General features: G+C 45.5%; 55 protein-coding genes, 5 tRNA genes, 1 pseudogene and 1 riboswitch (2 of these 62 cut by a window edge). Of the genes and pseudogenes, 4 read left to right on the forward strand and 57 right to left on the reverse strand.

Going from position 1 to position 57,671, the window contains the following annotated elements:
- The 3 genes from larC to OKX56_RS05070 all read right to left on the reverse strand — a co-directional run.
- On the reverse strand, nt 1-953 hold the 5' portion of the coding sequence (gene larC / locus OKX56_RS05060; RefSeq protein ID WP_019225028.1) for a nickel pincer cofactor biosynthesis protein LarC. Its footprint begins 283 nt before the window's first position; 953 of the gene's 1,236 nt are visible here — the first part of the coding sequence; the start codon lies at nt 951-953; its stop codon lies beyond the left edge, outside the window.
- Between the two features lie 386 nt (nt 954-1,339).
- The gene (locus OKX56_RS05065) at nt 1,340-2,491 is read right to left on the reverse strand and encodes a methyl-accepting chemotaxis protein (RefSeq protein WP_019225030.1); all 1,152 of its coding nucleotides are present in this window, start codon (nt 2,489-2,491) and stop codon (nt 1,340-1,342) included.
- A 16-nt stretch (nt 2,492-2,507) separates the two neighbouring features.
- Complete coding sequence (locus tag OKX56_RS05070) at nt 2,508-2,954, reverse strand: chemotaxis protein CheW (protein ID WP_019225031.1); 447 nt, start codon at nt 2,952-2,954, stop codon at nt 2,508-2,510.
- Nucleotides 2,955-3,211: 257 nt separating this feature from the next.
- Between OKX56_RS05070 and OKX56_RS05075 the strand changes: the two genes are divergently transcribed.
- Complete coding sequence (locus tag OKX56_RS05075; protein WP_019225032.1) at nt 3,212-4,471, forward strand: helix-turn-helix transcriptional regulator; 1,260 nt, start codon at nt 3,212-3,214, stop codon at nt 4,469-4,471.
- A 218-nt stretch (nt 4,472-4,689) separates the two neighbouring features.
- Here OKX56_RS05075 and OKX56_RS05080 read toward each other — a convergent pair whose 3' ends face one another.
- From OKX56_RS05080 to rlmH, 19 genes are all read right to left on the reverse strand, one after another.
- Nucleotides 4,690-5,316, reverse strand: a complete 627-nt coding sequence (locus OKX56_RS05080; RefSeq protein WP_015044961.1) for a precorrin-8X methylmutase — start codon at nt 5,314-5,316, stop codon at nt 4,690-4,692.
- A 65-nt stretch (nt 5,317-5,381) separates the two neighbouring features.
- Nucleotides 5,382-6,650 (reverse strand): bifunctional cobalt-precorrin-7 (C(5))-methyltransferase/cobalt-precorrin-6B (C(15))-methyltransferase, encoded by a 1,269-nt coding sequence (locus tag OKX56_RS05085; protein ID WP_019225033.1) that lies wholly within the window; start codon nt 6,648-6,650, stop codon nt 5,382-5,384.
- Entirely contained in the window at nt 6,638-7,033 is a 396-nt protein-coding gene (locus OKX56_RS05090) for a sirohydrochlorin chelatase (RefSeq protein WP_019225034.1), read from the reverse strand. The genes OKX56_RS05085 and OKX56_RS05090 overlap by 13 nt, the downstream gene beginning before the upstream one ends.
- Nucleotides 7,034-7,118: 85 nt before the next feature.
- Nucleotides 7,119-8,396 carry a glutamate-1-semialdehyde 2,1-aminomutase gene (gene hemL / locus OKX56_RS05095; RefSeq protein WP_019225035.1) on the reverse strand — a complete coding sequence of 426 codons (1,278 nt, stop codon included), beginning with the start codon at nt 8,394-8,396 and terminating at the stop codon, nt 7,119-7,121.
- Nucleotides 8,397-8,426: 30 nt separating this feature from the next.
- A complete protein-coding gene (gene hemB, locus OKX56_RS05100) occupies nt 8,427-9,413 on the reverse strand; it encodes a porphobilinogen synthase (protein ID WP_025206226.1) in 987 nt (328 codons plus the stop codon).
- Nucleotides 9,414-9,423: 10 nt separating this feature from the next.
- Nucleotides 9,424-10,926, reverse strand: coding sequence for a uroporphyrinogen-III C-methyltransferase (cobA, locus tag OKX56_RS05105; protein WP_287895787.1), 1,503 nt, complete (start codon nt 10,924-10,926; stop codon nt 9,424-9,426).
- Entirely contained in the window at nt 10,927-11,823 is an 897-nt protein-coding gene (gene hemC / locus OKX56_RS05110; RefSeq protein ID WP_019225038.1) for a hydroxymethylbilane synthase, read from the reverse strand.
- 62 nt (nt 11,824-11,885) lie between these two features.
- Nucleotides 11,886-13,217: a precorrin-6A reductase gene (gene cobK, locus OKX56_RS05115; protein WP_019225039.1), complete on the reverse strand. Its 1,332-nt coding sequence runs from the start codon at nt 13,215-13,217 to the stop codon at nt 11,886-11,888.
- A complete protein-coding gene (gene cobJ / locus OKX56_RS05120; RefSeq protein WP_019225040.1) occupies nt 13,214-13,942 on the reverse strand; it encodes a precorrin-3B C(17)-methyltransferase in 729 nt (242 codons plus the stop codon). Before cobJ ends, cobK begins: the two co-directional genes overlap by 4 nt.
- Nucleotides 13,943-13,950: 8 nt before the next feature.
- Nucleotides 13,951-15,192 carry a glutamyl-tRNA reductase gene (gene hemA / locus OKX56_RS05125; protein WP_019225041.1) on the reverse strand — a complete coding sequence of 414 codons (1,242 nt, stop codon included), beginning with the start codon at nt 15,190-15,192 and terminating at the stop codon, nt 13,951-13,953.
- Nucleotides 15,182-16,240 carry a cobalt-precorrin 5A hydrolase gene (locus OKX56_RS05130; RefSeq protein WP_019225042.1) on the reverse strand — a complete coding sequence of 353 codons (1,059 nt, stop codon included), beginning with the start codon at nt 16,238-16,240 and terminating at the stop codon, nt 15,182-15,184. The genes hemA and OKX56_RS05130 overlap by 11 nt, the downstream gene beginning before the upstream one ends.
- The gene (gene cobM / locus OKX56_RS05135) at nt 16,237-17,022 is read right to left on the reverse strand and encodes a precorrin-4 C(11)-methyltransferase (RefSeq protein WP_020491943.1); all 786 of its coding nucleotides are present in this window, start codon (nt 17,020-17,022) and stop codon (nt 16,237-16,239) included. Before cobM ends, OKX56_RS05130 begins: the two co-directional genes overlap by 4 nt.
- Nucleotides 17,019-17,720, reverse strand: a complete 702-nt coding sequence (cobI, locus tag OKX56_RS05140; RefSeq protein ID WP_025206227.1) for a precorrin-2 C(20)-methyltransferase — start codon at nt 17,718-17,720, stop codon at nt 17,019-17,021. Before cobI ends, cobM begins: the two co-directional genes overlap by 4 nt.
- A complete protein-coding gene (gene cbiD, locus OKX56_RS05145) occupies nt 17,717-18,925 on the reverse strand; it encodes a cobalt-precorrin-5B (C(1))-methyltransferase CbiD (RefSeq protein WP_025206228.1) in 1,209 nt (402 codons plus the stop codon). The genes cobI and cbiD overlap by 4 nt, the downstream gene beginning before the upstream one ends.
- Before the next feature lie 19 nt (nt 18,926-18,944).
- A complete protein-coding gene (locus OKX56_RS05150; protein ID WP_038603431.1) occupies nt 18,945-19,823 on the reverse strand; it encodes an ATP-binding cassette domain-containing protein in 879 nt (292 codons plus the stop codon).
- The gene (cbiQ, locus tag OKX56_RS05155) at nt 19,823-20,614 is read right to left on the reverse strand and encodes a cobalt ECF transporter T component CbiQ (protein WP_025206230.1); all 792 of its coding nucleotides are present in this window, start codon (nt 20,612-20,614) and stop codon (nt 19,823-19,825) included. Before cbiQ ends, OKX56_RS05150 begins: the two co-directional genes overlap by 1 nt.
- Nucleotides 20,598-20,939, reverse strand: a complete 342-nt coding sequence (locus tag OKX56_RS05160) for an energy-coupling factor ABC transporter substrate-binding protein (RefSeq protein ID WP_025206231.1) — start codon at nt 20,937-20,939, stop codon at nt 20,598-20,600. The genes cbiQ and OKX56_RS05160 overlap by 17 nt, the downstream gene beginning before the upstream one ends.
- 2 nt (nt 20,940-20,941) lie before the next feature.
- Nucleotides 20,942-21,682, reverse strand: coding sequence for an energy-coupling factor ABC transporter permease (locus tag OKX56_RS05165; protein WP_025206232.1), 741 nt, complete (start codon nt 21,680-21,682; stop codon nt 20,942-20,944).
- A 133-nt stretch (nt 21,683-21,815) separates the two neighbouring features.
- A riboswitch (cobalamin riboswitch) is annotated at nt 21,816-22,009 on the reverse strand.
- Nucleotides 22,010-22,109: 100 nt separating this feature from the next.
- Nucleotides 22,110-22,589, reverse strand: a complete 480-nt coding sequence (rlmH, locus tag OKX56_RS05170; protein WP_199269268.1) for a 23S rRNA (pseudouridine(1915)-N(3))-methyltransferase RlmH — start codon at nt 22,587-22,589, stop codon at nt 22,110-22,112.
- A gap of 143 nt (nt 22,590-22,732) precedes the next feature.
- On the opposite strand from rlmH, the gene OKX56_RS05175 reads away from it, so the two are divergent.
- Nucleotides 22,733-22,942: an alpha/beta-type small acid-soluble spore protein gene (locus OKX56_RS05175; protein ID WP_020491935.1), complete on the forward strand. Its 210-nt coding sequence runs from the start codon at nt 22,733-22,735 to the stop codon at nt 22,940-22,942.
- 84 nt (nt 22,943-23,026) lie between these two features.
- On the opposite strand, the gene OKX56_RS05180 is transcribed toward OKX56_RS05175, so the two are convergent.
- The 26 genes and pseudogenes from OKX56_RS05180 to OKX56_RS05305 all read right to left on the reverse strand — a co-directional run bounded on the left by OKX56_RS05180 (nt 23,027) and on the right by OKX56_RS05305 (nt 46,084).
- Nucleotides 23,027-27,400 carry a 2-hydroxyacyl-CoA dehydratase gene (locus OKX56_RS05180; RefSeq protein ID WP_019225045.1) on the reverse strand — a complete coding sequence of 1,458 codons (4,374 nt, stop codon included), beginning with the start codon at nt 27,398-27,400 and terminating at the stop codon, nt 23,027-23,029.
- Between the two features lie 304 nt (nt 27,401-27,704).
- Nucleotides 27,705-28,874: a S1C family serine protease gene (locus tag OKX56_RS05185; RefSeq protein ID WP_019224925.1), complete on the reverse strand. Its 1,170-nt coding sequence runs from the start codon at nt 28,872-28,874 to the stop codon at nt 27,705-27,707.
- Nucleotides 28,875-28,947: 73 nt separating this feature from the next.
- A complete protein-coding gene (locus tag OKX56_RS05190) occupies nt 28,948-29,736 on the reverse strand; it encodes an MBL fold metallo-hydrolase (protein ID WP_019224924.1) in 789 nt (262 codons plus the stop codon).
- An 85-nt stretch (nt 29,737-29,821) separates the two neighbouring features.
- Complete coding sequence (locus tag OKX56_RS05195; RefSeq protein ID WP_019224923.1) at nt 29,822-30,433, reverse strand: tetratricopeptide repeat protein; 612 nt, start codon at nt 30,431-30,433, stop codon at nt 29,822-29,824.
- Between the two features lie 112 nt (nt 30,434-30,545).
- Nucleotides 30,546-31,985: a thioether cross-link-forming SCIFF peptide maturase gene (gene scfB / locus OKX56_RS05200; protein ID WP_019224922.1), complete on the reverse strand. Its 1,440-nt coding sequence runs from the start codon at nt 31,983-31,985 to the stop codon at nt 30,546-30,548.
- Between the two features lie 149 nt (nt 31,986-32,134).
- Nucleotides 32,135-32,275 (reverse strand): six-cysteine ranthipeptide SCIFF, encoded by a 141-nt coding sequence (gene scfA, locus OKX56_RS05205; RefSeq protein WP_019224921.1) that lies wholly within the window; start codon nt 32,273-32,275, stop codon nt 32,135-32,137.
- Nucleotides 32,276-32,289: 14 nt separating this feature from the next.
- A complete protein-coding gene (locus tag OKX56_RS05210; RefSeq protein ID WP_019224920.1) occupies nt 32,290-32,865 on the reverse strand; it encodes a hypothetical protein in 576 nt (191 codons plus the stop codon).
- Between the two features lie 142 nt (nt 32,866-33,007).
- Nucleotides 33,008-33,082 (reverse strand) — tRNA-Gly (locus OKX56_RS05215).
- Between the two features lie 133 nt (nt 33,083-33,215).
- Nucleotides 33,216-34,496, reverse strand: coding sequence for a M14 family metallopeptidase (locus OKX56_RS05220; protein WP_019224919.1), 1,281 nt, complete (start codon nt 34,494-34,496; stop codon nt 33,216-33,218).
- 129 nt (nt 34,497-34,625) lie between these two features.
- Nucleotides 34,626-34,701 (reverse strand) — tRNA-Phe (locus OKX56_RS05225).
- A 45-nt stretch (nt 34,702-34,746) separates the two neighbouring features.
- Nucleotides 34,747-34,822 (reverse strand) — tRNA-Glu (locus OKX56_RS05230).
- Nucleotides 34,823-34,987: 165 nt separating this feature from the next.
- A pseudogene (locus OKX56_RS05235) lies at nt 34,988-35,432 on the reverse strand (DUF3102 domain-containing protein); the annotation flags it as partial.
- 588 nt (nt 35,433-36,020) lie between these two features.
- Nucleotides 36,021-36,096: transfer RNA gene (locus OKX56_RS05240), tRNA-Lys, on the reverse strand.
- 129 nt (nt 36,097-36,225) lie between these two features.
- Entirely contained in the window at nt 36,226-37,509 is a 1,284-nt protein-coding gene (locus OKX56_RS05245) for an adenylosuccinate synthase (protein WP_019224918.1), read from the reverse strand.
- Nucleotides 37,510-37,663: 154 nt separating this feature from the next.
- Entirely contained in the window at nt 37,664-38,992 is a 1,329-nt protein-coding gene (dnaB, locus tag OKX56_RS05250) for a replicative DNA helicase (RefSeq protein ID WP_015044991.1), read from the reverse strand.
- A 19-nt stretch (nt 38,993-39,011) separates the two neighbouring features.
- Nucleotides 39,012-40,928, reverse strand: a complete 1,917-nt coding sequence (gene lonC, locus OKX56_RS05255; protein WP_019224916.1) for a Lon family ATP-dependent protease — start codon at nt 40,926-40,928, stop codon at nt 39,012-39,014.
- Nucleotides 40,929-40,961: 33 nt separating this feature from the next.
- A complete protein-coding gene (rplI, locus tag OKX56_RS05260) occupies nt 40,962-41,408 on the reverse strand; it encodes a 50S ribosomal protein L9 (RefSeq protein ID WP_019224915.1) in 447 nt (148 codons plus the stop codon).
- On the reverse strand, nt 41,405-42,352 hold the full coding sequence (locus OKX56_RS05265; RefSeq protein ID WP_019224914.1) for a DUF2232 domain-containing protein: 948 nt from the start codon (nt 42,350-42,352) through the stop codon (nt 41,405-41,407). Before OKX56_RS05265 ends, rplI begins: the two co-directional genes overlap by 4 nt.
- 15 nt (nt 42,353-42,367) lie before the next feature.
- On the reverse strand, nt 42,368-42,691 hold the full coding sequence (locus OKX56_RS05270) for a MazG-like family protein (RefSeq protein WP_015044995.1): 324 nt from the start codon (nt 42,689-42,691) through the stop codon (nt 42,368-42,370).
- 148 nt (nt 42,692-42,839) lie between these two features.
- Nucleotides 42,840-43,085: a 30S ribosomal protein S18 gene (gene rpsR / locus OKX56_RS05275; protein ID WP_015044996.1), complete on the reverse strand. Its 246-nt coding sequence runs from the start codon at nt 43,083-43,085 to the stop codon at nt 42,840-42,842.
- Nucleotides 43,086-43,105: 20 nt separating this feature from the next.
- Nucleotides 43,106-43,510, reverse strand: a complete 405-nt coding sequence (locus tag OKX56_RS05280; RefSeq protein ID WP_019224913.1) for a single-stranded DNA-binding protein — start codon at nt 43,508-43,510, stop codon at nt 43,106-43,108.
- A gap of 18 nt (nt 43,511-43,528) precedes the next feature.
- Nucleotides 43,529-43,813 (reverse strand): 30S ribosomal protein S6, encoded by a 285-nt coding sequence (gene rpsF / locus OKX56_RS05285; RefSeq protein ID WP_015044998.1) that lies wholly within the window; start codon nt 43,811-43,813, stop codon nt 43,529-43,531.
- 136 nt (nt 43,814-43,949) lie between these two features.
- On the reverse strand, nt 43,950-45,050 hold the full coding sequence (gene ychF, locus OKX56_RS05290) for a redox-regulated ATPase YchF (protein ID WP_019224912.1): 1,101 nt from the start codon (nt 45,048-45,050) through the stop codon (nt 43,950-43,952).
- A gap of 27 nt (nt 45,051-45,077) precedes the next feature.
- Nucleotides 45,078-45,281: a DUF951 domain-containing protein gene (locus tag OKX56_RS05295; protein WP_015045000.1), complete on the reverse strand. Its 204-nt coding sequence runs from the start codon at nt 45,279-45,281 to the stop codon at nt 45,078-45,080.
- Between the two features lie 18 nt (nt 45,282-45,299).
- A complete protein-coding gene (locus OKX56_RS05300) occupies nt 45,300-45,965 on the reverse strand; it encodes a CvpA family protein (RefSeq protein ID WP_019224911.1) in 666 nt (221 codons plus the stop codon).
- 21 nt (nt 45,966-45,986) lie between these two features.
- Nucleotides 45,987-46,084, reverse strand: a tRNA-Sec gene (locus OKX56_RS05305).
- 573 nt (nt 46,085-46,657) lie between these two features.
- On the opposite strand from OKX56_RS05305, the gene OKX56_RS05310 reads away from it, so the two are divergent.
- Nucleotides 46,658-46,873, forward strand: a complete 216-nt coding sequence (locus OKX56_RS05310) for a sulfurtransferase TusA family protein (RefSeq protein WP_015045002.1) — start codon at nt 46,658-46,660, stop codon at nt 46,871-46,873.
- Here OKX56_RS05310 and selB read toward each other — a convergent pair.
- Nucleotides 46,870-48,783: a selenocysteine-specific translation elongation factor gene (gene selB / locus OKX56_RS05315; RefSeq protein ID WP_019224910.1), complete on the reverse strand. Its 1,914-nt coding sequence runs from the start codon at nt 48,781-48,783 to the stop codon at nt 46,870-46,872. The genes OKX56_RS05310 and selB overlap by 4 nt on opposite strands.
- 294 nt (nt 48,784-49,077) lie before the next feature.
- Here selB and yyaC point away from each other — a divergent pair, with 294 nt between their 5' ends.
- On the forward strand, nt 49,078-49,647 hold the full coding sequence (yyaC, locus tag OKX56_RS05320) for a spore protease YyaC (RefSeq protein ID WP_019224909.1): 570 nt from the start codon (nt 49,078-49,080) through the stop codon (nt 49,645-49,647).
- A gap of 2 nt (nt 49,648-49,649) precedes the next feature.
- Here yyaC and OKX56_RS05325 read toward each other — a convergent pair whose 3' ends face one another.
- From OKX56_RS05325 to OKX56_RS05360, 8 genes are all read right to left on the reverse strand, one after another.
- Complete coding sequence (locus OKX56_RS05325; protein WP_019224908.1) at nt 49,650-50,159, reverse strand: DUF4446 family protein; 510 nt, start codon at nt 50,157-50,159, stop codon at nt 49,650-49,652.
- A gap of 48 nt (nt 50,160-50,207) precedes the next feature.
- The gene (locus OKX56_RS05330) at nt 50,208-51,065 is read right to left on the reverse strand and encodes a ParB/RepB/Spo0J family partition protein (protein ID WP_019224907.1); all 858 of its coding nucleotides are present in this window, start codon (nt 51,063-51,065) and stop codon (nt 50,208-50,210) included.
- On the reverse strand, nt 51,058-51,819 hold the full coding sequence (locus OKX56_RS05335; RefSeq protein WP_015045007.1) for a ParA family protein: 762 nt from the start codon (nt 51,817-51,819) through the stop codon (nt 51,058-51,060). The genes OKX56_RS05330 and OKX56_RS05335 overlap by 8 nt, the downstream gene beginning before the upstream one ends.
- A 347-nt stretch (nt 51,820-52,166) precedes the next feature.
- Nucleotides 52,167-52,922, reverse strand: coding sequence for a 16S rRNA (guanine(527)-N(7))-methyltransferase RsmG (gene rsmG / locus OKX56_RS05340; RefSeq protein WP_019224906.1), 756 nt, complete (start codon nt 52,920-52,922; stop codon nt 52,167-52,169).
- Nucleotides 52,915-54,822, reverse strand: a complete 1,908-nt coding sequence (gene mnmG, locus OKX56_RS05345; RefSeq protein ID WP_025206235.1) for a tRNA uridine-5-carboxymethylaminomethyl(34) synthesis enzyme MnmG — start codon at nt 54,820-54,822, stop codon at nt 52,915-52,917. The genes rsmG and mnmG overlap by 8 nt, the downstream gene beginning before the upstream one ends.
- Before the next feature lie 7 nt (nt 54,823-54,829).
- A complete protein-coding gene (gene mnmE / locus OKX56_RS05350; protein ID WP_019224904.1) occupies nt 54,830-56,209 on the reverse strand; it encodes a tRNA uridine-5-carboxymethylaminomethyl(34) synthesis GTPase MnmE in 1,380 nt (459 codons plus the stop codon).
- Between the two features lie 97 nt (nt 56,210-56,306).
- On the reverse strand, nt 56,307-56,948 hold the full coding sequence (jag, locus tag OKX56_RS05355) for an RNA-binding cell elongation regulator Jag/EloR (protein WP_019224903.1): 642 nt from the start codon (nt 56,946-56,948) through the stop codon (nt 56,307-56,309).
- Nucleotides 56,949-56,960: 12 nt separating this feature from the next.
- Nucleotides 56,961-57,671, reverse strand: partial view of a YidC/Oxa1 family membrane protein insertase gene (locus tag OKX56_RS05360; protein WP_019224902.1) — the 3' portion only. The gene runs 9 nt beyond the window's last position; the window shows 711 of its 720 coding nt (coding positions 10-720); its start codon lies off the right edge, out of view; its stop codon occupies nt 56,961-56,963.

The raw sequence follows: 57,671 nt of genomic DNA on the forward strand, positions 1-57,671 counted from the left end.
TCCCCGACAGCTGAAATCCCTTCCTTATTGACTAAGGCGCTTAATTTTGACCCCGGCCGCCCCTTCTTCATGATCACCGGGGTTTTAAAGACGTCCAGGGCTCCAACAGCAACCATCTTTTCTTCAATATATTCATAGAATTCCGGATTCATATCATCAATATTCGTTTCCAGCATCCACTGTCTTTCCTGCTGTCTGAATCCGGGAGCAGTCTTTTCCGCTCTCTCCCCAAGATATACCCGTAGAATATTGGGTATTTCCAAATCCCGCCGGCCAATCCCATAACCGGTCCGGTGAATGATCAGATCCGCATTGTCCGTATATTCTTGAACATTCGCAGCCAGAATAGCCGCTCCTGTAGGCGTCGTCGTCTCAAAAGGCACGATTCCGGTCTTTACCGGGACGCCCTGGAGCAGCTCTGTTACGGCCGGTGCAGGAACCGGAAGCAGGCCATGCTTACAGCGCACAAATCCACCACCAAGTTCCACTTTGGAAGCGATGATCCTGTCAGCTTGCAAGTATTCCAGGCAAACAGCCGACCCGACAATATCCAGAATCGCATCCACGGCCCCGACCTCATGAAAATGGACTTGATCGGCCTTTATTCCATGGACCCTTGCTTCCGCATCCGCCAGAATGGCAAATGTCCGGATGCTTCTGTCTTTCACAGCTGCTGATAAATCACTTTCCCTGATCATTTTAGTGATATCAGCCAACGTTCTCGCCTGCTGGCCGGAATGGTGGCTCACGGGGTCTCCAACCGTTATCTCTACGCGTGTGCCTTCAATTCCATGTTTGCTTTCAGAACAGATGTTCATTGTATATTGCTCATTGATTTGAAGTTTAGCCAGCTCAGCGAGCAGATGATCCTCTGGGACGCCAAGATCGAGCATCGCTCCGAGATTCATATCTCCACTTATGCCGCTGAAACAGTCATAATAGATAACTTTCATCAGCCACCTCTTTTTACAGTTGCCACTACATTCATTCCCAAAAAATCCACCGCCGGAATGAGTACTGAAATAATCAGTCCCAGGATGAACATATCCAACATTCTGATACCCTCTTTGAATCTTATTATACAAAATATCTTCGCTTAAAAATATCCCATTAGAAAAAAATAATCCCGTAACCGGTAATCATAGGCCCCTACAGCGGCCTGATCTGCGCCAATCCATGTATAACATAAGAAAGCCCTTGTCAGACGGCAACCATATACCCTGCACGACAAATATGCCCCCAAAAGAAAGAACCGGAGAAAAATGAACAATAATATCAACAAACCCTAAGCATCTTCTTGCTTAGGGTTTGTTCTATGTGGAACATCCATAAATTGAGCTTATAAAGTCTTTGCCATCTCATTTAATTCTCCACACATTGCGGTAATTTCCTCAATGCTTGCTGTGACTTGTTCTGTTGCTGCGGCCTGTTCCTGGCTGGCATGCAATGAACTTTTACTCATATCTCCAGCATCATTCACTTTAGCTTTGATGGTATCCGTTAATTCCTGGATCCGGGGAACAGTGCTCTTAGATTGTTCTGAAAGCTTTCTTATTTCTTCCGCCACAACACCAAATCCTCTGCCTGATTCCCCGGCTCGGGCGGCCTCAATTGCTGCGTTCAGACCAAGCATTTTTGTCTCGTCCGCTATTTCTTTTATGAAGACAGAAACCTTATTAATTTCTTCAGAAAGGCCGATAATTTCCTTAATATTGTTGTTCAGATTTTGTTCGTTGGAGTGAATACTCGTAGCCTCCGCTGCGAGCTCTTCAATCGCTGCAGAAATTGCAGACAAGCCGTCTTCAAGATTTCCTGAAATAATGCGCAGGTGTGCTGCTGTTTTTTTGGGGATAATGACTCCCAGAGAAGCGACTATTTCGTCAGGATTGTCTTCGTCAAAGAGCGGGTAATTTGTTTCTAAAACAGGGAAACCATATATCTCTGCTCCACCTTCTTTTGAAATAGGCTTTTTCGTTTTGATGGTCCGGGCAGCAACATCTTCTTCCAGAATAGCATGACCAACAGGAAGAGATGATATATCAAATTTTTGAGAAGCCTGCCGGTAAACAACTTGAGTTAAATCCGTCATGTAAATAACCGAACCTTCATCGAACATCTCAGCCAAAACAGGAGCAAAATCCTTAAAGGCAGCAGCCACAGGGTGTAATTTCGGTAGAAAAACAGAAAATGCACCGAAAACATTGTCAGTATCATCAATAATTGGCATAGCGACAATGATGAGCCGTTGACCATAGACGGTCCGGGGAACATTCTGTGAGACTGTTTTTTTATTACGCACTGCATTCATCATCACGCCGTTGCTCTCAACATGATTCCCGACCTCAAACGAATCTAAGTGGAAAGAATCTGAAGAGAATCTCCAAACAACCGTATCTCCTTCCGTTACGCAAAACATAATTCCGCCCGGAACCAAATGGCCTAGGGTTTCTGCCAAGAATTTGCATGAATCTAAAGCCGAAAACTTAATCATATTTGTTCCTCCATTTTTAACTAACAGATGCAAATATTTCGTTTTTTAATTTCGTGACATCCAGAAGCATAATCAAGCGATCCTCAACTTTACAGATCCCTTTGATGCAATTATTGCCTAAATGAGCAATTTCGACATATAAGCTTTCGATGGACTCTTCACCTACACTCAGAACCTCGGAAACGTCATCCACAATATTGCCTAAAAGCATTCCTTCCAGGTTAAGTACCAGCAACCGGCTGTCATTTTCTGTTTCCGTGTTTTCAACACCAAATCTTTTTCTAAGGTCTACCACGGGAATAACCTGATCTCTGAGGTTTAACATACCTTCTATGAAAGAAGGCATGTTCGGCACTTTGGTAATGTTTTTGGGAATTCGTATTATTTCCTGGGCACAAAAAATGTCAATGCCGTAATATTCTTTGCCCACAGCAAACACCACCATTTGAATATTTTTCAACATATCACCTCCTTTTTTATAGTTATTTATATCGTATTTTTTATGCTATCGTTTAAATGGGTTATATCAAAATGATAGACTAAAGCTAATAATCCCAAACAGAAACTTTTTTAATAAATTTAAAATATTTTTCCAAAATAAGAAAAAAGCAACAAACATTATTATAGCTTTATAAATAATTAATATTGATAAAATATTTAGATAATTGAAACAATATTTGGCTAAACGTACTAGATAAAAGAGGAAAGGAGAAAAATGTGATGCAGCAGAAAGAAATAGTCAGAAAAATTGTCGAAACATTTTATGGTGCTACAGAAATTACAACCTTGTACATCCCGTTAACACTGGTTAATCGCCCTTCAATTCTAAGAGGATCCAACTATACATTCTTGATGGACTATTTTGAGTTTGGTGAAATCATCAATTTTCTTACAGCTTTGTTTGAACAAGACTCTTTTGACTTGAATACTTATCATACTGTTATTACCAAGAACTTCTTTGTCTATAACATTGTGATGATCGGGTACAAAACAAAAAAAATAGGAGCGGTGGTTTCTGGGCCGCTCATCGTTCATGATCCTCCAGAAATAGTTCTGGATAATATTCTCAGGTCTCAATTATTATCCTTTCAGAAAAAGCAGGAGTTCAAGACCGCATTGAAAACAGTGCCTTTGACCACTTTAAAACGTATTGATTACCTAGGAAGATTTCTCCTTGTGTTATGTAAACCCAATATCAAGACATTAGTCGGCTCGAAGCAAAATTTTCACTGCTGGGAAGAAAGAGATCCCAAGGCAGGATATAAGAATTTGCTTAATCCCTGTCTGGAGGAGGATAGAAAAAGCCATTATGACATGATTTATTTTTTTCTTAAGAGTGCTAGAGATAACATCATCCGCGGAGATGAAAAAGGAATACAACTGCTTCTCAGAAAATCCGGGGACTTGCTATGGCAAACACGGGCCTACGATGAGCAATATATTTCTTCCCTAAAATTAAATTGCATCATTACAGGCAGCATCTGCTGTCTTTACGCCATTCAGGGAAATGCTCCCTATGAACGGATGATGTCTCTGCTGGAGCGTTTTATTGTCAAGATAAATAAACAGAGTTCACCTGAAGAGATTATTATTCAAATGGTAGAAATCTCTAAAGTGTTTACACACGCCGTTTCTGTCTTAACCTGTAAGGAATATTCGATCCATATAAACCGGGCTTTACAGTATATCAAACGTTATTATGCTGAAAAGATCACTTTAAATCAGCTGGCCAGGTATCTTAGCTTAAGCCCTTCATATCTTTCCAGTCAAATAAACAAAGAAACACACTTAACACTTGCAGGCAATATTAATAAAATCCGGATTGAGCAAAGCAAGGATCTTTTGCTGAATTCCAATAAGCCCATTAAGGAGATTGCTGATGCGGTGGGGTATAACTATCAAAACCATTTTAATTCTATTTTTAAAGGCATAGTTGGGATGACCCCACTAGAATTTCGAAAAAAAGGATTCTTAAGATAAATTAAAACATCCGGCACATTGCTTAAATGCCCGAACGTTTTTTAGTCTCTATTATTAAATTTCTGGGAACAAGTCTTTTATTTATTCGGATGTCATCTAATCTCCAATATCGGAGATTTCTTTAAGTTTCTTGCTTCGTGGCGTATACGCGGGCACACCTAACGGCTTACAATGTCAAATTGTCAAGGTGTAGGTGTCGTTTGACCATAGGTCAAAATTTAGAGCGAATAAAGAAGTGCATTGCAAATGGCTGCAGCAACATTGCTTCCGCCTTTTCGGCCTCTGGCTACGATATAGGGAACGCCGGAAAGCATGATCAGCTCTTTAGACTGCACAACGTTGACAAAGCCGACGGGAACTCCAATCACCAGCACCGGCTTAATCTGTCCTGAGCGAATAAGCTGGTCCAGTCTGATCAGTGCTGTCGGTGCATTTCCGACGGCGATGATCAACGGTTCCGGAATGGTACTGGCCTTCTCCATGCAAACAGCCGCGCGTGTGCTGCCCTTTTCCTTTGCTTCCTGTGCTACATCCTGATCGGATATAAAGCAGTAAACCTTTCCGCCATATGCGCCTAGTTTGCCGGCATTAATTCCAACGCTGGCCATTTTTGTATCTGTTAATATCGATGCCCCATTTTTAATGGCACTAAGCGCAATCTGCACGACATTGTCGGAAAAACACAAGTTATGGACATAATCAAAATCCGCCGAAGTATGGATCACCCGCTTGATGATTGGGGCTTTCTCCATATCCAGTTGAATATCCCCAAGCTCTTCCGTGATGATCTCAAAGCTTCTTTTTTCAATCTCCTCTGGCAGTACATTTTCAAATCGATGCTCCATGATTATTTACCTTCCTACTTTTTCTGGGTTAATATTTGGGGGCGCATTTTGATCCATGGCTTATTTTAGCTTTCTTTATGCGCTATGCTTACTCCAACAGGCCAGACCGATAACACAAACACTGGGTTCTGTCCCGTAAAGAGATGATAATTCGCCAGTTTTCTGGCTTTGGAGACCATTACTTGAACAATCTCTACGTCATAAACAGTCTGATCGTTATAGTAATCCATGGCTTCATTCAGGGTTTCCAGCGTAATTGCATTGATAACAATTCCCGCAACCGGGTTTTTGGCATAAACCATATCGAGTATTTCCTTCAAATTACCGCTGCTGCCGCCGATAAAAACCCTATCCGGGGGCGGAAGCTCTGCAATACCGTCCGGTGCCGTATTTTTGATAACAACAAGATTTTTTACACCGAATTTCTCTTTATTCCTTTGGATGAGCTCTACCGCCTGATCTTTTTTTTCGATCGCATAGACAAATCCATCCGACTGCTGCAGTGCCATTTCAAGTGCAACAGAACCGGTCCCGGCGCCAATGTCGTAGGTGGTATCACCCTGGCGGAGACGTAGCTTAGAGAGAGAAACCGCCCGGACCTCCTGTTTGGTCATCGGCACATCACCACGCACAAACCATTCATCTGGAAGCCCGTGCGTGATGCAGGCCCGGTCCAGCGGCGTAACATTTTCGATTATCATGACGCTCAGTGAGGCGAAAGGCTGTTCAATAAATTCTTGGGCCTTTCCGATGCAAATCCTCTCATCCGGATAAGATAGGTTTTCACCAATACTTACTTTGACATGAGCTAAGCCGAAATCACACAGTCTCCTGCAGATGGATTCCGGATTCTGGTCTCCACCTGTCAGAACGAATACCTTCTTGTTATTTGTCACTTTTCCAACGATATTATTGGCTCTGCCATGCAGGCTGCAGATCACGGCATCATCCCAGGCAGTTCTGAGCTTCGAGGCAAAATACTGAAGTGATCCAATTCCGCAAATCAAGCGGATGTTTGGTGAAGCCACGAGGTTTTCGGATTCCAGAGTACCGAGGAGCGACTTTGCCAGGCTGTAGAAGCCAACATCCCCAGATACCAGAACAGAAACTTCATAGGAGCATGTGCCGACCGATTGCAGCGTATGCAGAAGTTCCCTGATCTGCCGATCCTGGGTCGCATAATATAAGTCTTTTCCATCTGCTAAGTTCATCAATCCTGCCAGGATACGCTTATCACCAATCAGACATTGGCTTCGTTCTATTGCCTCCGCTGCCTCACGAGTCAGCTGCAGGAGATTGCCTGGGCCCATGCCAATGATGTTCAGCTGCAGCATTTTGCGTCACCGCTCATTTCCTTTATCCGATCGACAACAATTTGTGCAAGTCTCTTATCTGCCCCCAAAGTTTGTCCAAAGCTGATTTTTACATTGGGGTATTCTTTCAAGAATTCATCAATTTCAGCCGGAATATCCTCCAGGATATGAATACCAGCAAACAGGAAATACGGAATGACCTTGATCTCTGTAACTCCCCGGTCAACAAGTTTTTTCAGGCCAGTTTCCAGATTGTTAGCGGAGAATTGTAAGAACGCATATTCAATTAAATTAGTATTGAGTCCAGACTTCAGTTCTTCCTTAACCATCTCAATGATTTTCTGCAGCGTATTTTCCGTTTCACTTTGTCTGCTACCGTGAGCTAAGATTAAAATTCCCGTCATCGCACTCTTCCCTTTCCAAAAAAATTCCTTAATTAAAAATTCTAACTCCATTACCTGGTATTCTAATGAAATCGGTTATTCAAATTTAGAGAGATCTTAAGGCCTTCTCTGCACACTCCAGCGTCCGGTCAATATCCACTCCCGTATGGGAATTAGAGATAAATACCGCTTCAAATTGCGCAGGGGCAAGATAAATTCCCTGATCCAGCATGGCACTGAAGAATCGTCCATACATCTTCGTATCACTGGTCAAGGCATCGGTATAATTATAGACTTCCCGTTCGGTAAACAACAGCGTTGAAAGCGAGCCGATACTGTTTACCGTCGCCTTTAGGCCTCTAGCTTTGATCAGTTCCCGTAATCCGTTGCTTAGTCTTGCTGAGAGACTATCAATATGCGTATAGATCTGCGGGTTGTTTTTAAGAATAGACAGTTGAGCAATGCCTGCAGCCATGGCCACAGGGTTTCCGCTTAAGGTTCCTGCCTGATAGACTCCTCCGCAGGGTGCGACCTGCTGCATAATTTCTTTTCTTCCGCCATATGCCCCGACCGGCATGCCGCCGCCAATAATTTTTCCAAAAGCCGTTAAATCCGGCTTGATTCCAAACAGTTCCTGGGCTCCGCCAAGACCAAGCCTGAATCCGGTAATAACCTCATCGGCAATGAGCAATGTGCTGTTTTCAGTACAAAGCTTTTGCAGTTCCTGCAGGAAACCCGGCTTCGGCAGGACAACACCCATATTGGCAGGTACAAGCTCAACGATCACTGCTGCAACCTGGTCTTTATTGTTTTCAAATAAGGCCTGCACACTGTCAATATCATTAAATACCGCCGTCAGGGTATCAACGGCGCATCCCGGAGGAACACCGAGGCTGCTCGGTACGCCGGAGGACATAACCCCTGATCCTGCCTTGACCAGCATTGCATCGCTATGCCCATGGTAACAACCTTCAAATTTTATGATTTTATTTCTACCGGTAAAGCCACGGGCTGCACGCACTGCGCTCATCGTTGCTTCTGTTCCGGAATTGACCATCCGAATCATTTCAATCGACGGAACTAGGTCAAAGATCAATTGGGCCATCATGACCTCTGCTTCTGTAGCAGCCCCAAAACTCAAGCCATTTTCAGCCGCTGCCGTCACTGCTTTGAGCACTTCCGGGTTGGCATGTCCGAGGATCATCGGCCCCCAAGAGCCGATATAGTCGATATACTCGTTACCGTCTACATCATAGAGTCTTGCCTCTTTGGCGTGGCTGATAAAGCGCGGCGTATCGCCGACAGACTGAAAATTACGCACAGGGCTGTTGACTCCGCCGGGCATCAGCTGTTTAGCCTTTTCATATAATATTTCCGATTTCATAGCTTGTACCTGCCTTTTAACTGTAAAATCTTAACCGATTCTTCCTTCACTGATATACGCCGCAATCTCCGGTGCAAAATATGTGATCAGCATATCGGTTCCTGCCCGGAAAAAACTCACGGTTGTTTCGCAGATCATCGCGGCTTCATCAATCATTCCGGCCTTCGCTGCAGTCTTGATCATGCTGTACTCTCCGCTGACACTGTAAGCAGCCAGGGGAAGGTCAAACGTCTCTTTGAGCTTGGCAATCACATCCAGGTAAGCCAGAGCCGGTTTGACCATCAAAATGTCCGCCCCTTCCAGCACATCAAGTTCTGATTCCCGGACGGCTTCCCGCAGATTATGATAATCCATTTGATAAGTTTTCCGGTCTCCGAAAGACGGTGCACATCCGGCTGCCTCCCGAAAAGGTCCATAGAAGGAGGATGCATACTTGGCCGAATAGGACATAATCGGTAGGGTCGTAAAATGGTGTTGGTCCAACGCTTCGCGGATGGCTTGTACCCGTCCATCCATCATATCGGATGGCGCTACCATATCTGCACCGGCCTGGGCATGGGATACTGCCACTTTGGCCAGTATTGACAGAGTACCGTCATTATCCACTTCCTTGCCTTTTAATAGGCCGCAATGTCCGTGACTGGTATATTCGCAAAGGCATACATCTGTAATGACATTAATCTGTGGAAAGCTCGACTTGATTTTCCGAACAGCCTGCTGCAGGGCACCGTTTTCGTTATAGGCCTCACTTCCGGTCTCATCCTTGCGACTGTGCTCCGGTACCCCGAAAAGCAGAACACTGCCGATACCAGCCTTGATGACGGTTTCCACCGCATGTTCAACCCGGTCCGGGCTGTAGCGCTTCTGGCCGTCCATCACTGCGATATTTTCTTCAATTCCACTGCCTTCCTTGATAAATATCGGGTAGATCAGGGCACTTTTAGAAAGACGAGTTTCACGTACCAACTCCCGGGTAACGTTGTCTTTTCTAAGTCTTCTAGGTCTGATCACTTCTATAGATTCCTCCTTATTCCTGAGCAATCGCCTCGATCATACTATCCAATGTTGCCTTTTCGGCAACAACACACTTCATCCCATGGCTTCGGGCGGCTTTGGCTGTTTCTTCACCGATACAAACTGCCGTTACTTTTTCAAAATTAAGCTGCGGCAGGGCATTGACAAATCCGCCTACTGTCGAAGCACTTGTAAATGCAGCATAATCAAAATCATAAGATAAGATCGCTTCTTTCGCAAAAATGTTGCTATCTGATTCATAGAACGTGTCATAAACCGGAATATCTTCATAGCAGATTGCAGCTTGATCAAAAATGCGGTTTAGATCTTCCGATCCTTCCCTGTCCCGTAAGACCAACACTTTTTCTCCAGGTGCCAGAACGTTGACGAGGCCGCTGGCAAGGCTGGCGACGTTATAGCTTTCTGGCATATACTCAATGCGAATGCCGCGCTGGGTAAACACCTTGGCCGTTCCGGCTCCGATAACCGCGATCTTAATCCCGTACAGGTCGCGGATGTCTCTCCCCGTTTCGAGCATTCTGTCAAAGAGAACCTCTACGCCGGCCGCGCTGGAAAAAACAAGCCAGTTATATTCTTTGATCCGCTCCAGTGCAGCATTAAATGCTTTATTGTCGCTTATTGGTCTGGTTTGGATACATGGGAATTCCAAAGCTTCCCCGCCAAGATCTCGCACCTTCTGACTAAGGACGGAATTAAGCTTTTCCGGACGTGTTACCACGACACGTTTACCTGCAAGCGGACGCTCCCCTGCCCATTCGAAGTTCTCGGACAAGGAACAGACCTGGCCGATTACGATAACAGATGGGTTGCGGATTTCCGCCTTTGCAGCGTCACCTGGCAGGTTGCCGACTGTTGTCAGAAGCTTGCGCTGTCTTGCTGTCGTCCCTCTTTCGATAACCGCCGCCGGCATATCCGAAGCCATTCCAGCATCCAGCAGCCCTTCGGAAATACTTTCGATCGCCGATACTCCCATCAGGAATACCAATGTTCCTTTCATGTTTACAGCAGCCTGAAAATCAATATTCGGAGTCTCGCCCTCTTTTGTATGTCCTGTAATGATATGCAGGGAAGAACAAAAGTCCCTGTGGGTTACCGGAATTCCTGCATAAGCAGGAACCGCGATGGCCGATGTTACCCCCGGTACTACCTCGAACGGAACCTGATGTTCATGAAGCAGTTCCAATTCCTCTCCGCCACGTCCGAACATAAACGGATCTCCGCCCTTCAGACGAACGACTGTCCTGCCTTCCAGGGCTTCTTCCAACAGAATCCGGTTGATCTCGTCCTGCGGAATACGATGATAGGTCGGCAGCTTGCCGACATCTATTTTTTTTGCGTCTTTAGGGATTAAATTAAGGATTTCAATACCTACGAGCTTGTCGTAGATGACAACCTCTGCATTCTGAAGAACACGCAGCCCTTTTACGGTGAGCAGTCCTGCATCAGACGGGCCTGCCCCAACCAGCCAAACTTTCCCTGTTCTCTTTTGCTCCATTTATCTTACCTCCGCAAATAGTCTCGTTGCCAACCTGTATCCTATTCCCGCCGCATCCCTGCGGTCGCCGGTCATGCTGCCTTTGGCCTTTTCACCGGTTTCAACATCGACATAGAGGCCGGTGATCCTGACTTCTGTACCATGCACTTCGGCAAATGCCGCAGCAGGTGAACTGCACCCGCCGTCAAGTTTTTGAATAAAGGCTCTTTCAGCCAGGGCTGCCGTCTGAGCATCTTTGTCGTTGATACACGCCAAAAAGTTGAGATCCTCGCCTTTTCTGCCCTGAATCGCCAGGATTCCCTGTCCGGCAGAGGGGATCATTTCCTCAGTGGAAAACACCCTACTGATACGGTTTTCCAGTGACAGCCGCTTAAGTCCTGCGAAAGCCAGCAGCAGAGAACTGAATTCACCCTCGTCCAGCTTTTTGAGCCGGGTAAGTACGTTGCCCCGCACAGGCTTGACATCTAAACCGGGATACAGATCTAAAAACTGGATTGTTCGGCGTGCGCTGGAACAGCCAACAGCCTTTTCTTTGTCTAGATTTTCTATAGATCCTGTCCCCTGCGGCAGAACCAGTACGTCCCGAGGATCTTCTCTTTTAGAAAATGCCGTAATCGGCAGGTCCTCCGGTATTTCTGCCGGCATATCCTTTAAACTGTGAACAGCGATATCAATTACACCTTGACAGAGCGCCCTGTCCAGTTCTTTCACAAAAAGACCTTTTCCGCCAATTTTGTCCAGCGTCTGTTCCAAGATTATGTCCCCTGTGGTCTTCATAGTAATAAGTTCCAGTTCCAGTTCCGGATGATTTTTCCTGATTTGTTCCATAACAATTTGCGACTGGATCACCGCCAGCCTGCTTTCCCGGCTACCGATGATTATTTTTCTTTTTCCCATTCGGCTACCTCTATTTCCGTTTTAGTCAAAAGTTAATAACTGTTTTTTGTTTCCTTTTGTGATTACAATTCCATGCGTTCATTCATGTATAGCCTCAGCTTTTCTGCCGTCTTCTTGACCTTCGCATGGTCTTCCCCGCTGGCCGTGAGTCCAATCACCATATTTCCCTTCCTGACCACTGCCGGGAAATAGAACGTACATAGCTCCTTACGATCTGCGACACTGACAGGGATTCCATACCGGGTGCATTCTTCGGCAATTTGACGGTTTACTTGTGTTTCATTGGTTACTGCCAGAACCAGGTCAGCCCCATTACAGTCCCCTTCCTGATACTTGCGACAGAGCAAAGTGACTTTTTCATTACCTGCCAATTCTTGTTTAAGCTCCGGGACAAGTTCAGGCGTAATCACGGTAATGTTGGCATCAAACGGCAGTAATGTTCTGATTCTTCTTGCCGCAATCTTTCCGCCCCCGAAGACAACAATCTTTTTATTCTGAAGAGAAACAAAAAGCGGAAACCAAGGCTGATTCGGACGCTGTTCCAGAGAATAGTCCCTGGCAAGCTTCTGCAAAATCTGTTCCTTGTTGTAAAACGTATGCTGTTGCGCATCTTCTTTCTCATCTATTTTACCCGAACGTTTCAATATCTCCAGTTGTTCCGGCCGCCTGATTAGAATCACTGTAATTCCCAGCTCGCGCGCTGCTTCAATTTTTTCCTGGAATCCTCCGGTCTCTCCGGAGTCTTTTGTCACCAGAAATCTTGCTTGGGATGCTTTCAGCATGGCAATGTTCAGCTCTTTGGAAAATGGGCCCTGCATATAGCTTATATTAGACTTCTTAAAGCCCAGCTTTTCACACTTCTCCATTACATCCTGCATCGGAAGGACCCTGGCAAATACCCGCTCCTGATAGTCCTTGATTCCGGTAAACGTTTCAATCTCCTTGCTTCCGCAGCTCAGAAAGATGTTCCCGGTCTTATCATTTAATACCCGTACCGCATCCTCGCTGTTGTCCGCATAAATCATGTTTTCCAATATATTTGCGTTAAATGACGGATTATTCGAGACCAATCTGCCCGGTTCCCTTTGCAGACGGATATAGTCCGTTGCGGTTTCGCGGCAAGCTTCGCAGATATTGTCCGTGACAATTCGGGCGTAAGGATGTGTTGTATCAATGACACAGTCCGGCTGAACCTCCCGAATGAAGGCGATCATTTCTTCCCGGTCCAAACGTCGCGCTTGGATGTGAAGATTTTGATACGGTTCGATCAGCTCCCTGCCATAATCCGTGGCCACTGAAACATACACTTTTGCATTACTTCGCCGCAGCTCATCAATCAGCTCCCTGCCTTCAGTTGTCCCGGCAATGATCCAAAATACCGGCATTTTCATCATTTCTTATATCCTCTCGGTGTCACCAGTTTGTTGTTGATTACCCTTGTCTGTGAATTCCCGATGATGACAGTCGTAAACATATCAACTTTCTTTTCTCTCAATTCAGTCAGGCTGGAGACAATTTCATAATTCTCGCCCTCTCTGCCAATGCTGCGGACAATGCCCGCCGGCAGGTCAGCATCCTGATGGCGCATCACAATATCGCAAGCCTTTTTCAAATAATCGTGCCTTTTGATACTCGATGGGTTGTATAGTACAATGACAAAGTCTCCCTGGGCTGCCGCTGCAAGCCTGGCTTCGATCTTCTCCCACGGCGTTAATAGATCGCTGAGGCTGATGACTGCAAAGTCATGAATGAGTGGCGCTCCGAGAACAGCTGCACCGCTGCAGGCCGCTGTGATTCCTGGTATCACTTCGACCTCAAGGAAAGGATACGGCTCTGCAAGCTCCAGTACGATTCCCGCCATGCCATAAACTCCGGCATCCCCGCTCGAGACCACAGCAACCGTTGCGCCTTCCAGCGCCTTTTCAACCGCGGTCCTGCAGCGATCTACCTCTTTCTTCATCGGCGTAGCAATAAACTTTTTATCCGGGAACTGATCCTTGATTAAATCGATATAAAGCGTATACCCGACTAAAATATCACTTTTTCTAAGTGCTTCCTGTGCACGGTTTGTCATTTGTTCCGGTCCGCCTGGCCCTAATCCTACGACATATATTTTCATTGCCCTTCTTACCTAACTACTTTCTCTAAATTTGTAAAACATTCATCCCACAGATCCCGGTCAATACTGTCCCTAAACCCAAATAGCACCGAACTTACTGCCTTTTCTGCCACTTGCGCCAACCTGTTTTCAAAGGATGCTTTGTCTTGGTCGCTTAAATTCAGGTACGCAAGATCTTTTTGCAAATTCCGGCATATCCTTTCCGATGTTGAATTGGATATGCTTTGCAGGAGCGGCAGATAACTGCGGATTTCAAATGATTCTATAAATTTGTCGATATGTTCATCAATAATTTCATAAGCCGCTGCTAAAGCGTTCTGGTTTCTGAGCTCTGCCTTCCCGAGACCCAGATTGTCCATATCCAGTAACGTAATATTTTCCATATCCCCGACCTTCGGTTCGATATCCCTCGGTACTGCCAGATCACAAAAGATTCTTGGCCTGTGATTCTGCGCCAGGGCTGGAATTAAGGCATCAGCTTTAATCGTATAATGTGGGCTGGACGTCACGCTTACCACCACATCCATGTCGGCTATCACCGTGTGGCGTTTTTCGTAATCCACGCCCGTACATTGTTTCGGCAATAAATAAGCCCCGTGTTTACGCTGCCTCAAGGTGATCAAAACCTCCGCCCCGCAGTCTGCAAGCTGCGCGGCGACAATCTTTCCCATTTCGCCGTTGCCAATGACCAGACACCGCTTTTCCCCCAAGTCAGGAAAGACTTCCTGGATCCGCTCCAGAGCTTTCGTTGCTACCGATACATCCGTCGTCGTCAGCTGAATCTGTGTTTTTACCTTCTTCGCTGAGGTTATGGCCATCTGAAAAAGTTTTTCCAGATAAAGGTCAGCAGTACCTGTCTCTCTGGCCTCTTCAATGGCTTTTTTAATTTGGGACAAAATTTGGCTTTCTCCCCAAATCTGAGACTTCAATCCGCAGGCAGTTTGAAAGAGGTGAACAAAGGCCTCACGGGACTGCCGAATAACAAATAAGCGCTCATATTTATCCCTGTCTTCCTTCTCAATTCGCTTCAGACCGTAGAGAATTTCTTTCAAATTAACTAGAGATCCTTCATTTTCGCTGACCCATAGCTCCGTACGGTTGCAGGTGGATATAATTACAGCGCCTTCCACACCATAATTATTTACAGCAGCCTCCATGGCCTGTCTGCTTTGAATCGGTGTAAAGGCAAACATTTCGCGTTCCTTTAATGATGCTTTTTCATGATCGATCCCGATCATTCTAATATTCAAAGCTAACCCTCCATTCCTTCTGAGCAAGAGCTATTGTTACACCATTCCCGGATACTTTTCGGCTAATCAGCCCTCCGCCTGCGCTTACCATTAAGGCAGCCCGCTCACAGACATTGCCGACACCGGTAATACTACTTACAAATTCCGATTCTGTATACTTGCCTGGTACGGAAAGAAGTTCATCTGAACTAAAAAAATGCAGTGGCAGATTATTTTTTGCGGCAAAATCAAGCAGCCCCTGTTCTTTTGTTTTGAGGTCAATACTGGCAATACCCGCAATGGCCTGAAAGCTGATGCTGTTCCTGCTCAACTGCTCAAGGACAAGATCCTCAATACGCTGCAGCGGCGTACCCCTTCGGCAGCCAATTCCGAGATACACCGTCCGGGGAACGATATTCAGCGTTATGGGATAGGGTTCTAATCTGTCATTCAGAGAAACACAAATGCCAATATCCATGTTGTTTTCATTCTTCTCCAATAAACGCGGCATCTCTCCTTCTATGTCCAGCTCGCTATAAAACCCGACCGGCTTTTCTGCCAATAGTCGTGCCGAAATTTCTTTCGCTGCTTTCAGATCCGAAATCCAGGCGTCATGGAAAGCTGCCCATTCATCGACCGAAAAAAGCCTGTTTATATCCGTTGCAGTCGTTATCACAGGGATTGCGTTTAGCGCTTCGGATATCCTGTCCGCCAGCATGTTGGCGCCGCCGATGTGGCCGGAGAGGAGCGGTATAACGAACCGTCCCTTTTCGTCAATACATAAAACGGCCGGATCTTTCGTCTTGTCCTGAACAAAGGAGGCGATTGCCCTGACGGCAATCCCGCAGGCCCCAACAAAAATTAGCGCATCTTTTTCTGCAAACTGTCTGCCTGTGAACACCTTTAAATCCGGGGCAATGGGCTCTGCCATGCCGGCTGTATTGACGGCCCCGGTAAGTTTTTCCGGCTGATAGCAGGCGGTATGATTACCTTGAGCATCCAACAGCTCTTTTATTTTCAGGCTGAGAGCGACTCCATTGGCGGTAAAAGCCAGGATGCTTATCTTCATTTCAAATCCTCGGTCCAAGAAGGCAGTGGATCGTTTCCTTCCCGGAATTCATGCGTAAATGCCGGATCGTAAAGTTTAGATCTTTCGAAGTCGTTTCCCAAAAATCTGCCCACTAGAATCAAGGCCGTTTTGGTAATATGGTTCTCTTTAGCTGTTCTCGCCAATGTCCCTACCGTACAGCGGAACTGCTTCTCATCCGGCCAGGTTGCCTTATAAACAATCGCTGCCGGAGTGTCAGCGGCGTAACCGCCTTCCATAAGCTTGGTACTTAAGTTTTCCAGCATCCCTGTACTTAAGAAAATTGCCATGGTCGCCTGATGCGACGCCAGGAGAGCAATGTCTTCCTTAGGCGGTACCGGGGTTCTTCCTTCCATGCGGGTAATAATTACAGTTTGGCTGATATCCGGCAATGTATACTCCTTCTTCAAGGAGGCAGCAGCTCCGAAAAACGAGCTGACTCCAGGTACGACTTCGTAATACAGGCCCTCGGCATCAAGCAGATCCATCTGCTCACGGATCGCCCCGTAAATGCTTGGATCGCCGGTATGCAGACGCACGACCAGTTTACCTGCCCGGGTGGCAGGAACCATCACAGCAAGCACCTCTTCCAGTGTCATCCCGGCACTGTCGTAAACGGTGCATTCCTTCTTCGTAACATTCAATAGCTCCGGGTTGACCAGCGAGCCTGCATAAATCACAACATCGGCCTGTTCCAAAAGCGTCTTTCCGCGAACCGTGATTAAATCTACCGCGCCCGGACCGGCCCCAATAAAATAAATCATCTGACAATCTCCTTTTCTTTCACAATGATCGTGGAAAAATAGCTTGCTTTCCCCTCGGCTGCACTGATATCTTTTATAACTCTCTCTGACGGCATCCCGCAGCATTCCACCATCTGGGTATGCTTAACCAGATCTTTGCTGATAAGCTCTTCCTTAACCTTGCCAAATTCCTTTCCTGATTTCATCAGCACCTTGGTTCCGCCCCAGTCCAGGTAATCAAAGGATCCTTCATAGGATGCGGGGATAATGTGCAGCGGCTGGGCACCCTCGCAGAGAGGCACATTGAGTCTTGCTGCTACAGCACAGAAGGACGGGACCCCCGGAATCAGCCGGGCATCATAGCCTGCTTCCAAAACCCGGTTATGCAGATAAATATATGTGGAATAGATCGATGGATCCCCCAGCGTAAGAAAAGCCACAGATTTGTTTTGTTTGAGCTGGTCAATGATCTGTTCAGCTGCTTCCTGATGGCTTTGCTCCAGCATTTGGGCATCCCGTGTCATCGGCATGTAAAGTTCCAGTATTTCTTTTGTGGAGAGGTCCACAGCCTGCTTGGCAATATTCCAGGCGGTCATTTCTTTTTCATCCGTGCGCGGAACAGCAATAAGCTCTGTCTCGCTGATGATCCGGACGGCCTTTAAGGTCATCAGTTCAAAGTCTCCCGGACCTACGCCTATTCCGTATAATGCTGCTTTCATGATGGCTTCATCCTTTTTATTTTATTGACTATTTCATCCGCCTGCGGTGTTTTGCCCAGGATACCCTGTTCATTGGAATACAGGATCACACCGGCTTTCACCTTATTCTGCAGGCGGTAATTCACATATTCATCAATTTTTAACATGATGGACTCAAATACCTGGCTTCTAAGCCCGTGCCGGTCTAATACCGTAACGGCCTGCGGCGCTGTCAGGCTAGCCATAATTTCTTTGACTGTCTCCTTCCCTGCGCCGTGTAAGGCAGCATGTACGGCGATAACTTCCATGCGGCAGTCCGCATAGCGGGAGTGGGTATTCATAATGCCCGCTGCCAGCTTGACCAATTTTCCGGCATGTCCGATCAGCAGCAGGCCGTCAAAGCCTAATTCCACAGTAAAATCCAGCATTTCACCGATATAATTGCTGCAGTGGATCAGAGAACTCTCCAGCCCCAGCGTACTGCGGACAAAAGTTTCACCGTAATTTCCAGGGCAGACCAGCAGATCTCTGCAGCCCTTTTCTTTCTGCTGATTCATCTCCAGTCGAATCGTATCGATCAGGGCCTTTTCGCTCATCGGCTCGACAATCCCTATTGTTCCCAGAATAGAGATTCCGCCAACAATGCCCAGCCGCGGGTTAAAGGTTTTTCTGGCAATGGCCTCCCCTTCCGGAACTGATATCGTAATTTCCAGGCCTCCCTCATAACCGTACTCGGCACAGACTTTCGCCACCTCCGCCATAATCATGCTTCTGGGAACAGGATTGATGGCCGGTTCTCCTATAGGACAGGCAAGCCCGGGCTTAGTGATTCTGCCGACGCCCTGGCCGCCATCGACCTGAATATTATTATGGTTCGCTCTGGCGACCGTCGCAAAAATAAGGATGCCGTTGGTCACATCTGGGTCATCGCCGCTGTCCTTTTTTACAGCACACGTCACCTGGTCCCTGTCTCTCCGAACTTCCAGCACCTGCATCGCAACCGGTATTCCCTTCGGTGTCGCAATGGCTATTTCTGTACACAGGTCTCCTGAGAGCAGCATTACCGCCCCAGCCTTGGCAGCAGCAGCCGCACAGGATCCCGTAGTAAAGCCGCATCTCAGCCTCTTATTCTGTTTGATGACAAAGAGTTCACCGGATTGATTGTTTTGTGGATTGTTTTGTGGACTGTTTTGTTCATCGTTTAGATGGTGGATGTCATGATTCATTATTTTTATATTCCTTCAATCAGTTTGTATCTTTCCAGTTAATTAAAGCTTTTCTGGCCTCAGATATGGTATTGGCAGGCTGGGCAAATTCAAAGCCGTCTTTATCATGCAAAATCTCCATAAGATGCCCAATTCTTGGGAGTCTGAGATTAATCCTTCTGATTTCCTCCGGATGCGAAAACACTTCCTGAGGCGTACCTTCCATTACAAGCCTGCCGTCATCGACGACATACGCATAATCACAGTAAAGTGGTACGATATCGATGTCGTGCGTTGAGATCACGACGGACAAATTCAGCTCAATTTGCAGTTTTCTGAGCAGCTTCATTAGCTCACTGACTCCGAGTGGGTCAAGCCCTGCGGTCGGTTCATCCAGAATAAGCACTTCCGGCTCCATCACCAGAACGCCGGCAATGGCTGCACGTTTTTTCTGGCCAAAACTGAGGCTGTGTGTGGGCTTGTCTTTCAGGTGGGATATCCCGGTTCTCTTCATGGCTAGATCCACCCTTCTGCGGACTTCCTCCTCAGGCAGCTTTAGATTCATCGCGCCGAAGGAGATATCCTGATAGACACTGGCTGAAAACAACTGCTTGTCCGGATCCTGAAAAACAATGCCAACAGATTTTCGAAGCTGTTTGAGACCTTTTACTGAATAATCCAGCGGCAGGCCCTTGAATAGAACTTCGCCGCCTGAAGGCTTATTGATGCCGTTAAAGGAAAGCAGCAACGTTGATTTTCCAGCACCGTTGCTTCCGAGGACTGCCGTCGTTTTCCCCTGTTTAATCCCGAGTGACAGGGCCTTTAAGGCCTGGGTTCCATCACTGTAGATGTAGTGGAGATTTCTGACTTCCAAGATATTTTTAGCCTCCACATTTTCAATCAAGCCATTTTCGGCCATTATAGCAAGCCTCCTGTCAATTGTTTGGAAAACAGCGCAACTGCAATCAGGAATAGGTTAATCAGCACAATCGGAATATATTCTGTCCAATGAGTCTCCGCCTGCTCATGGATCACACTGAGCTCACCGTCATATCCCCTGGCTTCAAGCGCAATATACAGTTCATCCGCCCTCTGATAAGACCGGATAAAAAGTGACGAAGCCAGAGCCGCCAATGAACGGTATCCGGAAGAAAGCCCCGCATAGCCCAAGCGGGAATTCTGTGCCGTAAACATGGTGTCTGCCATTTCCAAAAATACAAAAATAAACCGGTAGATCAGTCCCATCAATTCAACCATCAGTCTTGGAACTTTAAGCTTCCGAAGAACTGCCAACAGGTCTACCATTGGTGTACTCAGCGATAAATAATACAGACAGGAAACCGCGCCAAGCGCTTTAAAAAACAGATTTGCCGCACTTAGAATACCGGACTGCGACACCCCGATATACATGCCAAATGCATATACAGAGAATACAAAAACATCTTTGTCCCCTGAAACATTGACCGCAATGGTTAAAACGCCGATCACTAAAAAGGAAAGCGGGACAAGCATCAGTCTAATAAAAATTCCAACAGGGGTACCACCTTTGCAAACGGTATACCACCCCATGATCAGGAGCGTCAAGATTGACACCGCAACGGAATCAGCCCAGAGACAGACCCCCAAAACCGAAACGGCTAAGACTAGCTTTTGCAATGGATTTGTTTGTTTAAGCTTGGATAAATAAGCGTATTTATCGATGTAAATCATTGTTTACCGGTTCTTCCTTTTTCTTACGACCCCGCAGATAACCTAACCCGTAGCCCAAAACACCTGCTCCGACAGCTGCCTGAAGCGCAAACAACAAGCTTTCAATTTCTCCGCTGGGCGGCTCCCAAATCGGTGAGAACCAGGGCTGGTAATTCCCGTTAAGTTCTGTTATAGCTTGTTCAGCTTGGCTGTCAGCTCCAGCAAATTCCGCATTTTTTTGCACAATGAGGGGTACAACAGCAAGCGCTATGACAATCGTAATTAAAATAATATTTGTGATGATAACCCGATTTTTATTCTTCGGTTTCATCGTTTCTACAGACATTTTCAGACCCCCTTTGAAAGTATTTTTAAGTCTTTAAGCTCATCCCCGGCATAGGATGAAATCGCCTTAAATATTAGCACTGTCAAAATACCTTCACTGATCGCCAATGGTACTTGCGTTAAGGCAAAAATACCTAAAAACTTGGTAAGTGATGCCATAGCGCCGCCTGTTCCAGCAGGAAACGCCAGTGCAAGCTGCACCGATGTCGTGACGTAAGTTAATAAATCCCCAAGTGCGGCAGCGAGAAACACGGCAAGCCACTGCGGTCCATTTGCTTTCTTCACAATTTTGTATGTAGCAAAAGCCACCAGCGGCCCCACAATGCCCATCGAAAAAGTATTTGCTCCCAATGTTGTCAATCCGCCATGAGCCAGTAAAACAGCCTGAAACAGCAGTATGATCAGGCCAATTACGGCCATTGCGGTTGGTCCGAACAAGATAGCGCCAAAGCCAACCCCCGTAGGATGCGAACTGCTTCCTGTAACGGAAGGAATCTTCAGGGAAGACAAAACAAAAGCAAAGGCGCCTGCCATCGCCAAAAGCATTAATGTTTTGGGATGCTCTCCAACAGTTCTTCTGATAGAAAAAAAACCTGCCAGAACAAAAGGTATTGCCAAAGCACCCCAGGTAATACACCAACCCGCAGGAAGGAAGCCCTCCATGATATGCATGGCATATGTCTGCTGGGGCAAGAACATAAACATAAGTACGAGACCCATTATCCAAATCTTTTTATTTATCATCGTCAAACTCTCCTATATAAGATATGAAACAAAAAACCTCTCAACATCTTACGTCGAGAGGCTCATATGCTAGGAAGTTTTCCTCGGTAGTCTTGCACATAACATCCCCCTCTCTATCACTCGTAGAGTATATGGTGAGACACTAAAACAGGTAGGTCTTCTGGCTTAAGCATCATCGATCTTCAGACCTTCCCAGTTTCCCAGTGGTATACCTGAAGAACTCCACTTTCACAGCGGCGTGACCGCGCGGGCTTCTACCCGACTTTCCTTATTCATTGAATGGTACGCTTATCAGCTTCATTCAACACCTGTTCTGCCTATTCAGTTTTAATCCTGATTCATTATATCGCTCTTTCGACAAGGAATCAATATTATTTTTACTTTAGCCTTGAACATATTAATTGAAGTATCTTTACCTCCATCAATTCTATTTGTGGTAGGGTTCCCCTTTGCTGATCTTGCACGCCCGGTAAATCTGCTCCAGCAGGATAAGCCTGATCATCTGGTGCGGAAAGGTAAGCTTCGAGAACGACCACCGGTAATCGGCGCGTTTTCGGATTTCATCTGCCGTACCAAGAGATCCGCCAATCACAAAAGTGATCCGGCTCTGGCCTGAAAGCCCTTTTTCATCAAACAAAACGGCAAGTTCGGGTGAAGAAAGTTCCTTTCCCAGAAGATCCAGCAAAACCACATAATCCTGAGGTGAAATTAATTTAAGAACCTTTTCAGCTTCTTTCTGTTTTACTCTTGCTTCGTCGGCAGCTGATGCCCTTTCGGGGCATGGTTCGTCCTCAACTTCAATCATCTCAAGCCGGATGTACGCGCCAAGACGCTTGGCGTATTCCTTCAGCCCTTCTTTTAAATATTTTTCTTTGATTTTCCCTACCGCTAGAACTTTGATCTGCAGCATGTTTTCTCCAACTCCAGTCACTATGTTTGCTCCAAACATTTGCAATCAAAAACTTGAAGGTTAAATCTCTCTGATATTGGATTATTTACAATGAAGATTTTTTTCAAAAGTGTTAATAATATTGATGGAGGTGAAAAAAAATGAGCAAAACAAATGAAAGCAAAAAAAAGCTGCTGCAGAATCTAAAAATGGAGGCTGCGGCTGAAATCGGCCATCTTGATTTTGTAAGGGAAAATAACGATCACTATAAAGGCGATGTTACTGCCAGACAGAATGGTCTGGAAGGAGGCCCGATCGGCGGCCAGATGGTCAAAAAAATGATCGCCTATGCCAAACAGCAGATGAAATAGAATAACGGACTCATTTAGTATTCCTAATCTACTTCAATAAATATTCAAAACTTCTTCAGCCTACAATACTGAAGAGGTTTTTTGTTATATAATCTTCTGTTCGGAATACGACTGCTCTGTACCTTCTTCAGTGTTATGCAAAGCTGCCGCTCCCTCGCCGGGTGCAGATTGCATTTGCCCGGCGTTGTTATTCATTTTATTTCTATTGTTTGTATTGGCATTATTGACTGCTGCCGCCTTTTCCATATTTTTGAAAGCGACTGAAAGCATCAGTTTAATTCTGTTGATCTGATTCACCTGGCTGGCACCCGGATCGTAATCGATTGGCACAATATTCGCCAGCGGGTAGCGCCGTTTAAGTTCGCGGACCATCCCTTTACCCGTGATATGATTTGGCAGGCAGGCAAACGGCTGCAGACAGGTGACGTTTGTTGCTCCGCTTTCTATCAGTTCCAGCATTTCCGCGGTCAGGAACCAGCCTTCGCCGGTCTGATGTCCGAGATGCATGATTTTGCCGGCCATATCGGCCAACTCATAAATCGATTTGGGAGGATGGAAACGGTTGCTCTTCGCCAGAGTGCGTTTCATTACCCGGCGGTAGTTTTCCAACCGCCAGATAATATAGCGGCTGATAAGCTCGCTTTTCAGTGAGCCAGCGAGTTCTTTTCTTCTGAATATCGTTCCATACGCACAGTACATAAAGAAATCCATCAGGTCCGGCAGAACGGCTTCGGCGCCTTCCTTTTCCAGGACATCGACAATAAAGTTATTGGCAAATGGATGAAATTTGACGAGGATCTCGCCAACCACTCCAACCTTTGGTTTTTTGACATTGGAGATTTCAATATGATCAAAGTCCTTGATAATCCGGCGGATATTCCGGTGATATTCCCGCAGGTTCATCGCAGCCAGGGTCGGCTTCAGGTCCTTCAGCCATTTGGCCAGGAGATCATTCGTTTCTCCTTTATTTTTCTCATAGGGTCGTATGGCATTGGTTACGCGCATCAGCAGATCGCCATAAACCGTAGCCATCACGCAACGCTTGATCATCTTCATGGAAAGTTTGAACCCGGGATTGGACTCCAGACCGCCGGCATTAAGGGAAATAACCGGAATCTGTTCCATGCCGGCATCTTTTAAGGCTTTACGGATAAAGCCAATATAATTACTGGCCCGGCAGCCGCCGCCTGTTTGCGACATGATAACTGCCGTCTTGTTTAGGTCGTAACGGCCTGATTTCAGCGCCGCCATAATTTGACCGACAACTAAGATTGACGGATAGCAGGCATCGTTATGCACATGCAGAAGTCCCTGTTCGACGACATCCATCTCGACATCAGGCAGAATCTCTATCTTATAGCCTTCCAAACGGGTGGCTTCTTCAATCAGTTCAAAATGGATCGGTGCCATCTGCGGAGAAAGAATCGTATACTCATGCTTCATTTCTTCTGTAAACATGACTCTTTTGGGTGTCTCAAAAAGCTTATGCGCATGAATTTCTTTTTTGTCTCTTTCCTTCATTGCAGCGAGCAATGACCGTATCCGGATACGAATAGCGCCCAGATTATTGATCTCATCAATTTTGACCAGGGTATAGGTCTTTCTGTACTGGTGCAGTATCTCCTGAACCTGATCCGTGGTGACGGCATCCAGTCCGCATCCGAACGAATTCAATTGGACAAGTTCCAAGTCATCCCTGCTTGCCACAAAACTTGCTGCCGCATACAGCCTGGAGTGGTAAACCCATTGGTCGAGGACGCGCAGAGGCCTTTCCACCTGACCAAGATGAGCGACAGAATCTTCAGTCAGCACAGCGATCCCCAGACCGGTAATCATCTCTGGAATCCCGTGGTTAATCTCCGGATCGGTATGATACGGCCGACCGGCAAGTACGATGCCTTTCAGGTTGTTCTTTTGCAAATAGTCCAATACTTCTTCCGCTTTGTTTCTGAGGTCCTGGCGAACAGCATCTCTTTCGGCAAAAGCCTTATCTACAGCACTTGCTGCCTCTTGTCGTGTTATACCTATCGCTTTAAATTCTTCATAGATCCGAACTTTTAAACGTGCCATATCATCAATCGGCAGGAACGGGAAAATAAACGCAACTTCTTTGTTCCTTATTTCATCCACATTGGCATGAAGGGATTCCGGATAAGAAGTGACAATCGGGCAGTTGTAATTATTATTGGCACCAGCCAGCTCTTTTTCATCCCTCGGAAGGCACGGATAAAAAATCCGCTTGACCCCTTTGTTCAGAAGGTCCTTAATATGCCCGTTGGCCAGTTTGGCCGGATAGCACAGCGACTCGGAAGCTACGGTCTCCATGCCGAGCTCAAATATCTTTTTCGAGGAGCGGCCGGACAAAATAACTCTAAAACCGAGCTCCGTTAGCAGCGTATACCAGAACGGATAATGCTCATACATATTCAGGACCCGTGGAATCCCGATCTCGCCACGGGCTGCTTCTTCCTTCTTCAGTGGTTTATAGGCAAAAAGACGCTCATATTTATAGGCAAAAAGGTTCGGAATATCCTCAGAGGTGCTTTCCAGTCCGGCTCCGCGTTCGCAGCGGTTTCCTGTCAGAAACTCCCTGCCGTCCGAGAATTGGTTGACCGTCAGCAGGCAATTATTGCCGCATAAGCCACAGTGGCGCGTACGGGTCTCGGTATGGAAATCCTCCAGTTCATTTTCACCAAGCAGGGTAGTCTGTTCTCCGGCCTGATAATGGTCGCGGGCGATAAGAGCTGCTCCGAACGCGCCCATGATACCGGCAATGTCCGGACGAATGACCTGGCGGCCGGTGACACGTTCAAAACTTCTTAAAACAGCATCGTTATTAAACGTTCCGCCCTGAACAACGATTTTCTTGCCAACTTCGGAAGAATTGTGCAAGCGGATGACTTTGTACAACGCATTTTTGACGACTGAATACGAGATCCCGGCCGCGATGCTGCCGATATCCGCGCCTTCTTTTTGGACCTGTTTGATTTTGGAATTCATAAATACGGTGCAACGGGTACCCAAATCGACCGGGGTCTTGGAAAATAAACCTCTTTGCACAAATTCCGAGAGAGATAAACTTAGGGACTGGGCCAGCGTCTCGATAAACGACCCACAGCCCGAAGAACATGCTTCATTCAGCATGATATTGTGAATAACGCCGTCGCGGATCTGCATGCATTTCATGTCCTGGCCACCGATATCGAGGATAAAGTCAACACCGGGCAGAAAATATTCGGCGCCCTTAAGGTGGGCAACCGTTTCTATTTCTCCGTGATCAACTTTGAGGGCAGCCTTTAGCAGGGCTTCTCCATAACCGGTCACGACGGAACCGCCAATCGTGGCTCCAGACGGCAAAGCCTGATAAAGCTTTTGCAGAGCAGAAACCGTAGATTTTAACGGACTTCCTCCGTTGCTTCCATAATGGGAATAAAGCAAATTGCCATCTCCATCGATCAGGGCAAGTTTCGTCGTGGTCGATCCGGCATCGATGCCCAAAAAGCAGGTTCCACTGGCTTCAGCCAGCAGTTTCTTCGCGACGGAATTTCCCCGGTGCCTCTGACTGAAGGCTTCATACTCTTCTTCACTGGCAAACAAAGGCTGGAGCAGGGTAGTGGCTGAATCCGAATTATGCAGATTCGGGATGTTCTCATAGATCACGTGAAGATCACAGACTTCGCTCTGTTTCGAAGCCAAGGCTGCCCCAATCGCCACAAAAAACTGAGCATTATCTGGCGCGATAATATTTTCCGGTTTAAGCTTCAAGGTTTCAATAAAGCGCTGGCGCAGTTCAGGCAGGAAAGAAAGCGGTCCGCCCAGAAATGCCACATTGCCCCGGATTGGTTTGCCGCAGGCTAAACCCGCAATGGTCTGATTCACGACAGCCTGAAAAATTGAGGCGGCAATATCTTCCTTGGCCGCACCTTCGTTTAAAAGCGGTTGAATATCTGTTTTAGCAAAAACCCCGCAGCGCGAAGCAATCGGATAAATCTCCCGATGATGCGAAGCCAGTTCATTGAGACCCGCAGCGTCGGTTTTCAGCAAGATAGCCATTTGATCAATAAACGCACCTGTCCCGCCGGCGCAGGTACCGTTCATCCTGAGTTCGGGCGATTCCCCAAAATATGTGATCTTGGCATCTTCGCCGCCCAGTTCTATCGCGACATCCGTATCCGAAATAAATCGTTCAACAGCTTTTTGGCAGGCAATGACCTCTTGAATAAAAGGAATCCCAACCTGTTCGGAAGTGGACATACCGCTTGAACCTGTCACGTTCATGGTGACTTTTTCATTGCGGAACTGACTGTAAATCTTTTGCAGAAGGTTGCTGACTGTATGCTGGACATCTGAAAAATGCCTTTGGTAACTGCTGAAAACCAAGTTATCTTTTTCATCAAGTATTGCAATTTTAACGGTGGTCGAACCGACATCCAGTCCGATATGCATTTGTTTCGTCATTCACCTGTCTCCTTCTATTTAAACAGCCTGCTCAATCTATAAAAAACAGCGTTTTAATCCTTTAGCATCAGACTCTATTATATCAGGTTTCATCTGTGTAACAAAATAGCAACTTTTTCTGTCCGGCCCTGTGTCTCGTCCTGCTTAGCATCTCGTCCTTATTATTGTATGAGAATGCCGGGAAAAGTGCCTATCCCTATAGAAAATGTGGCTGCCGCCAAGCTTTTGGCGGCAGTCTTTAGCTGACATAGTGCGAAGGTCTTCCTATAGCCGATTCGTTCGATCTTTCTAGTTTCTGGTTGTTCTATTCTGATCTGATTTCTCCGAGTACCGCATCCGTTTTATACGTGCTGCCGCCCCGGAAATAGCTGACAGATACTTTATCTCCCGGCTTGTATTTAAAGAGTTCGTGTGTCAGCTCCAGAGAATTGGTTATGGCTGTTCCGTTAATGGCCGTAATGATATCTCCGGCCTGGATACCGGCTTTAGCTGCCGCCTCGCCGTTTTCGACACTGGTGATATAGCAGCCTGCCGGCCAGTCTTTGAATGAAGCGTATTCCTCCGTGTAACGGTCGTCGATATTGATCTGCAAAGCCGGGTGGCTCGCAAACCCTTTTTCAATGAGCTGCTGAATTACAGGCAATGCATCGGAAATTGGGATCGCAAACCCCATACCTTCAAAGCCCTGGGTATCATTTTTGGCTGAATTTATTCCGACAACCTGGCCGCTGTAATTGACGAGCGGTCCGCCACTGTTGCCTGGGTTAATCGCCGCATCCGTCTGAATCAGATTAAAGCTGGCTTCCCCCTGCAGCTGAAGAAACCTGTCTGTCGCTGATACCACACCGGCTGTGACTGTACGGGCAAAATCCTGGCCTCCCGGATTCCCGATCGCAACGACGGATTCTCCGACTTTTAAGGCTGCGGAATCTCCGAGCTGGACAGCCGCAAGTTCCTTCGTACCGTCAATTTTGAGCACGGCAAGATCGGTCCGCGGATCACCGCCGACAAGCGTTCCAGGAACATCCCGACCATCGGCAAGCGAAATCATAATTTTTTCAGCATCTCCAATGACATGATAGTTGGTAACAATATAGCCATGGGCAGCATTGATGATAAAGCCGGAACCGCTTCCTGCTTCACTGAGTCCATCACTGCTGCCGGCAAAAATATTCCCGCTATACTGAAAGTTGGCCACACCTACGACAGCAGGCCCTACTGTGCTGGCAATATTAATCACCGGTGACTCCCCACCGGTAGCACCTGAGGATGTAATCGGGGGATTTTCTCCCTGTTGAACGACAACCTTATTACCGCTTTCCAAATAATTGCCTTGAGGATATACCGCCGGAACAAGAATGACAGCAATCAAGCCACCCAGAACTGCGCTGATGACAGCAAGCAAAACTGTTGAAACAATACGGGGTTTCCCACTCCTTCGTCCGAAATTGTCCCGGTCATCATAATCATCCATCTGACATCCCTCCTATCCAGTATGTATCATGTCTACCTTAAATTTAGTCTGTCAGTTATGCTCTCTTGACATACTATCCCAGTGTAATAAGTTGGTGCGGATAATGTCTCGGTGCGACCCTGATTTTTAGATTCGCGCATTTTTTCTTAGCCTGCGAATCCCGAAGCATCTCCACGACTGTACTGAGCGCCATTTGCGGCGTATTATTTTCTTCGCTTAAGTGAGCAAGCACGACTTTTTGCGTGTTTTCATCGAGCCATTCCGTCAAGGCCTCAGCAAGCTGGACATTGCTCAAATGTCCAGCATTTCCGCTGACTCTTTTCTTCAAATAGTACGGATACCTTCCGTGCCATAATGTTTCCAAATCGTGGTTTGCCTCGACGACGTAGGCATCACAGCCCCGAAGATTCCGATGCATCTCTTCTGTAACAATGCCGCTGTCAGTCGCTATGCCAAGCGTATGCGTTTTACCTGTTATTTTAAGACCGTAGCTTTCCCTGCTGTCGTGGGAAGTCGGGAAGAGTTTCACATCCATACCCGCAAGATAGATGTCCCGGTCAATAATTCTTTTCTGTTCAGAATTAATATCCCCAAGCACCATTTCAATTTCCTGCCAAATTCCGGCTGTCGCATAGACGGGAATCTTCAGCTTGCGGGCCAGCACGCCGGCCCCCTTGACATGGTCGGAATGTTCATGGGTAATGATGATCCCTTCCAGCTGAGGAGCGGCGATATCAATCATCTCGAGGTTCGTAAGCACCCTCTTTGCCGCAATGCCGCAATCCACAAGCAGACTCCTGTTCTCTTCCCCTACACATATGGCATTACCGGAACTGCCGCTGGCCAGTGTTGCAAAATACATCTGTTCACCTTCCCAATCTGTGATTCAGGCGCTTACTCATCCTGTTGTTAACATGTCTGCCGTTACTTGTCTCAGGTTCGTTTGTCTAAGGTTCAATGTCCTGAGCTCTTGCAATCATTTCCTCGAGCTTAGTCTTCATCTTTTCATCCGTATTGTATTTTAACGCCGTCTGCCAGTACTGCTCGGCCTTCTTGTAATCTTCTTTGCTGTAAAACTGGAACATCCCATACCAATATAGCACATCCACATTTTGCGGTTCCTTTTCAATTAATTCCTTGTATGTTTCATCCGCAAGATTAGAATCACGTGAAAGGAATGCGGATATTGCAAGTTTTAACCTTACATCATTGTCGTCTTTCTGTGCCAGGACTTTTTGGTAATACGTTATCGCATTCTGCAGATCTTCCTGGTATTCTTCATCGTTAAGCTCAATTGTTGTACTCGCTTTACTATAATAAGCGTCGGCCAGAGCCAGCTGCGCTTCGACGTCTTCCGGGCTCTTTTCGAGTGCTGCGCTGAGTTCCACAACGGCTTGCTTCCGCTGATTGTATTCCTGCTCCAACGCTTCTTGGCCCTGGGTATCTTCCGTATTATCAGACCCTGGAAGGGAAATTGCATAAAATGTTGATCCAATAAGGGAAATGCAGATTATCCCTATGATAAACCCTACGGTGATCTTTTGAACTTTTTTTTGCATTTTTTCTCCTAACCTGCGACCTTCCTATTATCAATAATAGGAAGGTTTAATTAATCTTTCCTTAGAAACAAAAGAGTCAAAGAAACTCTTCCTTTGTGCCAGGGTTCTCTTGTTAAATAAGAACCCTTTGCTTGGCTTCCATGATTTTAAGATAGTACGCGACTTCAAGCCTTTTTTTCTGCAGCTCGCATCCCATCGGATACACTTTTGTCAGTTCCCCGCTGAAAGCTTCATTGGCTGCATGGCATCCGCCGCTGCATGAGAAGCGTGCCCAGCAGACGCGGCATTCTTCCTTCGTATAGACCTGCGCCTGGCGGAAGGACTGAACAATTTCTTCCTTCAGTTCACAGTTCAGATCATTCACAGATCCCATTTTATATTTTTCCTGTCCGACAAACTGGTGACAGGGGTAAATATCCCCCTCCGGTGAGACGGCTACATACTCATGTCCGGCCCCGCAGCCCGACAGCCTCTTAATCAGGCAAGGTCCTTCATCAAGGCCTGCATTGAAGTGAAAAAAGACAAATTCTTTCCCTGCCTCGCGATATTCCAGCACTTTTTCTCCTAAAATATCGTAGCTTTCTTTGATTTCTGCCAGATCTTCCTCTCTGAAAGCATACACTTCCTGCGGAGAAGCTACCACCGGCTCCACAGAGATCCTTCGGATGCCGCTGTCCGCCATATGCAGGACATCCTTGTAGAAGTCTTTATTGAAACGTGTATAGGTTCCCCGGACATAAAAATAATTGCCGACAGCATAACGCGACGTCTCCGGCCGCATTTCCGTAAATTTAAGGATCTGCGGCATAATCCGGTCATAACTTCCGGCTCCGTTCAGGAAAGGCCGCATTCTATCGTTTACTTCCTTGCGTCCGTCCAGACTCAGTACAACACTGATTCCTTCGTCTTCCAAAAATCTGGCTGTCTCTTCATCCATCAGAACCGCATTCGTCGTCAGTGTAAACTTGATCTTTTTACCGGCCTGAGCGGCTATCTCCCGGCCGTAAACAATCAATTCCCTGATAACCGGCAAATTCATCAGCGGTTCGCCGCCAAAGAAATCAACCTCGCAATGTCCCCGGTCTCCGCTGTGGTCCAATAAAAATTTCAACGCTTTCTTGCCTGTCTTAACGTTCATCAATTCGCGGTTACCGCCGAAAGGTCCTGTTCCCGCGAAACAATATTTGCAGCGCAGGTTGCAGTCATGCGCAACGTGCAGGCACATCGCCTTGATCACCGGCCGGTCAGAAAACGGCAGTATTGTTTCTTCGGGCTCGCAGGAAAACAACAGCTTTTGATCCTGAAGCACTTTCAATTCTACCAGGATTTCCTGCTTTTCTTCAGAAGAAAGATTATACCCGCAACTGTCCAGCATCTCTTCTGAATCTTCCAAACTGTTCTTTTGCTGATATGTTATCAATTCCTGAATAAAAGCATATGTCTTGTCATCAATCACATGAAGCGACCCCGAATTGACATCGTAGGCAATCTGAAGTTTCCCTTGCGTATACACATGTACATTTTTTGCTATATTGTAGTTCGTCAATTTCATGTTTCTGTATCCTCTGCCCATCGTAATAGTTTTCAGAACAATTATACCATTGAAATACCTTTATGAAAAAAGAAAACTTGGCTGACGCCAAGCTTTTTTACAGAACCCCTTTATAAATAACCGTCTGTCTGTCTTCTATGATGTTCCTGTTATTTTTCACAAACCTGATTGCCAACTGTGCAAGATGTCTTACAAGCCGATTGGCAAGATGTCTGGCATTTTCCGCATCCTCCGGTTTTGGCTGTTGAGGCTAAGTTCCCCTTAATGACTGTCTGAATATGTTTAGCCATGCGTATCCTCCTTATTATTGTTTAGGCTGACTGAACAAGTAGATGACCTTTCCTTCAGCGGAGTATCCGGTGATATCTGCGCTTACCGATGGGACCTGCGGTTTACTGACAAACGCATACCATAATCTCAGCTGATCGGTGTTAACAATTTTCCCCTGGACCTTTTCCCCGCCGATCGTCGTAACAGTTACACGTACAATATCCTTATTCGTTATCTTGCCGTAATAGACCGAATATTGGGTGCCATCTTCTCCAAGATCCGCATATCGCCACTGTAGGCCGTCGGGATAAGTGACAAGCTTACCAACCGCACTTCCTGTCCATTTCCAGCCAAAACTGTTTTTTGTGAATATTCCTGTGCTTAATTCTTCTTCAAACGTGTAAAATACAATCCCTGAATTATCACTGACTTGTTCAACTTTTACCAAGTCATATCCTTTGGGAATAAGCGGCTTCGCTTTCGCTACCGCATCATCCAATGAATTACATCCGCCTAATACTGCTGTCATGATCACAATGGTCAATATTGCCACAATTTTCTTGAACTTGCCCTTCTTGCGAAACATTCGGCTATCAGAGTCAGATAACATTCTTTTCCTTTCAGCTCCTTTCGGCTTAACGCCTCACTAAAGCCTCATGTGATTTTTATTATACATCGCGTCCCGTTAAAATACCATTAATTAGCTTTTTCGATAAAAAAACCAGCTTAAAACTGGCCTTATATTCTTAAATTGGAGCGGAAGACGGGATTCGAACCCGCGACCCTCGGCTTGGGAAGCCAATGCTCTACCGCTGAGCCACTTCCGCATAAGGTATTTTTTCAGGTAACTATTATTATATTTATTATCCTCTCATTCGTCAAGAGGCCATCATTTTTCTATCCTACACCATCATGTCTCCATCCTTCACCACCAGTTTCAGCACTTCACCATCCTTTTTCTTAGCCTGCAGTAACAAGCGCCGCCAGTAACAGCATTCCCTCATTCTCCCGATAGATCTGCGCGAATTGAGAAATCGGCAAAGGATTTCGGCCAAGCCCAACCTCAACCGTATAGCCCGGTCTTCGGTATTTTTCGATAAACCAGTCCTTATAGCCTGCATACGATGTTATTCCGGTCGCTTCTTCCAGCGCATAGCCACTTTTTTCTGCTAAACTGAGTGCAATTAGCCGGTCCCTGGCCGAAGCCAGACCTCTGTAATTCCAGTAGATCACCCTGCCTTGGCTGTGGTAGGCCAGGACAAGTCTATAATTATGATTTCTCGTAAAGTCTGCAACTGCTTTGGATTCAGGCTCGGATTCCGGACCTGTCCCTGAAAATCTGGTCGGGCCGGGCCCGGTTATCCCATGACTGGCTTCCGCTTGTTTCGACAACTGCCAGGATGCATCATAATTGTGGTTCAGATCTACGCCACGAATATTGGCCTGCCAGACCTGGCCAAAATTCATCCGGCCTTCATTCCATTTCAGAAGAGATGTGTAGAAAGGGTGATTTATTTCAAGTCCGTTTAAAACCAGATCAATACCATCTGGATTCACCATAGGAATTAAATAAATTGAGCTTTGGCTCCATATCTCTCTTATATTGTATCCCCTGACCGAAGTTCCGTCCACATAGTTTTTCAGATAATTTTCACAGAACTTCATTAGCATAACCGTTGTGATCCACTCCAGTGAATGATGCGACGCATTGTAGAATACCTGATTCGGTCCATTACCCAGCCTCAGATAGTAAAGATTCCGCCCGAGAACACTTTTCCCGGCAACCCCGGTTTCCAGGAAAGGATAGCGTTTCTGTAACCCGGCAATATCCCGCTGCATGATTTCGTAGGTATAATTGAGGTCTGTATCGACAACATCAAAAGCATAGGGCACAGTCAACTGTTGTCCTAATCTTATATTGTCAGAACTGACCCCGGGATTTGCTGCCAGAAGCCGCTGAGTATTGATTTTATAACGGTTGGCAATCTGATATAACGTATCTCCCGCAGCAACCGTAACCATTATGTAGCCGTTCAGTAACGGCAAGAGCTTTTGATAAGTGATTGGACCAATGATTCCATCTACTTGGAGACCACTGGCCGCCTGAAACTGCTTCACCGCTCGCTCTGTATTTGTTCCGAATACTCCGTCTACCGTCCCCGGATCATAGCCCAGCTTTTTGAGCAAAGCTTGAACTTCCATCACATCATTTCCTCTGACTCCGATCTTAAGTACGCGCACCTAAATCCCCCCATCTATGTTCGTTGTTATAATCTATGGGGATTCGAAAGGATGTGTGTAGGGTTGCGGCAAAAACAAAAACGAGCCCTTAACAGTAAAAAACCGTTATAACTCGCTTTACAGGACGTATGGTGCCTCAGGACGGAATCGAACCGCCGACACGAGGATTTTCAGTCCTCTGCTCTACCGACTGAGCTACCGAGGCGTGATCGATTATCAATCTATCAAAACTCAGCTTAATTTTGAAATATGGTGACCCGTACGGGATTCGAACCCGTGTTACCGCCGTGAAAGGGCGGTGTCTTAGGCCGCTTGACCAACGGGCCATAGGCGATACGTTCGTGAACCATCTATAATGGTTTCACCCAATTTTTTCGCTCATGTTTCTGTATTATACAGATAATATGACAAATAGTAAAGAACTTTTTTAGGTTTTTATTGTTTTTTTCTTACGCTCCGGAAATGCATATCCAGTGGTGAAGCAGGCCAAAGCGACTCCCGGATAAAGGTGTTGGTTTGACGGTTACATATTCTATTTTGATTTCCCCAGGATTATTTGGTATAGGCGTGACTTGAGCCTGCTCTTTCTTTTCTCCCGCTCATCTTCCGAAATCCCCAAAAGGAGAAGAGCCTGGTAGCAGGTTAAATTCGTCAGCGCTGACGAATTTAACCTGCCGCTGTCACCGGTGGAAGCGAACAGTTTATACCATATTCTTCAAAGAGCTGCATCAGCCTGTTGGCTGTACGCTGGGAATAGCTCACCGATTCGACCAGCCATTTTCCCCATTCTCCATGCGGGAGCAGTGCCTTGGCCTCCTTCAGTCGCTTGCCAACCTCGATGGCACTGGTAAGCATGATTTTACAAGTCTGTTGTTTTATCCTATTAATCTCAGCCGTGATGACAAGCGGCGTGCGTTCAGTGATTGGTTCATTCATTTTGATTCCCGCCTTTTTGGTAGCTTTAATTACAGCATACGTAGACGGGCTTCAAATGGTGAAGACTTGGGTATAAACCTATCAAAATCGCCTTGGCTCTTGCCGCAATCACCTATTTTATAGCTTGTTCTGATTTGTTAAACTTCTAAATACCAAATTTAGTTAGAGCTTGCAAGCCCTATTTATTCCTTAAGCAGATGCATCGAATACTCCCTTATATCATTATCTAGTACAACATTCTTAAATTCATTGCTCAAATAATTTCATTCAAGCCTGATTACCCCATATTAGGTCTGGGTGCCACAAGTTCCAGCGTCAAGCGGAGCATGGATGCGGAGCGCGGCTGTTAGCGTCATGGAGGGCGCTATCTGCCGAAAGCGGAATTGTGACACCCAGACCAACCCTAGATACTTATGGGCTGCATATATTTGCTTATTTAAAGAACGTTGTAACCAAGATCCTTTCAAATTCGCAAGCGAAAAAACATGGTCTTTATTCGTCAGCGTCTCTTCCCCGAGTCATGGTGTCTGCGTCCAAAAAATGCAAAAAGCCTGTACCCTTTACGGATACAAGCATTTTCAACATAAATGGTGAGCCATCCGCGACTCGAACGCGGGACACCCTGATTAAAAGTCAGGTGCTCTACCGACTGAGCTAATGGCCCAGGCCACAATTCATGATTCTATCATTTCAGTCCCCGGACTGTCAAGTAAAACTTTAATATCCTTGACATCTCGGAACCAGGAATTAATCCGAAAAAATTAAAGTACATTCAGATTCATTATCAAAATCCTTAAAAGATATTACCCCGCGTAATCGTTTGATTGCGGCCAGGCCCAACAGCGAGCATGGTAACCGGAACACCTGTCAGTTCTTCCAAGCGATGGATATAATTCTTGGCCTGCTCCGGCAGCTGGCTATATTCGCTGATCTCCGTCAGATCTTCCTGCCAGCCCGGCATTTCTTCATAGATCGCTTCACATTCGGAGAGGACTTTCAAACTTTGCGGGAAATCATGAAGAACTTCACCTTTGTAGCGATAAGCTGTACATATCTTTAACGTGTCCATTCCTGTCAGGACATCCAGTTTGGTAAATGCAAAATCAGAAATGCCGCTGATCCGCACCGCATAACGGGTAATGACAGCGTCTAACCAGCCGCAGCGCCGCGGCCGTCCGGTTGTTGTCCCATACTCTCCGCCTTTTTCCCGGATAAGTTCCCCTGTCTGGCAGGTCAATTCCGTTGGGAACGGTCCTTCGCCGACCCTGGTCGTATAGGCTTTAACAACACCGACAACCTTGTTGATCCGGGTTGGTCCTACTCCTGCACCAATGCAGGCTCCCCCTGCCACAGGGTTGGAAGAAGTGACATACGGATACGTTCCATGATCCAAATCCAAAAGCGTTCCCTGAGCGCCTTCAAACAGGACCTTTTTCCCGTCACTTAAGAAATGGTTAATTTCCAGAGAAGAATCGCCGACATAAGGCCGGATCCTCTCCGCATATTCCAGGCATTCCTGAAGCACAGCTTCATAGCTGAGCGCTTCCTGTCCATACACCTTTGTAATCAACAAATTTTTTTCTTTAAGGTTATATTGCAGCTTCGCTGCCAGCTCGTCCTTATCCAGGAAATCCAACACCCTGATTCCAGTACGGGAAGCTTTATCCTTGTAAGCGGGACCGATACCGCGTTTGGTTGTTCCAATTTTTTGGTCTCCCTTATACTCTTCCTCAAGCACATCGAGAATGCGATGGTAGGGCATGATCACGTGGGCATTACCGCTGACTCTAAGGTTGTCTGTGCTTACGCCCTTGTCCTTGAGATACTCAAGTTCTTCAATCAATACCTTCGGGTCAATAACCAGGCCATTGCCAATTACGCAGACCTTTTCAGGATAAAAAATCCCGGAAGGGATCAGATGGAGTTTATAAGTCTCCTTATTAATTACAACCGTATGTCCGGCGTTGTTTCCTCCTTGATATCTGACTACCATGTCGGCTTTTTCGGCCAGAAAGTCTGTTATTTTACCTTTTCCTTCGTCACCCCACTGGGTGCCGATCAGTATGACTGCCGCCAATGCAAATCCCCCATTCCATCACGACTTCAATCCAAACTTCATCTTAACAACGATCGCCCCTGTTTGTCAATAAAATCCGAACATTTGCTGTATTCCTAGGCTAAATGTTCGAATATTTGATACAACCAAATATAAACGATAATCTTATCGTGTATTAACCATAATTCTTATCGAGGTTAACAAATTTCGTAAATTCCTTCAAATACCCAAGCTCAACTGTACCTACAGGACCATTGCGGTGCTTGGCAATAATAATCTCAGCAATACCTTTTTTCTCCGAATCAGGGTGATAGTATTCATCCCTGTAAATAAAAGAAATAAGATCGGCATCAGCCTCGATCGATCCGGATTCCAGAAGGTCGGACATCAGTGGCCGCTTGTCCTGACGCTGCTCAACACCGCGGTTAAGCTGAGACAGGGCAATAACCGGCACGGATAGTTCACGTGCAACGCCTTTTAAGCCTCTGGAAATCTGGGCGACTTCCTGCTGGCGGCTTTCTACCTTCTTGCCGACGGTCATTAACTGCAGATAATCAATAATAATCAGTCCAAGTCCTTGTTCCATTTTTAATCTTCTAGCTTTGGACCGAAGCTCTGCCAGGGATATCCCAACGGTATCATCAATAAAGATTGGTGCCTCGGACAGCGGACCTACAGCCTGGGTAAGCTTTGGCCAGTCTGAGTCCAATAGTTCGCCGGTCCTGACCCGCTGCTGATCTACCATCGCTTCCGAACAAAGAATACGCTGGACAAGCTGCTCTTTGGACATTTCCAGGCTGAATAACGCTACAGGAACCTTGGATTTTACCGCAGCATTCTGTGCCATATTCAGGACAAGTGCCGTTTTGCCCATCGATGGTCTGGCGGCAATAATAACCAGGTCGGAAGCCTGCCAGCCGGAAGTGATCCGGTCCAACTCCCGAAAATGGGTCGGAACCCCTGTCAGGTTTCCTTTATTGGAATAGAGGTATTCGATCTTGTCAAATGTCTTCAGGAGAATGCTTCGGATCGTAACGAAACCTTCCTTGGACTGTCTTTGAGAGATTTCTACGATCAGTCTTTCGGCTTCCTCCAATAAACTAAGGGCTTCTTCTCCCGCTTCGTACCCTTTTTCTTCAATATAGCCGGCAATGCGGATCAGCTGACGGAGCAGGGCTTTTTCCGCCACAATCCGGGCATAATGTTCCACGTTGGCCGCTGAAGGCACAGATCCGGCGATCTGAGAGATTGTTCCAATTCCCCCGATGCTCTCCAGCCTGCCTGCCTGCCTTAAGTTCTCAGCCACTGTAACCAAATCAACAGGGTCCCCTTTTTCAAAGATATCCCTGATGACCAGGTAAATATTTTTATGATTATCGCGGTAGAAATCCTCCGGACGTAGAATCTCGAATACAGTACTGCCCTTCTGGGGATCAAGCATCAGCGCGCCCAGAACAGCCTGTTCAGCCTCAAGATTATGGGGAGGAACTTTCAAAAGTTCCATGCTCATTTCTCCTCGTTTGCTAGGCTTGTGCAATTTTTATAGCTTCCTCTATATTTTCAACAGCAAGGACTTCAATTCCTTTTAATCCTGCAGGAACTTCTCCGCGATTCTCCGTCGGAATGATCACTGTTTTTACACCGGCCTGTTTGGCCCCAAATATTTTTTCGTAAATGCCACCAACCGGTTTGACTTTTCCCTGGATTGAGATTTCACCGGTCACGGCTACATCTCCTCTCAGAGGCTGTTGCTTCAAGGCGCTGTAAATCGCCATGGTCGTGGCAAGTCCGGCTGAGGGCCCGTCTATTCTGCCACCACCAACCACATTGACATGGAGGTCATAGTTCTTCAAGTCTTCTCCTGTCAGGCTCCGAATTACAGCTGCGGCATTAAACACTGCGTCCCTGGCCATTGAACCTGCCGTCTCATTAAAGCGGATACTTCCTTTGCCGGTCTCCCCGTTGAATACTTTCACCTCAATCTCCAGAACTGAGCCAAGAAATCCCGATACCCCCAGTCCGAGTATTCTGCCGGTATCCTTGCCGGCGGTTACCCGTTTTTGAACAAAAGGAGTCAGTCTGGCTGACCTGAGCACTTCTCTGACATCGTCTTCCGAAATCAAGACTTCCTTCTTACCGGGATTCCTAAACCTGGCCAGACCATACGCATCCAAAAGGATGCTGTTCGCTTTTCGTCCCTCAATCATATATTCACTGATAATTTCCGGTACATTCTCTTCCAACTGCACATTTAGTTTCAGGGCTGCCTGTCTGATAATATGGGTGATATGGGCCGGTTCCAAAGGCTCAAAATAGACTTCGGCACAGCGGGAGCGCAAGGCCGGGTTCAGATCCTGCGGCTCTCTCGTAGTGGCTCCAATCAGTACAAAATCCGCGGGAACTCCTTCATCAAAAATCTTCTTGATATATAAAGGAATCTGAGGATCATGCGGATCATAATAGGAAGACTCAAAATGAACCCGCTTATCTTCCAGGACCTTCAGCAGCTTATTCAGCAACGTTGGATCCATCTCTCCAATTTCATCGATAAACAAAACGCCAGTATGAGCATCGTTGACCAAGCCCAGTTTGGGCTCGGGGATACCGGTCTCAGCCAAATCTCTTTTCGCACCCTGATAAATCGGATCGTGAACTGAACCAAGCAAAGGATTGGTGACATCTCGCGGATCCCAGCGCAGCGTCGTACCGTCAACTTCAATAAACGGCGCATCCTTACTGAAAGGAGAATCCGGAAAATTTTTGACGGTTTCCAGTGCAACCCTGGCTGCTGATGTTTTGCCGACTCCCGGCGGACCATAAATCAGAATGTGCTGGGGGAAAGGCGTCGCGAGCTTTGCCAGCAGGGCCTGCAAGGCGCTTTCCTGTCCGACAATTTCTTCCGTCGTCTGCGGTCTCAGGATTTCAATTGCGGAGGATACCGGCTTTGTTGCTTTCATCTTTTCCAGCTGCGCAAGCTTTCGGAGTGTTTGCGCATTCTCAGGACCTCCTGTCTCTTTCAGAACCTGGGTCTTGATCTCTTTGATATATTCTTCGTGTCGCTCCTGCATTTTCTCGGCAACCGCCTGATTTAAACGGTCTTCTACGGAACGCTTCGCAACCGTCTCGGCAATCTGCTCTTCAACCTCCGTCAGAATTGCCGGAATATCTTGCAGGTCCGGCGCCGGTTTGTCCGTGGGATCATCGTTGACAAGCTTTTGCAAGCCCAATACCCGTTCCTCGAGCTTGTCGGAACGCATCAGGGTAAGAGCCTCCAGCTTGCTCGCCTTTAAAATTAATTTATCTGTTCCGTATAGGTTGGAAAGCACGACATACAGCGCGTCTATCTCCAGTTTTAACTGTCCATCCGCAATTTCCGCAGTATATTTCTCGTGATTTTCCTGCCCCTCCTGTTGTAAAAATTTCTTAAATAAGCCTTTCACGCTGGTCACATCCTTGTGCTTTACTCTTCGGTCTTACTGAGCTTCTATCTTTATCTTCAGATTTGCTGTTACTTCAAAATGAAGCTTTACCGTAACCTGATATTCTCCCAATCCTTTGATAGGTTCCTTGACTTCAATTTTTCTTTTATCTAGTTTGAGTTGATATTCCTTTTCCAATACCTCGGCGATCTCTTTATTCGTTACCGAACCGAATAAACGGCCTTTTTCACCGACTTTCACTTTGACAATGATATCCATGTTCTCGATTCTTTGGGAAAGATCCAGCGCCGCTTGTTTTTCTTTCTGTTTGCGCAGTTCTTCCTGTTTTTGTTTATGCACCAGGTCCTGAACATTTCCCTGAGTTGCCTCAACTGCGAGTCCGCGCGGGATCAGAAAATTACGGGCATAGCCATCTGAGACTTCGCATACTTTACCCTTTTTACCGAGTGCCTTGACATCTTCTTTTAATATTACCTTCACGGTTTTTGTTCCTCCATTTTTTCGGGGATCTTTCGGAAATTAAATACTAAATCAAAAAGCCCCGTAAATATTAGACATATGAAAAAGAACGGTGAAACGAAAGCCACCATAATTACAATAATCCAGATCAGCAGATGGGAAAACTTCAAGCTTTTGATCAAATAAGCCAGGCAGGACAGCCCAATAATACTGGTTATCGAAGCTGCAACGGCCATCACATTCATTCCGGTTATTCTCAGAATACTGTTGGCAAAGTAGTCTCCGCCCAAATAGGCAGCAATCCCGATAATTGCCAGCCACACCGCATACCAGGGCATCCTCCATAAAGAAAAAGGCTTAAGTTTGTTCCCGAAAGAAAATATCCTGAAAAACAGGTAGACCAGTCCAACCTCAAGCATCGCAAATATCCCGGCAAAAGCAGGCATTAACTGATAGTAGACCGGAACCATGGTGCGGAGAGTGCTTTCAAATTGCTCAATTGAAATCCCCTGCTCCTGAAAAGCACTGAACAGGCCTTGCTGCTCATAGAACTGAAGAACTGTAACAATATTCTTTTCCAGATTCTCGGGCTGAAGGGCCTGGTTGACTGAAGGAATGACCGGTAATGCCCCAATGAGCGCAGCCAGCAGCAAACTCCAGAATATACTCTGACTGGTAGAAAACCCTTTTTCTTTTATGACAACCAACAAAATCCCTGCCCAGGGAGCAAATCCAATCAGGGAGATTCCACTGATTCCAACTGGAATAAAAGCTAAAATATAACCAATTCCTAAAAAAATAGCCGTTTTTCGACAGCCGGTACTTCTGGTCTGAAATAAAACGAAAAAAATCAATAATACCTCGACGATCCAGCTCCAGAAGTCAAATAAAGACGCAAGTAAGGGAAGAAACAATACGATCAATCCGGATACATACCGAAGTGCATCCTTATCACTTATAACCATTTAATTTTCTCCTGTTCAGTCTTCCTCGGGAACAAGATAACCAAGCAAAAGACTCAGGTCACCCCATTCAGTTTCGAGACTAAGGAAATCTTCCCGCTGCCACCGGGACATTTTATTAAACAAAACCCTGTCCAAACGGGAATAGTCAAAGCCAAGCCTGCGGGTAAGCAAATAGCTTAAACCGACCAGGCCGGCCATACTATCGAGAAGCTGTTCCTGGGAAGCACTTAAAGTCCCCTGCTGGACCAGCCACTGAGCTTTGAGAAGCTCCACTTTTAATTCCTCTATGGCTTTCGAGGATTTTACGATATCAATATTGATCGCAGCAACAGACTCCACAACAATACCTCCTGCAAAAAAGTAATGTAAGATTTCGCGAAATCAAGCTGAAACTCCTTCTTCTACTTTTCCCAGAACAAAGAAAACTTGCCCTGTTGCCTAAATTTAAGGAAATGAAATAAAAAAAGGGAGCGTTGCTCCCTTTTTACTAGTCAATCATGTAGGGCAGCAACGCGATGCTGCGAGCCCGTTTAACGGCAATCGTGACTTGCCTCTGGTGTTTAGCGCAATTGCCTGAGATTCTACGGGGCAGAATTTTGCCTCTCTCAGTAATATATTTACGTAATTTTTGTGTATCTTTGTAGTCGATGCTCTCAACTTTATCAACACAAAAACTGCATACTCTTTTACGCGGACGGCGTCCCCGTTCCTTTTTTACGGCAGCGTTTGCCAATGAACGCTCCTCCCTTCATACTAAAATGGTATATCATCATCTAGACTAACTTCATGAGCAAAAGAACCAAAATCATTTTGAGCTGAAGATGCTCCGGCATTATTGTCTTTGGGACTCAAAAATCTGACGTTCTCTCCCAAGACCTCTGTCACCCATCTTTTTTGCCCATCCTGACCGTCATAAGAGCGGACCTGAATCCTGCCATCTACTGCAGCCAGTCTTCCTTTCGCCAAATAGTTCGCGCAGAGTTCAGCTAACTGGCGAAAAACAACGCATGGAATAAAATCCGTTTCCTTCTCGCCCTGGCTGTTCTTGTAATTCCTGTCGACGGCTAGCGTAAAAGATGCAACAGCTACACCGTTTGGTGTATAGCGTAGCTCAGGGTCTTTCGTTAATCGCCCGATAAGTACTACACGATTCAACATCTTAAACCCTCCGCATCGTTATTCCTTCTTGGTTGTCATAAACCGGATCACAGCATCAGAAATTTTCATCAGCCTTTCCAGTTCATCAACCGTACGTGCTTCACCGTTGAAGTTCATCAGGACATAAACACCTTCATTGAACTTCTTAACCTCGTAAGCCAGGCGTCTTTTACCCCAAATATCAACCTTGAGGTCTGTACCACCATTGGCATTGACGATCTCTTCAAATCTTTGAACATTTGCTTTTGAAGCCTCATCATCGAGATCCGGTCTTATAATGTACATCACTTCGTACGCTTGCATAAATGCACCTCCCCTCGGACTAAATGGCCCCACCTCGAGTGTGGAGCAGGGTTATTATGCTACAACACGATATTATAACACTTCCTTATGTCATTTGCAAATAATGATGATTTTGCTAGTTCTGAGAACCTTTCATCTAGACATTAAATCTGAAATGCATAATATCGCCGTCCTGAACGACATATTCTTTGCCCTCTAACCGAACCAAGCCCTTGTCCTTGGCTCCATTCAGACCGTTATTTTCCATAAAATGTTCATATTTGACGACCTCTGCCCGGATAAAACCCCGCTCAAAGTCGGAATGAATCGTACCTGCCGCCTGAGGCGCTTTGGTTTCCCGGCAGATCGTCCAAGCCTTTACCTCTTTAGGACCTGCCGTAAAGAAAGTTATCAGTCCAAGCAGCTTGAATGCGCTCCTGATCAGCCGATCAAGTCCAGATTCCGTGAGCCCAAGTTCCTCCATAAAGATTTCTTTCTCATCTTCTTCAAGTTCTGCTATTTCTGCTTCAATCTTGGCGCAAACAGGAATGACTTCAGCATTTTCGAGTCTGGCTATTTCCTGTACTTTTTGGACATTGGCGTTATTTTCCCCGTTAGAAGCTTCCGCTTCAGAAACATTCGCGGCATAAATCACCGGTTTTAGGGTCAACAGACTGACACTGTTCAGCAATTCTTTTTCTTCTTCAGAGAAACCAACCAAATTAGCCGGTATCCCCTGGTCAAATTTTTTCACGAGCTTTTCTAATACCTCAGCTTCGAATTTGGCCTTCTTATCCCCGGATTTGATCATTCCGACCAGCTTGGCCTGACGGCGGTATACGGTTTCCATATCTGCCAGGATCAATTCCATCCGGATCGTTTCAATATCCCGTTCCGGGTCAATTTTACCTTCGACGTGAACAACGTTATCATCTTCAAAACAACGTACAACATGAACAATGGCATCCACTTCCCGGATATGGGAAAGAAATTGGTTGCCTAGTCCTTCACCTTTACTTGCACCCCTTACCAGACCGGCAATATCGACAAATTCGACAACTGCCGGAACGATTTGCTGCGGGTTCACAATTTTAGCCAGTGCTTTTAACCGAAAATCCGGTACCTGTACAATTCCGACATTCGGATCAATAGTACAGAACGGGTAATTGGCCGATTCTGCTCCGGCTTTCGTTATCGCATTAAATAGTGTTGACTTGCCGACATTGGGCAGCCCAACTATTCCTACATGCAGAGACATGTTTTTCCCCCTCAAATTCTAGTTAAATCAGTCCGAGATCCCCTGACTGTTTTCTGCCGTCAGGATTTTTTTAATATTCCTTTCCAGCTTTGCCCTGGTTATCCAGGTCTGATGCCCGCACTTCAGACATTCAATCCGAAAATCCATACCTGTTCTCATGATCTTAAATTCTGTATTGCCACAGGGATGGGCCTTTTTGAGCCTGACAATATCTCCTACATTAAGATCCATAGTCATTCAGCCTCTCTTTCAAACCAGCCCATTCAGCAAAGGTATAGAATCCAGAGGATTATTCAGAATATCCCCCGCAAAAACAGAAATCCCTGATAAAATCAGATCGTATCCTTGCATAAACCAGGGATAAAGCAAGGAGCTACCCGTCTTAAGCAATCCGGAGTCACCGGTGCTTAACAACGGTGAAAACAACCCCAGGACCAGAGAAATCACGACAAAGGTACTCAGTAAACCAAAAAGCAGTCCTCCCCCTCGGTTGATAAAACTTAAGTTTTTTGCTATAGGGGTAATGACCAAAGCGATGATAAGATTAATGATACATGCTGCTAAAATAAACAAGAGCAGGACAGCACCAATCTTCAGGACATAATCTGTCAAAACAGGTGTGGCCTGACCAATCATGGATTGCCTGATGCTGTCAGCGGCACCGTAGGGATCTGTCCCGGATGCTTTGCTTTCAGCAATTTTGGTCAAAAAATTTCCGATTTTGGGCTCCAGTTTTGCTTCAAGCCCTAAAACGGGTTCCAATAGGTTCAGAAATGGTTTGTAAAAAAACACCGCAATGCCTATCGCAGCGATCTTTCCGATAAATCTTGATAAACCGGTAATAAGGCCCTTCCGAAACCCGATTAGGCCTCCCAGAACCAGCAGCGCCAGCATTACATAATCAAATGTATTCACGCTACGCTCTCCTTTACAGAATGGCGGGGATATGTGCGAATCGAACACACCTCGGAACGTTCTGCGTCCCGACACACGGATTTGAAGTCCGGGAACGACACCAGCCGCTATATATCCCCAAGACCTTTTAGAGTCTGCTGAATCATTTTAACACTTAATGCTTCGAATGTGAACCTTTGTCTTATTCTTTGGCAATTCTTTGACGCTCTTAAAATTATTTTTCTTGTTCATCCAAATTCATTATAATATTTACACTTAAATACTAATAAAATATCAGTGTCTTTATTCATTAATATTTGCATGTAAATATACTGTACTTTATAGTTCTATTAAATAGTACTGACTTTAAAATCTATCAGTAATACAACAAAAAGACTGTATATATAAATATAATGCACCTGCTGCGGATCCTGAGCGTCGTGTCCAATCTAATAAGCATATAAACACAAAGAAGAATCTTATATTATTTACATAACCATTTACATGCATAATTACATTTGTATTTTTATGCATATTCACATGTATATTTTAATGTAAATATTATATAGAATATAATTACAATCTTTGTGTAAATATTGTGTCATATATTTAACATATTTATATTCTGTATTTCTTATTTTAAAATTATATGATATTGTTGAGATCTCTGCTTATGGTACAATAGGATAGAATATAAAAGGAGGCTAGATGTGTTGAAACTTGTTGATGCCAGAGGATATTCCTGTCCGGAACCTGTAATTTTTACCAAAAGAGCTTTAGCGGATGATCCTTCAGAAATCATGGTCATTGTCGATAATGAGACATCCAAAATTAACGTTGAACGGTTTTTGAGAGTTGCCGGATATCGGGTCGAAGTTGATCATGAGCAGCCAAATCAATATTCTCTAAAGGGAATAAAGAAAACTTAGCCTGGATTTTGGGCAGATCCTGGTTTTACCCTGATGTCTCCGTTTCTTTCTGTAACATGAATTGAATCAAAATATTCCAGTAAAGGCACCGCAAATTTACGGCTAGTCTGCCAGCAGTCCCGTGCTTCAGAAACCGTAATCTGTCCATTTTCTTGCAGGTGCTTTTCCAATATTATTTTAGCTTTTTCTATTGCACTTGCTGCAATATAGAATTCTCCTACCTGTTTCCAGACGTTATTTGTTTTAAGATATTCGGCATATTCCGGAAATTTTGCAGCGGGTACCCCGCATTCTGCAACCGCAGTTTCCTGCCCCGGAGGATTTAGCCCTGCCTTTTCCCAGATTTTTTGCAAAGCGTCAAGCTTTTGCCTGATATCCTCAGGCAGCCCGATTTCAGATACTGCCTGGACCAGACTGCTGCTTAGCCTGAAATACTGATGATCTGCTCCCCATTCCAAAATCAACTGCCAGCGTTTATGGGAGACAGCCGTTTTCAGGATTCTTTTTAATTCCTCTCTGCCTATTCCTCCGCGCAGCGGATATGTCTTTTGATATTTCATTGCTTCCGCATTTACTTTAAGAGCCCATTCTTCTGCTGTACTTTTAAGCCAGAATAATGATAATCCATCCTCCGCTAAGATCACAACAGTCTGATCATTTTTGAGACGATCCAAAGCCAGCTGAACTTCGTCCTGCCCAAGAGCATACTTTTTCCTGACTTCATCGGAAGATAAAGGGATAGTAAGCTCTTTTTTTATTTGATCAGTTAAGCCGCCTTCTGCTTTAGACCGAAATTCGGTTATGACCTTTTCTCGAAAACGTTTTTGTTTGGCATTTGCCAGGCTCAGTACAACTCCTCCGCCGATCGTCGCGACAGGTGAATAGTACCTGATTACAAACCGGTCCCCTTTTGCTGCGACAACCGGTTCCTCCAGAATGACTTGGGCAAACCCTTTCTCCCCGGGAGCCAATTCTTCCTGGGCCAGAAGATGAACCCGTCCCAGTGTTTCGGCCGTTCCTAAATGAAAATGTATCCTCTGCCTTTGTTTGATCGTTCTTTGCTCTGACGCGAGGTTGGATAGTTCTACGTCTAAAATTTGTCCTGCGTTATAATATCCGGGATCAACAAGGCTTGCCCCCTTGGGAATATCACTTACAGCCAGTCCGGCTATGTTTATCGCAACCCGCTGTCCGGCATAAGCTTCGGAGACCTGTTCACCATGAACTTGAATATTTCTAATTTTCATGGTTTTTCCCCCCGGTTCCAGGCATACTTCCTGTCCTTTCTGAATCGTCCCTGTGTTCAAAGTCCCTGTGACCACTGTTCCAAACCCCCGAATCGTAAAAACTCTGTCAATCGGCATTCTTGACGGAAGATCCAAACGTTTCCCCTCGGTTGTTTGGAGCACAGTCATAATTGTCTGCAGCAATTCCGGGATTCCCTGGCCAGTGACAGAAGATACTTTGCAATACGGAGCATCCCGCAGAAAACTGTCTTGGAGTTTTTCTCTGGTATCCTTTTCAATCATAGAAAGCCATTCCTGATCAACCAGGTCAATTTTTGACAGTACAACAATTCCTTTTTCTACATTTAACATGTTTAATATATCCAGATGTTCCTGGGTTTGAGGCATCACGCCTTCATCGGCAGCAATAATCAGTAGAACAATATCCATTCCACTCGCGCCGGCTAACATTTGACGGACAAATTTTTCATGACCCGGTACATCAATGATTCCTGCTTTGCGACCGTCCGGGAGTGTCAGATAAGCAAACCCAAGCTCGATCGAAATTCCTCTTTCCTTCTCTTCCTTGAGCCGGTCTGTGCTTATACCTGTCAAGGCTTGAATAAGGTGGGTTTTCCCATGATCCACATGGCCTGCTGTTCCAATAATTAGATATCTTTCCATAGCTAATACCTAAAGTACAGGTCAACCCCATATTTTGATGATAGCGTTGACATGGTACTTATACCTTATATTTATTGCGGATATTCCTGACTCTAATTATAATATGGGTTTGGATTTTTTCATATTCTGATTTTGATTTGTTACGCATAAATATTACTGATTGTGGAAATAATAGCAAAGTACTCTAAAAATTATTATTTTGCATATTTACTCACATAAACAATCATACGATCGCAATGCCATGGATGGAAATTGCAGCGACTCTATTTCATTTAACCTCCGGAGGTATCCGCATTGAACCCATTGCCAGGAATTCGAGAAAAAGAGCATCTGCGTGCCCATTACACAGACCGTCCCGGTCTTTACCAGCTTCAGTTAAGGTTGAAAAAATATCTGAAAGCTGCAGCCGGTAGACCGGTGGTTCTATTATGTATAGGGACGGATCGTTCTACCGGCGATTCTCTGGGGCCTTTAACCGGCACAAAACTAGATGAAAAAGGTCTTTCAGGATTGACGGTTGTCGGAACGCTCGAAAAGCCTGTTCATGCAGAAAACCTTGAATCCACCCTGAAAAACTTGTTTGCCAAGTATTGCAATCCCTATATTATTGCCCTGGATGCCTGCCTGGGTCAACTTGACTCCGTTGGCTACATCAGCTTGGCAGAAGGCCCTTTAAAACCAGGAACCGCCGTAAAAAAAGAACTGCCGGAGGTAGGAGAAATCCACCTTACCGGCATTGTCAATATCAACGGTTTTATGCAATACATGGTGCTGCAAAACACCAGATTGAGTATCGTATGGCAAATGTCTGAGGTACTATGTAATTTGTTCCAGCGGACTTACTTCTTGTTGAATCAATCTTGAATTTAAATAGTTAGCTCATTCTTCGAGGCTTTTTCAATAGCGAACTTCTCCTCAGGGCTAAGTTTAACATTGGCCTGCCCTTTTTCGATCCCTTTGGCATAGATTCTGCACTCTTCAACACTATGAATTCCTGTAAGGACGACGCCGGTCTTTTCCTGATTCAGTAAAGCAAGGGCGAAGCTCAGGTCGGCACCCATATTTTCGAAAGAATTAAATCGGACCAGTTCCGCGCGGTCAATTCCGTTGCGGGCTTTATCTTCGGCAAGCTTAAGCCTTTGCCCATGCTCTGCAGCAATACGGCTTAATTCAGCAACTTCTTTTAAATTGGCGCTCAGCAGTTCTTCCAGCTGTGTTCCGGATAAGAACGTCTGCAGGCTGATATAGGATTTTTCAAATTTACTCATACGGACACGTAGAGCATTGGTCATAACAATCGCAATCACGGTAACGATCAAGGCTACAACCGATACTGCCAAGACGATAATCAACTCGGGTTCTAAAATAGAAAACAAAAATGATCCCCCCTAAAGAATGTAATAACATGTTCCACGTGGAACATATTAAACTTCAATCTCCCAACGTTCTAAAAGCCGGTTAAGTTCATCCCGGGAATAATAATTAATCTCAATTTTTCCTTTTTCTTCACTTCCTGATACAGCTACCTTGGTCTGAAAACTGTGCCGCAGTTTTTCTTCAATATCATTTAAAGAACTATAGCTCTTGTTTTTCGGTGTCTTCACAGCATTTTTGGCAGGCTGCACTTTCTTTTCACTATTCTGAACAATCGTTTCCGTTTCCCTTACAGATAATAATCCCTCAACAGCCCGTTTCGCGAGAGAAATCTGCTGCTCTTTATTTTCTAAAGAAAGTATCACCTTGGCATGTCCCAAAGAAATTGCTTCTTTATTAATCAGTTCCAAGACTTCAGCGGGCAGCTGAATAATTCGAAGTAAGTTGGCTACAGTAGGCCTACCCTTACCGACGCGTCTGGCAACCTGTTCCTGAGTTAGTCCATAATCTTGAATTAAGCGTGCATATGCAAGGCCTTCTTCTACAGGAGATAAGTCCGCGCGCTGGATATTTTCGATTAAAGCCTTTTCCGTCATTTCCTGCTCAGTGCAGTCTCTCACAATACAGTTAATTCTGTCGATCCCTGCAAGCTGTGTAGCTCGAAAACGCCTCTCTCCCGCAATGATGATGTATCTGCTTCCTTCAGGCTTTACAAGGATAGGCTGCAGTAATCCATGTTCTTGAATAGAATCCGCAAGCTCTTGAAGTTTTTCACGGTCAAACTCCCGTCTCGGCTGGCCAGGATTTGGTACAATATCCGCCAGCATTATTTCTTTAATTTCACTGCTTTCCGTTTCTCTTTCCGTAATTAAAGCGCCAAGCCCTCGGCCTAAACCTTTTTTAGACACGTTCCAAGACCTCCTCGGCTAAATCTCGATATACTTCAGCTCCACGCGACTTGCTATCATATAGAATGATCGGCTGACCATGGCTCGGGGCTTCACTAAGCCGAACATTCCGGGGAATAATGGTTCTGAAGACTTTATCTCTAAAATATTTCTTAACCTCATCGACGACCTGAATCGATAAATTTGTCCTCGCATCAAACATGGTCAAAAGTACGCCGATAACTTGAAGGTCTCTATTAATGGAACGTTTGACCTTATCAAGCGTATTGACTAGCAAGCTTAAACCTTCCAACGCATAATACTCACATTGAATAGGAATCAAAACATCTGTTGCCGCACAAAGTGCATTCAACGTAAGAAGTCCCAGGGAAGGGGGACAATCAATAATGATAAAATCAAATTCATCCTTTATTCCTTGCAAAGCAGTTGCAAGCTTTCCTTCACGGTACAGCTGGGAGACTAGCTCAATCTCAGCACCGGCCAGTTCAATACGGGCAGGCGCAACCTTTAAGTTTTTCAGCTCTGTATCGGCGATCACACTTTGAATGTTTTCTTCATTGATAATTACATCATAAATACAGCGGGACAACCGATGTTTCATAATACCACAACCGCTGGTGGCATTTCCCTGTGGATCAAGATCAACGAGGAGAACTTTTTTCCCTTTCTCAACCAGACTGGAGGAGAGATTCACAGCAGTCGTTGTTTTGGCGACTCCTCCTTTTTGATTTGCTATAGCAATGATTCTGGCCAATCTTGTATCTCCTTCCTCACAGACTTGATCAATTAGTACCTAGTCAACCTAAGATAATAATATAATGACGAGCAGATTTTTGTAAGACAAGGCGAAAAATTAAGGTATACCAGTCATATGGCAATTAACGTCCACGGGTGAACTAATGCAGCAATGCCATGGACTGCACGAAGCTACAAGAAAACACAGTATTACATGAAATATGCCGACAGTTATATAAAATTTAGGGTTGACATGGAACTTGGCCTGTAAAAAAATTTATTTATATTATTATACTACAAAATTATACTATAAAATATTTAAAAACCACTTATTTAATCATTCTTGATCATTTCAGCAGATGATTACTAGAGAGGGGTTTTTTTCGGTTTCCCAGCTTGACGCGGATATTGAGCAGGTGTGTTCAATATTTTTTTAACAATAATCAGAGAACGGTTATCCGCGCCTTCCGCCAATGAATATTTTTCGACATGCTCAACTTCACAGTTTAGGATCCGCAAGGCGTTCTTAGCCAAAGTTATTTCATTTTCAGGATCGATTCCCTTCGCTGCAATAAATCTTCCGCCAACTTTCAGCAAAGGAGTTGCATATTCCAGTAGTACCGGCAACTCCGCGACTGCTCTGGCCACCGTAATATCAAATCGCTGCCGGTACGCCTTGCTGCGGCCAATATCTTCAGCTCGTGCATGGCAGGTTTCGACCTTCAAGCCAAGGCTATCGCAGACCTCCTGCAAAAAATGAATTCTTTTGGCTAGCGCATCGACAAGGACGACTTTAATTTGCGGCAAAAGTATTTTAATGGGAATACCTGGAAATCCAGCACCGGTACCAAGATCCGCAATAACAATTTGTCCATTGGGATAATAATGCATTATCCACTTGACAAACACCAGAGAATCCAGATAATGCTTAATCACCATTTCTGCCGGATCGGTAATGGCTGTTAAGTTCATTTGTTCGTTCCTCTGAAGTAACAGTACTGTATATTGTTCAAACTTTTCAAGATGTTCGGCGGAGAGTTCCAGACTCAAGACATCCCGGACCTTATCGTGCAAGACGCTAAGCGGTTCCTTAAGATCCATTTCCAGAAATTGATCATTCATCAGAAATGTTCCTCCGCCTTTGTTCCAGATAAATCAATAAAACCGAAATATCCGCAGGACTCACTCCGCTGATTCTCGATGCCTGTCCGACGTTGATCGGCTGCACGCCGTTAAGCCGCTGTCTGGCTTCATTGGATAGACCTTTGATTTTCAAATAATCCAGATTAACAGGCAGAACTTTTTCTTCAAGTTTGATAAATCGGTTTACTTCTTCCTGTTGTTTCTGAATGTACCCTTCGTATTTAATTTGGATTGAGGCTTCTTCTAATACTTCAGCGTCATACGTCCCCATCTCCGGCATAAAACGTGGCAGCAAATCTGGTATAATTTCCGGCCTCTTCACAAGTTCCTCCGCTTTAATTCCGCTTCGGAGCGGAGTAGACCCCGCCTCGATCAGCAATTCCTGAATATCTGCACTGGCGGGAGAAAAAGTAATCGTCTTCCATTGCTGAAAGATTCTCTCCAGATTGTTCAGCTTCTGCTCAAAAATCTTCCACCTGTCATCTGCAACTAGTCCCAGTTTTCTACCCTTCTCAGTCAAACGCAGATCAGCGTTGTCCTGACGCAGCAGCAAACGGTATTCCGCCCTTGAGGTCAAAAGCCTGTACGGCTCACAAATCTCTTTATTGACCAGGTCATCAATTAGTACACCGAGATATCCGTCGGAACGCTTTAAAATAAAAGGTTCTCGGCGTAAAGCTTTAAGCGCTGCGTTGATTCCGGCCATTAAGCCCTGCCCGGCCGCTTCCTCATACCCGGATGTTCCGTTAAGCTGTCCCGCTGTAAAGAGCCCCGGGAGATTTCGTACTTCCAGCGTCAGAGAGAGCTGATACGGTTTGACATAATCGTATTCAATCGCATATCCGGGACGCAAAATCTGAACATTTTCCAAACCGGGAATGCTACGGAAAAACATATGCTGGATTTCTTCCGGCAGGCTGGTTGACAGCCCGGCAACATATAATTCCTCACTATCTTTGCCTTCTGGTTCAAGAAAAAGCTGATGGGCCTGCCGCTGCGCAAAACGCACAACCTTATCTTCAATAGAAGGACAATACCTCGGGCCAACGCCTTCCACCACGCCGGTATACAGCGGTGCGCGATGCAGATTATCTCGGATAATACCATGCGTTGTTTCCGTCGTGTAGCCCAGCCAGCAAGGAAGCTGATTTTCCGGGTTGTTTCCCCAAAACATGCTTCTAGTCGGCATAAACGAAAAATATTTTGGCTCGCTGTCACCCGGCTGAATTACGAACTTAGAGAAATCTACTGAGCTCTTCAGAATCCGAGGAGGCGTTCCGGTTTTAAACCGGCCAAGTTCTATGCCGCGTAGTTTCAGATCCTCAGACAGGGACCCCGAGGTGATTTCTCCGGCCGGTCCGCCTTCATAAAGCGCTTCCCCAATTATTATCCTGCTTCTGAGGTATGTTCCACCCGTCAGAACAATACTGCCTGCCTCAAAGACTGCGCCTGTACGCGTGACAACACCTTTAAGTTTATCCCCATCAAAATGGAGCCGCTCGACCAAAGCCTGTATCAAGGTAAGCTTGGCCTGATTGTATAGGTTGCTTAACATCCGATGGTGATAAGCTTTTTTATCTGATTGAACTCTTAGTGCATGGACCGCCGGCCCTTTGCCCGTATTCAGCAGCCTGGCCTGAAGTGCTGTCTCATCGGCAACAATTCCCATCTGACCACCTAGCGCATCAATCTCCCGCACCAGATGGCCTTTCGCCGGACCGCCTACGGACGGATTGCACGGCATATGCGCAACTTTATCTAAATTAATCGTAAGCAGCAGTGTATCGCATCCCATACGGGCAGAGGCGAGAGCAGCCTCACATCCGGCATGTCCCGCCCCGACAACAATTACATCATATTTTCCAGCAAAATAATCCACAATTAACCTACTTTCCAATACAGAATCGGGAAAAAATATTATTAAGCAACTCTTCCTGAACCTGATGCCCCGTAATCAAAGAGATTTCTTCGAGGGCTGAACGGACATCGATCGATACCAGATCAAATGGGACATTCGCATAGACAGCTTCAAGGGCTTTTTCCAGAGAGTGAATGCAATTTTCCAGAGCTTGAATTTGACGAATATTCGATAATAACGGATCAATTGTGACGGATATCTCTCCTTCAAAAACCCTGCTTAGGATTTCCTTTTCTAGTTCAGCAAAGCCAATCCTGTTTTTTACAGAAAACGCCAGCGCAAAAACTTCAGGAGAAAGAAAGGTATCCTTAAATTCATAAGAAGACAAAAGATCAATTTTATTAATCAAAACAATAGTTTTATTGGCGTATTCCTCAAGAATTGTTTTTTCTTCGTTCGTGAGCCTCCCAGAACGAATCTCGGAGGCATCGAGCAAGAGCAGAATGACATCTGCCATACTAAGCGCTTTCCAGGCTCTCTCAATGCCAATCATTTCGACTGGATCATCACTTTCTCGGATTCCGGCAGTATCGGTAAGGTGAAGCAGTACTTCACCAATCTTGATATATTCATGAATCTCATCCCGGGTTGTTCCTGGAATATCCGTGACAATCGCTCTTTCTTCGTGCAAAAGTGCATTCAGCAGACTGGATTTTCCAACATTCGGCCTACCAGCAATTACCGTGGAAAGACCTTCCCTGATAATTTTACCGGTCTTACTTCCTTTGAAAATTTCTAAAGAATTTTCTTTAGCATTTAATATTTTTTCAGACAGTTCTTTCAGTGCCAAATCATCAATTTCATCTTCCGGAAAATCAATGGTTGCTTCAATATAGGACAGGATATCCAAAATATCCTGTCTGACTTCATTAATTCTGGAGGACAATCTCCCTCCGAGCTGAAGCAAAGCCAAGTCCGCAGATAGCTCTGTCCTAGAGGAAATCAAGTCAATTAACGCTTCGGCCTGAACAAGATCCATTTTCCCATTCAAAAAAGCCCTTTTGCTGAATTCACCGGGTTCTGCCAAGCGCGCTCCCTGCCGAAGACAGGCTTCAATGATCCTTCTTGCGGGTATTAATCCGCCATGACAATTTATTTCATAAACATCCTCACCCGTAAAAGAATGAGGCCCTTTCATCCTGCTGATCAGGACTTGATCAAGCTGCATCGCACCATCATAAAAGTTCCCTAAATGAAGCGTAAATGTTGTGTCGGACAGCCATTTGTCTTGATGGACGGGACAAAAACAAACATCCAATATTTTTTGGGCTTGCTTTCCGCTTAAACGGATAACATGAATGGCCCCTTCTCCGGCCGGTGTAGCCAAGCCGACAATCGTATCATCCATTTTTCTCAACTCCAGAAATAGTAAAACTTAGCGTTCTATCTGAAAATAATAAACCTTTCTGACAGAAAAGTAAAAGGGGTTGCCCCCTTCTACATAATTATGCCTTTTCTATATGATTCCGTTTTAAAGCAAGGACAACTCTTCGGTGAGGCTCTTCCCCTTCACTAAAAGTCGTTACTTTCAATTCATTTTGCAGGGCCGTATGAATAATCCGCCGTTCTTGAGGACTCATCGGTTCTAAAACAATTCTATTGCCGCTTTTCTTAACCTTTTCAGCCAGTCTTTTAGCAAGAACAATCAGCGTTTCTTCCCGGCGCTTCCGATAACCCTCAACATCAATCACGATTCTCGTCTTATTAGACAATTTTTTTGCGACGGCTAAATTTGTCAGAAACTGTATGGATTCCAAAGTATCCCCTCTGCGGCCAATCAGTATGCCAAGGTCTAAACCGGTAATATTTATTTTGACCTGTTCATCACGATTAAATACTTCGAAGTTGGCATTGACGGACATTGCCTTGGTCAACCCTTTCAGAAATTCACAGGCCAGTGCTCCCGGATCATCCTCAAAATTGATTCTGACTCTAGCCATTTTACTGCCAAAAAGTCCAAGGAGTCCTTTTTTTCCCGGTTCTTCCAGCACTTGAACAGTAACCTGATCTCTGCTGACGCCAAGTTCGGCTAATCCCAATTCAATAGCCTCTTCAACCGTTTTTGCAGTTTTATCTGCAACCTTCATTCGTGTACCTCCTCAGTCAACAGAGGCTTCTTTTTTCTCTGCCGACAACTTCTTATTGATATAGACAGTTTGCAGGATCGACACAATGTTCATCGTTATAAGATAGAAACCTAAGCCAGAAGGAAGCGTAATTACGATATAAGCCATAAAGAACGGCATGACATACAACATCATTTTCTGAGTCTGTTCGGCAGTAGCCTCAGCTGTATCTTTTTTCGCACCAGGCTGATTCTTGTTGGGGCTTGTTGCCATCGAGACCTTTGTCATTAAGAAAGACGTCACCCCAGCGAGAATCGGTAAGATTAAATGATAGGACAATTGAAAGCCGTATGCCACAGTAATATTGAAACCTAAAAACCAGACACTGGCATCATTGCCGTAAGGGAAATTTGCCAACGTTCTATAAAATATCCACAAAATAGGAAGCTGTACCAAAATCGGCAAGCACCCCGAATAAGGATTCACCTTTTCTTCACTATACAGTTCCATGATCTTCTGATTCATCTTCTGCTTGTCATTGGCATACTTTTTCTGCAGCACTTTCATTTTTGGCTGCAAATCCGTCATTTTGCGCATGGACTGCATCTGTTTCCAGGTCAACGGGTAAAGAACAATCTTAATGATGATGGTAAAGATGATAATTGCCATACCCCAATATGGCAATCCGATCATGGACGAGAGATCAAACAGCCACTTTAAGATCGCGGCCATTCCCTGATAAAC

Source organism: Dehalobacter sp., from assembly GCF_030063005.1.
Classification (GTDB): Bacteria; Bacillota; Desulfitobacteriia; order Desulfitobacteriales; family Syntrophobotulaceae; genus Dehalobacter; species Dehalobacter restrictus.

What these genes read in the sequence shown, in the direction of transcription:
- rpsF (WP_015044998.1), bottom strand. Translation starts at nt 43,813, where the DNA reads ATGCAAGCGTACGAAGTGATGTACATTATAAGACCGGATCTCGATGAT.
- OKX56_RS05085 (WP_019225033.1), bottom strand. Translation starts at nt 6,650, where the DNA reads ATGCTGCAGCTGAACATCATTGGCATGGGCCCAGGCAATCTCCTGCAG.
- OKX56_RS05175 (WP_020491935.1), top strand. Translation starts at nt 22,733, where the DNA reads ATGAGCAAAACAAATGAAAGCAAAAAAAAGCTGCTGCAGAATCTAAAA.
- OKX56_RS05265 (WP_019224914.1), bottom strand. Translation starts at nt 42,352, where the DNA reads ATGGTTATAAGTGATAAGGATGCACTTCGGTATGTATCCGGATTGATC.
- OKX56_RS05070 (WP_019225031.1), bottom strand. Translation starts at nt 2,954, where the DNA reads ATGTTGAAAAATATTCAAATGGTGGTGTTTGCTGTGGGCAAAGAATAT.
- OKX56_RS05180 (WP_019225045.1), bottom strand. Translation starts at nt 27,400, where the DNA reads ATGACGAAACAAATGCATATCGGACTGGATGTCGGTTCGACCACCGTT.
- OKX56_RS05195 (WP_019224923.1), bottom strand. Translation starts at nt 30,433, where the DNA reads ATGCAAAAAAAAGTTCAAAAGATCACCGTAGGGTTTATCATAGGGATA.
- hemC (WP_019225038.1), bottom strand. Translation starts at nt 11,823, where the DNA reads ATGGGAAAAAGAAAAATAATCATCGGTAGCCGGGAAAGCAGGCTGGCG.
- OKX56_RS05075 (WP_019225032.1), top strand. Translation starts at nt 3,212, where the DNA reads ATGCAGCAGAAAGAAATAGTCAGAAAAATTGTCGAAACATTTTATGGT.
- OKX56_RS05160 (WP_025206231.1), bottom strand. Translation starts at nt 20,939, where the DNA reads ATGTCTGTAGAAACGATGAAACCGAAGAATAAAAATCGGGTTATCATC.
- rsmG (WP_019224906.1), bottom strand. Translation starts at nt 52,922, where the DNA reads ATGAATGATCAATTTCTGGAAATGGATCTTAAGGAACCGCTTAGCGTC.
- mnmE (WP_019224904.1), bottom strand. Translation starts at nt 56,209, where the DNA reads ATGGATGATACGATTGTCGGCTTGGCTACACCGGCCGGAGAAGGGGCC.
- cobA (WP_287895787.1), bottom strand. Translation starts at nt 10,926, where the DNA reads ATGGAGCAAAAGAGAACAGGGAAAGTTTGGCTGGTTGGGGCAGGCCCG.
- OKX56_RS05150 (WP_038603431.1), bottom strand. Translation starts at nt 19,823, where the DNA reads ATGGCCGAAAATGGCTTGATTGAAAATGTGGAGGCTAAAAATATCTTG.
- cobJ (WP_019225040.1), bottom strand. Translation starts at nt 13,942, where the DNA reads ATGAAAATATATGTCGTAGGATTAGGGCCAGGCGGACCGGAACAAATG.
- OKX56_RS05080 (WP_015044961.1), bottom strand. Translation starts at nt 5,316, where the DNA reads ATGGAGCATCGATTTGAAAATGTACTGCCAGAGGAGATTGAAAAAAGA.
- selB (WP_019224910.1), bottom strand. Translation starts at nt 48,783, where the DNA reads ATGGAAAGATATCTAATTATTGGAACAGCAGGCCATGTGGATCATGGG.
- cbiQ (WP_025206230.1), bottom strand. Translation starts at nt 20,614, where the DNA reads ATGATTTACATCGATAAATACGCTTATTTATCCAAGCTTAAACAAACA.
- OKX56_RS05185 (WP_019224925.1), bottom strand. Translation starts at nt 28,874, where the DNA reads ATGGATGATTATGATGACCGGGACAATTTCGGACGAAGGAGTGGGAAA.
- OKX56_RS05210 (WP_019224920.1), bottom strand. Translation starts at nt 32,865, where the DNA reads ATGTTATCTGACTCTGATAGCCGAATGTTTCGCAAGAAGGGCAAGTTC.
- dnaB (WP_015044991.1), bottom strand. Translation starts at nt 38,992, where the DNA reads ATGGAACTTTTGAAAGTTCCTCCCCATAATCTTGAGGCTGAACAGGCT.
- cbiD (WP_025206228.1), bottom strand. Translation starts at nt 18,925, where the DNA reads ATGAATCATGACATCCACCATCTAAACGATGAACAAAACAGTCCACAA.
- ychF (WP_019224912.1), bottom strand. Translation starts at nt 45,050, where the DNA reads ATGTCTCTGCATGTAGGAATAGTTGGGCTGCCCAATGTCGGCAAGTCA.
- OKX56_RS05090 (WP_019225034.1), bottom strand. Translation starts at nt 7,033, where the DNA reads ATGACGGGAATTTTAATCTTAGCTCACGGTAGCAGACAAAGTGAAACG.
- OKX56_RS05065 (WP_019225030.1), bottom strand. Translation starts at nt 2,491, where the DNA reads ATGATTAAGTTTTCGGCTTTAGATTCATGCAAATTCTTGGCAGAAACC.
- jag (WP_019224903.1), bottom strand. Translation starts at nt 56,948, where the DNA reads ATGAAGGTTGCAGATAAAACTGCAAAAACGGTTGAAGAGGCTATTGAA.
- scfB (WP_019224922.1), bottom strand. Translation starts at nt 31,985, where the DNA reads ATGAAATTGACGAACTACAATATAGCAAAAAATGTACATGTGTATACG.
- cobI (WP_025206227.1), bottom strand. Translation starts at nt 17,720, where the DNA reads ATGAAAGCAGCATTATACGGAATAGGCGTAGGTCCGGGAGACTTTGAA.
- OKX56_RS05130 (WP_019225042.1), bottom strand. Translation starts at nt 16,240, where the DNA reads ATGAAGATAAGCATCCTGGCTTTTACCGCCAATGGAGTCGCTCTCAGC.
- cobK (WP_019225039.1), bottom strand. Translation starts at nt 13,217, where the DNA reads ATGATGAAAATGCCGGTATTTTGGATCATTGCCGGGACAACTGAAGGC.
- OKX56_RS05280 (WP_019224913.1), bottom strand. Translation starts at nt 43,510, where the DNA reads ATGTTGAATCGTGTAGTACTTATCGGGCGATTAACGAAAGACCCTGAG.
- cobM (WP_020491943.1), bottom strand. Translation starts at nt 17,022, where the DNA reads ATGATTTATTTTATTGGGGCCGGTCCGGGCGCGGTAGATTTAATCACG.
- scfA (WP_019224921.1), bottom strand. Translation starts at nt 32,275, where the DNA reads ATGGCTAAACATATTCAGACAGTCATTAAGGGGAACTTAGCCTCAACA.
- OKX56_RS05165 (WP_025206232.1), bottom strand. Translation starts at nt 21,682, where the DNA reads ATGATAAATAAAAAGATTTGGATAATGGGTCTCGTACTTATGTTTATG.
- OKX56_RS05190 (WP_019224924.1), bottom strand. Translation starts at nt 29,736, where the DNA reads ATGTATTTTGCAACACTGGCCAGCGGCAGTTCCGGTAATGCCATATGT.
- OKX56_RS05295 (WP_015045000.1), bottom strand. Translation starts at nt 45,281, where the DNA reads ATGGATCTTAATGTAGGAGATATTGTCAGGCTCAAAAAGGCCCATCCC.
- hemL (WP_019225035.1), bottom strand. Translation starts at nt 8,396, where the DNA reads ATGAAATCGGAAATATTATATGAAAAGGCTAAACAGCTGATGCCCGGC.